Here is a 57671-nt window from a genome sequence, read left to right on the forward strand (position 1 = left end):
AGACATCTTGAATTTACGACCCATTTCTTGACAAATTGGGTTTCTTAAAAAGAATTTAAACGTTGCATCTGCGTAAGGCGAAACATCAAAAGGCTCGTTAATATCTATTCCTGCAGTTTCTGATGCTGTAACGTTTCTAACCGCATTTCCACATGCTTCACGTAAAGTAATATCATCTTTTTCTAGTTGCGCCCACAATTCTGGAGTTCTATCTAAACTCACATGATGAATTTGAATATCTTGTCTTGTAGTGATGTGCAATCTTCCACGAGAATATTCGTCTGAAACATCAGAAATTCGGTGTAATTGTTCGCTTGTAACTTTTCCGTAAGGTAGTTTTATACGAATCATTTGAACGCCAAATTGACGCTGACCATAAACCCCTCTTGCCAAACGTAAACTTCTAAAACGTTCTTCGTCTATTTTACCTTCTTTAAAAAGTTGAATTTTTCTCTCTAATTCCAGAATGTCTTTTTCCACAACTGGATTTTCTATTTCGGTTCTAAAACTCTGCATTTTTTTTTAGTATTGAGTAGTTAGTAAAAAGTATTGAGTATTAAGTAAAAAGTATTAAGAGAGCTATTTTACTTAATACTACCTACTGCGTACTTAATTCTTATTTATCGGATAAAACCAACACCAACTGTATTGTTTGTTTTTGGATTGATTAAAATAAACGACCCATTTGATTTGTTTTGATTGTAAGCATCTACCAACAAAGGTTTGCTTAATTTTAATTGAATATCTCCTATTTGGTTCAATTCTAATGCTGATGGATTTTCGATTTTCCCAGAAAAATCCGTTTTAATAATTGTGTTTAATTGCGTAATTTTTGCTTGCGCATCATTTACACCATGTTTTATATAGTATTTTTGAGACGCTTGCAAAGGCTCTTTATCCATCCAACAAATGGTAGCATTTAGTTGCTTTGTAATTTTTGGTTCTTCTGCAACTTTTACCAACATATCTCCTCTACTTACATTTACATTATCTTCTAAAGTGATGGTTACAGAACTTCCGCTTTTTGCTCTTGCAAACTCTTCATTAAAAAAATGAATACTCTTTACTTTTGATTTTGTTTGAGAAGGCAATACAGAAACTTCATCTCCAATTTCTAAATCTCCTCCGTAAATTTTACCTGCATATCCTCTAAAATCATGAAAATCTTGCGTTTTTGGTCTAATTACCGTTTGCACAGGAAAACGTGTTTGCGTTTTTTCTTGCACATCTTCTGCATCTAACCTTTCTAAATGGTGTAATAATGTTTCTCCTTTATACCAAGGCATATTTTCTGAAGTAGAAACTACATTATCACCTTGTAAAGCAGATAATGGAATGAACGTTAAATTCTGATTTTTATATTCGCTTTTACTCGCTAAATATTCTATTTCTCCTTTGATAATATTGTATTTTTCTTCTGAAAAATCTACCAAATCCATTTTATTAATAGCAATTACAACATCTTTAATTCGTAATAAATTATTGATAAAAAAGTGACGATACGTTTGCTCTACAACACCATTTCTTGCATCAATTAAAACGATAGAAGCTTGTGCTGTTGAAGCACCAGTAACCATATTTCTGGTATATTCTATATGACCTGGAGTATCTGCAATGATGAAACTCTTTTTTCTTGTTGAAAAGTAAATATTCGCAACATCAATAGTAATTCCTTGTTCTCTTTCAGCTACCAAACCATCTGTTGCTAAAGAGAAATCTAAATAATCGAAACCTCTTTGCTTACTTTTTTCTTCAATTGCCTCTAACTTATCGTCAGTTAACGATTTTGTGTCGTATAATAAACGCCCAATTAAGGTACTTTTACCATCATCTACACTTCCTGCTGTTGCTATTTTTAATACGTTCATTCTTTTTATTGGTTTATGGTTGTTGGTTTACGGTTGTTGGTTTTTCACTAAAAACTATCAACTAAAAACCATTAACTAAATTTTAGAAATATCCTTGTTGTTTTCTCTTTTCCATGGCAGCTTCAGAGCGTTTATCGTCTATTCTTGCACCTCTTTCTGAAATGGAGGAATCTCTAATTTCTTCTACCACTTTTGTAATATCTACTGCGTGTGATAAAACTGCGGCTGTACAACTCATATCACCAACCGTTCTAAAACGAACCATTCGTTCTACAACTTCTTCTTCTTCGTCTCTAAAAACTACGTCATCATCTGCAGACCAAATAAGTCCATCTCTTAAAAATGTTTTTCTTTTGTGTGCGAAATAAATGGAAGGAATTTCGATATTTTCTTTTTTAATATAAGACCAAACGTCTAATTCTGTCCAATTAGAAATTGGAAAAACACGCACATTTTGCCCTAAATCTATCTTTCCATTTAGCATATCAAAAACTTCTGGACGTTGGTTTTTTTCATCCCATTGCCCAAAATCGTCTCTTACAGAAAAAATTCTTTCTTTGGCTCTCGCTTTTTCTTCATCTCTTCTTGCTCCTCCTATACATGCATCGAAACCAAATTCTTCAATGGCATCTAATAATGTTTCAGTTTGTAACATATTTCTACTTGCATATCTACCTGTTTCCTCTTTTACAGTTCCGTTATCTATATTGTCTTGAACATTTCTTACAATTAATTCTACACCTAACTCTTTTGTCAAACGATCTCTAAATTCTATCGTTTCAGGAAAATTATGTCCAGTATCTATATGCATTAAAGGGAAAGGAATTTTTGCCGGATAAAATGCTTTTTGTGCTAATCTTACTAACGTTATACTATCTTTTCCTCCAGAAAATAACAACACTGGTTTTTCGAACTGTGCCACTACTTCTCTAAAAATAAAAATTGCTTCGCTTTCTAAAGCATCTACTTGTATTGTTCTTTGATTCATAATCATGTCTTTTAGATATGCAAACCACATTCTCTGTTGCTTTCTACTTTTGTTGGATCGAAATAAGTAAACTCATTGGGTAAACTATATTGCTCTAAATACGTATCTAAATCTTCATCTGACCAATGATAAAAAGGACTTACTTTTAAGATTCCATCTTTGCTTATTGAAACAACATCTATACTATCTCTAAAGGCTGTTTGCCCTTTTCTTAAATTTGTAAACCACACATCTGGTTGGTGTTCTTGCATTGCTCTTTTAAAAGGTTCTAGTTTTACTTGCTCTGTAAACAGTTGATGTTTTTTATCTTCTATTGAAGGAACTCCCAACACCACATTTCTGTGGGCTACTGTTTGCTTTGGTACATATAGTTTGATGTTTAAATCTAACTTTTCTATAATTTCTTCTGCGTGTTTATAGGTTTGAACTGTGTTATAACCTGTATCACACCAAATTACTTTTATATCTTTTTTTACTTCTGTAACAGCATTTAAAATTGCTACCTCGTAAGGTCTAAAGTTTGTAGTTACTACAGGGTTCTTAGTAATAGAAATTGCCCACTTTATAATATCTAAAGGATTTTTATCCGCTAAATCCTTATTTATTTGTTGAATATTTAAACTCATTATTTTCCCCATTTTACTTTGTTCCAAATTCTTTCATGAAAGAAATACAACACTAATTTTGTTAAAAAATCTACTGATGCAATTGAAGCAGCTAATACTATTTTGTTAGTTAAAAAGTAAGAAACTACTAATGTGTCTAACGTTCCAATAACTCGCCAACTCAATGCTTTTACAACACTTCGCAAAGGTTTTTCTGAGCCCCTAACCTCTTCTAAACCTTTGCTTTGTGCTTTTTTTGCAATAATGATTTGATCTAAAATCATAAATAATTAATTCAAAATATTTTACCCTACTTAATTAATAGGGTATGCAAACATAGTTTATTATTTGAAAGTAATAAGCATAAAAACAAAGAAATTTATAATTACCCTATAGATTTAGTAGATTAATAAAAATATGAAAGGAATTTTGTGAATATCTAAATGGATTATCATTTAGTTTATCAGATTAAGATAGAAAATGAGTGTGAAGAAAATGAAAAACTAATTCACCTTAAATACTAACATTTACACAAATCAGCCAATGAAGTATTTCTAAAAATTTGAAGTGTACTATCTCGAACTTCTAACATTAAATTATGCACAGCACAAGCATTTTCATCTGGACAGTCGTCACATTTTTCGTAGAAATTTAAACTCACACAAGGCACCATAGAAATTGGACCTTCTAAAATCCGCATAATGGAAGTCATTTGAATTTCTGATGGATCTTTCAGTAAATAATAACCACCACCTTTGCCTTTTTTAGAACCTAACACTCCGTTTTTACGAAGCGTTAAAAGGATGCTTTCTAAAAATTTAAGCGATATATTTTCGCTTTTAGAAATCGTAGCAATTTGAACAGGCGTTTTATTTTCCTGTTTTGCCAAATAAGTAAGCGCTTTAATTCCGTATTTTGTTTTTTTAGATAGCATAAGAAACAAATTTACAGAAATTTCTGCAATTTAAATGTTTAAAGCTTGTTCTAAATCTGCAATAATATCTGCTACATTTTCTAAACCAACAGAAACACGAACCAAACCATTTGTAATTCCGACTTCTAATCTATCTTCTTCAGATAATCTTCCATGTGTTGTAGAAGATGGATGTGTAACAATAGTTCTTGTATCTCCTAAATTTGCAGAAAGTGAGCACATCTTTATGTTGTTGAGGAACTTTCTCCCAGCTTCAATACCTCCTTTTATTTCAAAAGCGACAATATTTCCACCTAATTTCATTTGATTTTTTGCTACCTTATATTGTGGATGCGATTTTAAAAATGGATATTTTACCAATTGTACATTTTCATTTTCTTCTAAAAATTGCGCAACTTTTAGTGCATTTTCACAATGTTTTTCTACTCGAATCGCCAAAGTTTCTAAACTTTTTGATAAAACCCAGGCATTAAAAGGAGACATGGCAGGCCCCGTATTTCTTGCGAATAAATATATTTCTCGCATTAATTCTTTGTTTCCAACTGTGACTCCACCTAAAACTCTACCTTGTCCGTCTATTAATTTTGTTGCTGAATGAATTACTAAATCTGCACCAAATTTAATGGGTTGCTGTACATAAGGTGTTGCAAAACAATTATCTACGATAAATATTAAATTGTGTTTTTTCGCAATTTTGCCAATCAATTCTAAATCTAAAATATCTACAGCAGGATTTGTAGGTGTTTCAATATACAAGATTTTGGTATTTTCTTGAATTAAGCTTTCTACCAAATCTACCTCATCAACTTTAAAATATGAAGTTTCTATATTCCATTTTGGTAAAAACTTGGTAAACATACTGTGTGTAGAACCAAAAACTGAACGACAAGAAACTACATGATCTCCAGCATTTAATAAAGCTGCAAAAGTTGAAAATATTGCAGACATTCCTGTTGCAAAAGCATACCCTGCTTCTGCACCTTCCATTTGCACAATTTTATCTGTAAATTCTGTGGTATTCGGATTCGTAAATCGACTATATAAATTACGTTGTTTTTCTTCGGCAAATGAAGCTCTCATTTCTTCTGCATCGTCAAAAACAAAACTCGATGTTAAATATAATGGTGTAGAATGTTCAGAAAATTGAGATCTTTCTGTTTGATTTCTAATTGCCTCTGTTTCGAAATGTTTATCCATTTTGGTTGGTGGTTTTTGGTTTTTGGTTGGTAGTCTTCATTTATAACTATCAACTAAAAACCATTAACTATTTTTAATCATTATGTTTTGCTAGTCTTAAAATATCTCCAAAAACGCCTCTAGCTGTTACTTTAGAACCTGCTCCTGCTCCTTGAATTACAATTGGTTGCTCGCCATAAGATTCTGTATAAATTTCAAAAATTGCATCGGAACCTTTTAAAGAACCTAAGGGAGAACTTTTAGGAACAGAGACCAATTTTACGTCTAAATTTCCTGTTTCTTGTGATAAATCTCCTCCTAATTCTCCAATATATCTTAAAACGTGGTCTTCTTCCTGATTTTCTTTAACTTGTTGATATTCCTCATTCAGCGCTTCTAAGTTAGATAAAAAATCGCTTACAGCACCTTCTCTTAAATTCTCTGGAATTAAATTCTGAATATTTACGTCTACAAACTCGTTTTCCAATTCTAATTCTCTTGCCAAAATTAACAATTTTCTGGCAACATCATTTCCACCTAAATCTTCTCTTGGATCTGGTTCTGTAAAACCTGCATCGATTGCTGCCTGTAAAACTTCAGAAAAAGGTTTGCTTTCTTCTGAAAAAGTATTGAATAAATAGCTTAAACTTCCAGAAAAAACGCCTCTAATTTTGGTAATATTTTCTCCTGATTCGTGTAAAAGTCGAATCGTATCAATTAAAGGTAAACCTGCACCAACATTCGTTTCATACAAATATTGTTTTTTATGTTCTTTTAATTTTCTTCTTAATTCTTTGTAAAAATCAAAAGACAATGTGTTGGCAATTTTATTACAAGAAACCAAATCGAAACCTGCTTCAATTAGCGGAATGTAATTAGCCACAAATGGCACACTTGCAGTATTGTCTACCGCAATTAAATTCTCGAAATGATGTGCTTTAGCAAACGAAATAATATCGTCTACAGAAATATTTTCTTGTCTTTGTAACTCTAAATCTTCTTCCCAATTTTTGGAAACTCCATTTTTGTTTAGCAATACTTTTTTAGAGTTCGCTACTGCAAAAACATTCAATTGAATTTTTCTTCTTTCTAAAACTGATGCAACATTTTCTAAAATTTGATGAATTAACGTTCCCCCCACCAAACCTTTTCCGAAAATGGCAATATTTACTTTTTTAGCAACACCAAAAACTTGTCCGTGAATTACGTTTACTGCTTTGTGTAATTGTTCTTTCTTCACCACCAAACTCACGTTTTTTCCTGTGATGGTATTGTTGAATAAAACTGGAACAATTTGGTTTTTGATTAAGGCATTGTAAGGCAAATGAAATTCACTTAAATCTTGACCAATGATTGAAATTACAGCCACATTATCGACAATAGAAATTTGATTTACATCTTGCGAATAAAAATCGTTTTCGAACTCTTTTTCTAAAGCTAAAACAGCTTCATTTGCCCTATTTGCATCAATAATTAAACCAATTCCTCTTTCGGATGAACCTTGAGAAATAATACTTACACTTATGTTTTTATCACTTAAAGCTCTAAAAATTCGTGCATCAACACCAACTTTACCTAACAAACCTCTTCCTTCGAAATTTAATAAGGCAACATTATTAATTGTTGAAATGGATTTTATTCCTTTTGTTGAAGTTTCTGATGTGATTAATGTTCCTTTATCTTCTTTATGAAACGTATTTAAAATACGTAAATTAATGTTCTTTTCTAATAATGGAATAATGGTTTTTGCGTGCAAAATTGTCGCCCCAAAATTTGCCAATTCATTCGCTTCTGAAAACGATAACTGCTCTATTTTCTTTGCATCTGCAACCAAATCTGGATTTGCAGTAAAAATTCCACTTACATGTGTATAATTCTGAAGCTCATCTGCATCTAAATAATTCGCAATTAAAGCTGCTGTGTAATTACTACCATTTCTTCCTAATGTAGTGGTTTCTCCTTTTTTATTGGATGCAATAAAACCTGTTACCACATTTATAGTGTTCGAGTTTTCTTTGAAATAAGAAACTACATTTTCCGAAGAAACTGCCGAAATTGGTTGTGCATTTCCGAAATTATCGTCGGTAATAATTAATTTTCTTGCATCTGTAGCGTTTGCAGAAACTCCATTTTCTTCCAACAAACTTGCAACTAATTTTACGGATAATAATTCGCCTTGCGCTAAAACCTCATCTTTAATTTTTTCGCTATAATCACCCAATAAATACACACCTTCGAAAATTGTTGCTAATTTTAAAAACTCTTGTGTACAATCTAAATTCGGATTTGGTTTTAATTGATAATCTTTAAAAGCATCAAACGCGTCTAAATACGGTTTCTGTTGAGAAGCTAAAGTCAACAAATTTTCTAATTCATCTGTTGTATTTCCTCTTGCAGAAGCAATTAAAGTTATTTTTTCTCCGTTTTTGTGTTTGTTAAGAATAATTTCTATGGCATTCTCCAATCCTTTTCCGTTGGCTAAAGATTTTCCTCCAAATTTTAATACTTTCATCTTTTTTGCTCTATAATCTTTATTGAAAATAGGTTCTATGATTTTCTGTAATTGGTCATATTCCATTAAAAATGCATCATGACCATGCACAGAATTAATTTCGTTATATGTTACGTTTTCTTTTGTTAAAGCTAATTTTTTATGCGTTTCTCTGTTTTCTTCGGCGGTAAAAAACAAATCGGAATCCACACCAATAATGTGAATATTTGCTTCAATCTGGTCTAAAACTTCTATATTTTTCTCTCCGTTTTTAGTAACATCAATACTTTTTAATAATTGATTCATTAATTTATAAGAAGATAATTGGTAACGTTCTTGCAATTTTTCTCCATGATGCAACAACCAGCTTTCCACATTAAAAATATCTGAATTTTCTTTTTTAGATCGATGAAAACGTTCTTTAAAAGATTCTGGAGTTCTATAACATAACATCGCATGCATTCTAGCATCGTGCACAGGATTGCTGGAATTGACTAAAAACTGTTCCTGAATTTGACAATTAGCAATCAACCAATCTGTAGATTTCCAATCGGTTGCAATTGGTAAAAAATGTTGGGTAATTTTTTTATTTAAAACAATCATTTCCCAAGCAATTCCACCACCTAAAGAACCTCCAATTAAGGCAAATAATTGGGTTATTTTTAGCTCCGTTAATCCTTTTAAAAAAATTCTTGCAACATCTCTTGCAATAAAATCTTTATAATTTTCAATTAAAAAACCATCAAAACCGTTTCCAGGAATATTAAAAGACAATACAGTATACACCTCTGTATTTATAGCTTTGTCTTTACCGACAATATCTAACCACCAACCTTTTTCACCAGCAACATCGCTATTTCCAGTAAGTGCATGATTAATTAAAACCACAGGTGCAGTTCCTAAATCTTGACCAAAAACTTGATAACTTAAATTGATATCCGGAATATTTACACCTAATTCAGTGGTGAAATTTTTGAGTTTGATATGTTGTAGTTTGTCTTTCATTTTTAAAACAAGGGGTTTAAAACCCCTTGTCATTTTTCATATTTATTATATTTCTGAAAAAGCCGTTTTTAAATCTGCTTTTAAATCTTCTAAATCTTCGATACCAACTGATAAACGTATTAAATCTTGGCTAACTCCTGCTCCTGCTTGTGCAACTTCATCTAATTGTTGGTGAGTGGTACTTGCTGGATGAATAATTAACGATTTTGTATCTCCGATATTTGCTAACAAAGAAAATACTTTTGTTTTATCTGCAATTGCTTTTGCCGCTTCAAAACCTTTTTTAGGACCAAAAGTTACAATTCCACTTTGTCCTTTCGGCAAATATTTATCTGCTAATTTCTTGTATTTATTGCTTTCTAATCCTGGATAATTAACCCAAGCAACTTCCTCTTGTTGCTCTAACCATTTTGCCAAAGCCAATGCGTTTTGCGAATGTTTTTGAATTCTTACAGGTAAAGTCTCTAAACCTTGAATGATATTAAACGCATTTGTAGGACTTAAAGCACCACCAAAATCACGCAAACCTTCTAAAATCAATTTAAAAGTGTACGATGCAGCACCCAAAGTTTCGTGATATTTTAAACCATGATAACCTGCAGATGGCTCTGTAAATTCAGGAAATTTTCCATTCGCCCAATTAAAAGTTCCAGCATCTATAATTGCACCTCCTAAAGAAGTTCCTTGTCCGCCAATATATTTTGTTAACGAATGAATTACAATATTTGCTCCGTGTTTAATTGGGTTTAATAAAACTGGTGTTGCTACTGTATTATCAACAATAAAAGGCACTTCTGCTTTTTTTGCATGAGCAGAAATTGCTTCTAAATCTAAAACATCTAATTTAGGATTTCCTAAAGATTCTACAAAAAAAGCTCTTGTATTTTCTTGAACAGCTTTTCCAAAATTTTCTGGTTCAGAAGCGTCTACAAATGTTGTTGTAATTCCGAATCTTGGTAAAGTAACATTTAATAAATTGTAGGTTCCACCATACAAACTACTCGAAGCCACAATGTGGTCTCCAGCTTTTAAAAGCGTTAATAAACCTGTTGCAATTGCTGCTGTTCCAGAAGCGAAAACTACGGCTCCAATCCCTCCTTCTACAGCTGTTAAACGATCTTGTAAAATTTGATTTGTTGGATTATTTAAACGTGTGTAAATAAATCCTAATTCTTTTAATGAAAAAAGGTTTGCGGCATGCTCTGAATTGTTAAAAACATACGAAGATGTTTGGTAAATTGGAACAGCTCTTGTACCTCCATTTGTTTTTACATCATGACCTGCGTGTAATGCGTTTGTTGCTAATTTGTGTGTACTCATTTTTCTATTTTTTTGAGTTAATAAATAATTAAACCAAAAGTCAAATGCATCAATTTTTGTTGATGTACTTACTAGAAAAATGTTATTAAGAAAATATGATTTTCCAGAATGGGAAAATTCATTTTTGTTATCTATCCTTTTCTCTTTTTTTGAGATACTGAAACGAATTCAGCACAGGGTAGAATTTAGCACCTTCTTTATTTCTAAAGGGTTGCTAAGGTTTCAAAGGGTCTAATCCCTCCACCTTTCTTGATAACATTTCAATAAGTTATTGAACTTTGTGAGTGCAAATATATGTTCAGAAAAATTTAATATCCAAATAAAAGACAGTTTATTTTTTATTTTATATCAATTTCGCATTTTATAATACACAATATTCTTTATTCCATAAAAACATCCGTATTTGTTTTCTAAAATTGATTTATTGATGGTGTTATCAAAAATAATTATCACTAAAAAATGTTGGAATTTGATTTTATAATGTAACTTTGCATTATAATTAAGAGGAAAAATTTGAACTGATTGCAACCTCTCGTGCTGAACTTGTTTCAGTACCCTTTACTTAATTTAGGATACTTATTTTAAAAGATTCTGAAACGAGTTCAGTATAAAAATGCTAAAGCAGTAATTATCTACTTCTTTTAGCGACCACGCAATTATTTTTTATTTCCTACAACATTTAAAAGAAGAATATTATGTCATATTTATTTACGTCAGAAAGTGTTTCTGAAGGACATCCAGACAAGGTTGCTGATCAAATTTCTGATGCTTTAATTGATAATTTTTTAGCATTCGACAAAAATAGTAAAGTTGCATGCGAAACCATGGTAACTACTGGACAAGTTATTTTAGCTGGAGAAGTAAAATCTGAAACTTATTTAGATGTTCAGCAAATTGCTAGAGAAGTTATTAATAAAATTGGCTACACTAAAGGCGAATATATGTTCGATGGAAATTCTTGTGGAGTTTTGTCTGCAATTCACGAACAATCACCAGATATTAACCAAGGTGTTGATAAATCTTCACCAGAAGAACAAGGTGCAGGAGACCAAGGAATGATGTTTGGATACGCAACCGATGAAACTGAAAACTACATGCCTTTAGCATTAGAATTGTCTCACAGATTGTTAATTGAATTGGCTCTTTTACGAAGAGAAAATAAAGAGATTACTTATTTAAGACCAGACGCAAAAAGTCAGGTTACTATTGAATATTCTGATGATAATGTACCTCAAAGAATTGATGCTATTGTAATTTCTACACAACATGACGATTTTGACAAGTCAGAAGAAGTGATGCTAACCAAAATTAAAAAAGATATTGTAGAAATTTTAATTCCTAGAGTGGTTGCAAAATTACCTACTCATATTCAAAAATTATTTACAAACGATATTACCTACCACATTAACCCAACTGGAGTTTTTGTAATTGGTGGACCTCATGGAGATACTGGTTTAACAGGGCGTAAAATTATAGTAGATACTTATGGAGGAAAAGGAGCTCATGGTGGTGGAGCTTTTTCGGGAAAAGATCCAAGTAAAGTAGATAGGTCTGGTGCTTATGCAACAAGACACATCGCAAAAAATTTGGTTGCTTCAGGACTTTGCAAAGAAGTTTTAGTACAAGTTTCTTATGCAATTGGTGTTGCAAAACCAACCAGTATAAATGTAGAAACTTTCGGAACTGCTACCGTAGATTTAACAGATGGCGAAATCAGTAAAAAAGTAGCAAATATTTTTGATATGCGTCCGTATTTTATAGAACAACGTTTAAAATTAAGAACGCCAATTTATTCAGAAACTGCTGCTTATGGACACATGGGAAGAACTCCTGAAATTAAAACAGTAACTTTTACAAATCCAATGGGAGAAACAGTTTCTGAAAAAGTAGAAACGTTCACTTGGGAAAAACTAGATTATGTTGATGCAGTTAAAAAAGCATTTAATTTATAACCTCTTAACATTTTATAATTTAACCTTTAGACCTCAAAATCTAAAGGTTTTTTTTGTGAAAAAAATTAACATATCATTTTTCAATCCCTTTAACAAATTTTTAAGATTCGGTATTTAAACGATTTACGTAACTTCGAAAACTATAATTTTAATCAAATTTATTATGACAAAAAAGATATTCATTAAACTTCTTTTAGTTGCTTTTGTATTCGGTTTCTCTACCGAAACTTCTGCTCAATTTTGGAAGAAAAAGAAAAAAGAAGCACCTAAAAAAGTTGCTCCTAAACCAAAACCAAGTAAAGGAGGAATTCAACCATACAGTAAGGTGGTTACAAAAGACCATAAAACTGATGATGGTTTATTTAAAGTACATAAAAAAGACGAAAAGTATTTATTTGAAATTCCAGATTCTCTTTTAAGAAGAGAGATGTTAATGGTTACGAGAATTGCTAAAACTGCAAGTGGAATTGGCTTTGGTGGTGGAAAAGCAAATACACAAGTTTTACGTTGGGAGAAAAAAAACGATAATATTTTACTAAGAGTCGTTTCTCATGATGTTGTTGCTGATACTATTTTACCAGTTCATGAAGCTGTTGTAAATTCTAACTTAGAACCAATTTTATTTTCTTTTCCTATAAAAGCATTTAGTAAAGATTCTACCGCAACAGTTATTGATGCAACTTCTTTATTTGCTACTGATGTACCTTCTTTAGGTTTTCCATCTAGAGGAAGAAGAGGATATCAAATTACCAGAATGGATAAGGCTCGCTCTTATATTGAAAGAATTAGTAGTTACCCACAAAATATAGAAACAAGACATGTAAAAACATATTTTGCTAATAAAGCACCATCTAATAGTGCTGTTGGATCTGTAACTGTAGAAATGAGTAACTCTATGGTTTTATTACCAAAAATTCCAATGAAGCGTAGATATTTTGATGAACGCGTAGGTTGGTTTGCAAGAGGACAAATAGATTATGGTTTAAAAGATCAAAAAAGTAAAACTGTTACTTATTTAGATAGATATCGTTTAGAAGTAAAAGATGAAGATATCGAAAAGTTTAAAAGAGGCGAGTTAGTAGAACCAAAAAAACAAATTGTATATTATGTAGATAGAGCTACTCCAGAAGAGTGGGTTCCTTATATTATACAAGGTGTAAATGACTGGCAAGTAGCTTTTGAAGCTGCAGGTTTTAAAAATGCCATTGTTGGTAAAAGAGCACCAACTAAAGAAGAAGACCCAGAATACAGTCCAGAAGATGTTCGTTATTCTGTAATTAGATATTTAGCTTCTCCAATACCAAATGCAAACGGCCCTCACGTTAGTGATCCAAGATCTGGAGAAATTTTAGAATCAGATATCAACTGGTATCATAATGTAATGACTTTATTACACAACTGGTTTTTTATACAAACAGCGGCAATAAATCCAGATGCTAGAAGTAAAAACTTTAAAACAGAAACTATGGGTCGTTTAATTCGTTTTGTTTCTTCTCATGAATTAGGGCACACATTAGGACTACCTCACAACATGGGAAGTTCTGTTGCATATCCAGTAGATTCGTTACGTTCTGCTTCTTTTACAGCTAAATATGGTACTGCACCTTCTATAATGGATTATGCTCGTTTCAATTACATTGCACAACCAGAAGACAAAGGTGTTTCTTTAATGCCTAATGTAGGTATTTATGATAAGTATGCAATTGCATGGGGTTACAGACCAATTTTAGATAAAACTGCAGAAGAAGAAAAGCCAATTTTAGATTCTTGGATTTTAGAACATGCAGGTGATCCAATGTACAGATTTGGTCATCAACAAGCTGCTGGAGTTGTAGACCCTAGTTCTCAAACAGAAGATTTAGGTGATGACGCAATGAAAGCTTCTATGTACGGAATTAAAAACTTAAAAAGAATTTTACCAAAATTAGAAGAATGGACTTCTGAAAAGGGAGAAAATTACGATGAGTTATCTAGTATGTATGGTCAATTAATAGGACAGTTTAATAGATATATGGGACATGTTTCTGCAAACATTGGTGGTGTTTATGAGTACTACAAAACAACAGATCAAGAAGGTGCAGTATATACACATGTAGATAAATCCAAACAAAAAGAAGCTTTACAATTTGTTATTGATGAATTATTTAAAACTCCAGAATGGATGTTAGATGAAAACATTTTTAGCAAAACAGAATTTTCTGGTTCAGTAGAAAGAGTTAGAGGTTTACAAGCAAGAACGTTAAACAACATTTTAGACGCAGGTAGAATGGCTAGAATGATTGAAAATGAAACTTTAAATGGCTCTTCTAAAGCTTATACTTTAGTGAATATGATGAGTGATTTGCGAAAAGGCGTTTGGAGTGAAATTTACAACGGACGTTCTATTGATACTTACAGAAGAAACTTACAAAGAGCTCATTTAGACAGGTTAAATTATTTATTAAATGACGCTAAAGATCAAAGAGGTTTTAATAGTGGATATTTAAAAAGAAGTGGAATTACAATTAATCAATCTGATGTGAAATCAGTAGTAAGAGGTGAATTAAAGCGTTTACAAAGAGATGCTAGATCTGCTTCCAACAGAGGAAATACAATTACGAGATATCATTTACAAGATGTTGTAGATAGAATCGATATGATTTTAGATCCTAAATAATTTATTTATTTTTTAAAATATTTAAAACCCCAACAAATTGTTGGGGTTTTTTACTACTTACAAATAGGTATTTTTCCTGAATTTTCATTTTATCAAACTCAAAACTTATCTTTTATTAACATAATTTTATATATTAGCTCTAATTAACCCCTACTAAATATAAAAATTAACCAAATTTCACAAAATGAAAAAATCTATTTTATTTTTTTTAGGTGTATTCACCTTAGTTTTTAGTACGAAAGCCCAAGAAGGTTTTGAAGGATATCTGTTGGCAGATAACAATGATAGAGGCAAATTAATAGATGCCTACATTAACCCAGCTATGAAAGGTTTAATCTATGGTATGAACAATGGATGGTATCATACAGCGAAAGTTCATAAACCATTTGGTTTTGATTTAGCAATTGGATTAAACGCATCTTTAGTTCCAGAAGAAGACGAAATGTTTACATTATCTGGATTAACATCAATAAACACAGGCTCAATTACAGCAGCTACTGTAGCTGGTTCAGAAGATACTACACCACTCACAACAGTTAACTTTACTGAAAACGGACAAACATATACAACTACTTTTAACGCTCCTGGTGGTGTTAAAGAAAGCTTACCACTTAACGCGGTTCCAGCTCCAGCAGTTCAGTTAAGTTTAGGTTTACCTGCAAAATTTGAAGTAAACTTACGTTTAGTACCTAAAGTTGGATCTGACGATGTTAAAGGAAATTTATTTGGTATTGGACTTAAAAAAGAGATTACAAATTGGTTTGGACCATTAGGTAAAACACCTCTTCACGTATCTTTATTAGCTGGATATACTACAATGACTGTAGATTATGATATCGAAAGTAGTGGAGACGTTTCTGTACAAAACGGATTAGCTGAGTTTAAGCTTAATGCATATACATTTCAAGCAATTGCATCTTTAAATTTTCCTATTATAAACATTTATGGTGGAATTGGTTATGGATCTGGTAACTCTACACTTAAAATGACTGGAGATTATGACTTGAGCTATGGACCACTTACAAGAACAATATCAGATCCTATAGATTCTGAATTTAATGCAGGTGGCTTTAGAACAACTGCTGGTTTGAGATTAAGCTTAGGATTTCTTAAAATTTTCGGAAGCTATACTTTACAAGAATACAATACCGCAAACTTAGGCGTTGCTTTTAGTATTAGATAAGCAACACCATTAATATTTAACAAAAAAAGACATCTCGTTAAGATGTCTTTTTTTACTTTAAATTAACTAAGAACTTGTCTAAAATTCGTATTTTAGCAACAAATTTGTTAAACATAATTAAAAATAAAAATATGAAAATTACAGTTGTTGGTGCAGGTGCAGTAGGTGCAAGTTGTGCAGAATATATTGCTATTAAAAACTTTGCTTCAGAAGTTGTTTTATTAGACATTAAAGAAGGTTATGCAGAAGGAAAAGCGATGGACTTAATGCAAACTGCTTCTTTAAATGGTTTTGATACTAAAATTACAGGAAGCACTAACGATTATTCTAAAACTTCAAATTCTAATATTTGCGTTATTACTTCAGGAATTCCAAGAAAACCTGGTATGACTCGTGAAGAATTAATTGGAATAAACGCAGGAATTGTGAAAACAGTTTCTTCAAACTTAATTGAGCATTCTCCAAATACCATTATTATTGTGGTTTCTAACCCAATGGATACCATGACGTATTTAGTTCATAAAACTACTGGTTTACCTAAAAATAGAATTATTGGAATGGGTGGTGCTTTAGATTCTGCTCGTTTTAAATACAGGTTAGCAGAAGCTTTGGGTGCTCCAATTTCTGATGTAGATGGAATGGTTATTGGTGGTCATTCAGATAAAGGTATGGTTCCTTTAACAAGATTAGCTACAAGAAACTCTGTTCCTGTTTCTGAATTTATTTCTGAAGAAAGATTAAATCAAGTAATGCAAGACACTAAAGTTGGTGGCGCAACCTTAACTGGTTTATTAGGTACTTCTGCTTGGTATGCTCCTGGAGCAGCTGTAAGTGGAATGGCTCAGGCAATTGCATGTGATACTAAAAAAATATTTCCATGTTCTACATTGTTAAATGGTGAATTTGGTCTAAGTGATTTATGTATTGGTGTTCCTGTTGTTTTAGGAAAAGACGGAATTGAAAAAATTGTAGAAATTAGCTTATCTGATGCTGAAAAAGCTCATTTAACAGCATCTGCTGAAGGAGTTTCTAAAACTAACGGATTGTTAGAATTGTAAAAACTTTCTTTATAAATATTAAAAAATCCAGCTTTTTAGCTGGATTTTTTGTTTCTCGTAATTTCAAAATTTTATTAAGATAGTCCAGAAATAACGCCATTATTATCAATTGTCATATTCTCTGAAGCTGGAATTGATGGTAACCCAGGCATACGCATCATTTTTCCTAGAATAGGAATTAAAAATTGTGCACCCGCAGCTATTTCAATTTCACGAACGGTTACAGTAAAACCAGTTGGTCTTCCAATCAATCGTTCATCATCAGAAAAAGACTTTTGTGTTTTTGCCATACAAATTGCAAAATCATTAAAACCTAATCTGTCAATTCTTCTTAAATTTAAAAGTGCCTTATTATCGTAAGCTACTTTTTCTGCTCCGTAAATTTCTTTGGCTATTTTTTCAATTTTGTCTTTTACAGGAGACTTCCAATCATACAATGCTTTGTATTGTGTTGCTTTATTTTCCACCACATCAACAACTGCTTCTGCCAAATTCTTGGTTCCCTCACCTCCTTTTGCCCATCCTTCAGATAAAACAGCTTGCACTCCCAAACTCGCACATTTTTCTATTACAAAATCTACTTCACCTTTAGAATCTGAAACAAAAGAATTTATCGCCACAACAGGCTCTATATTGTATTTACGAATGTTCTCAATATGTTTTTCAAGATTTTTAAAACCTACTGAAACTTTTTCTAAATCTGGCGTGTTGTACTCTTCTTTTTTTGCTCCTCCATGATGACGCAAAGCTCTAATAGTAGCGACTAAAACCACACATTTAGGATTCAATTTTGCAAATTTAGATTTAATATTCAAGAATTTTTCTGCACCCAAATCTGCCCCAAAACCAGCTTCTGTAACTACATAATTCGATAAAGAGAGCCCCATTTTGGTGGCAATAATTGTATTAGTTCCTTGCGCAATATTTGCAAAAGGACCTCCATGAATAATTGCAGGATTTTCTTCTAAAGTTTGGACTAAATTTGGTTTTATAGCATCTTTCAACAAAATTGCCATCGCATTTTCTGCTTTTAAATCCTTGGCAAAAACAGGTTTATTATCATAGGTAAAACCAATAAAAATATCGCCCAAACGCTTTTTTAAATTTTCTAAATTAGAAGCCATACAAAGAATTGCCATCACTTCAGAAGCTGGTGTAATATTAAAACCATCTTGCCTTGGCACTCCATTTGCTGTTCCTCCCAAACCAATCGTAATGTCTCTTAAGGAACGATCATTCATATCAATAACACGTTTCCAAAGAACCGTTCTTGGATCAATATTTAGGTTATTTGTTTTACTCTGAATATTATTATCAATCAATGCAGACAGTAAGTTATTTGCTTTTTCTACTGCGTTAAAATCTCCTGTGAAATGCAAATTAATATCTTCCATAGGCACAACTTGCGAATATCCACCACCTGCAGCTCCGCCTTTTATTCCAAAAACGGGTCCCAAAGATGGTTCTCTCAACACCACAGTAGCTTGTTTGCCTATTTTATTTAATCCTTCTGTTAAACCAATAGAAACTGTTGTTTTTCCTTCTCCAGCAGGAGTTGGTGTTAATGCAGTTACTAAAACTAAATTGTTTTTTTCTACTTTTTTATCATCAATTAAAGACAATGGAAGTTTTGCTTTGTACTTTCCGTACATTTCTAAATCGTCTTCTTTTACGTTTAATTTTGATGCTATTTCCCTAATATGTTGTAGTGTTTTTCCTTGTGCAATTTGAATATCTGAAAGGTGTGACATATCTGTGTTTTATATAATTATATTGAGTTATTTTAAAGACTAAATATAGTCAATTAGAAACATAAAATTATAGAATTAACGTATAGAAAAAGTTAATTTGTTAAGAATATAAATTTCTAAAGTACAAACCAATCTTTTTATATATATTTGGCATATGAATGCAAAATGGTACATCAGTACTTTATTATTTATTGCGCTCTGTTTTGGAGCTTTTCAAGAACAAGTTCACGAACCTAATCAAGAAATTATACTTGAGTTTGTAGATACTTCTATTCACAAAAAAAATGTTGAAAACACCATAACTGAGGTAAAAGAAAAACTTTTAGAAATCGGTGTTTCCAATATTGTAATTCAAGAAACAAAAAAAGGAACTTTAAAAATTTGTTACTACAGTACTATTGATACTAAAAATATTAAAAGTGCGCTCACGAATGCAAATCAATTAGCGGTAAATCATCTTCCTGAAAACGATGGTAAACACATTTCCAATTACAATATTGCTGTACATAATTTAACTGAGAATATTGATGTTTCTAATTTAGGCGATAAGTTTGTTTTAGAAATTAAATACCAATCAGATAGGTTTACAATTGATAATTTTTCTGGCTTTTCAGAATCTATAGCAAACAAAGCGAACAAACTTTTTAAAATTGCTTATAAAGTCAGCAAAAATAATCCTTTTATTAAAGATTATACTTCTTATCAAGAGCCAGAAGTTAGAGCTGGACCTGGTATCTACTTCGTATAAAATATAATTTTATACATTTCCAAAAACTGATTTTATGTGATATTTTTCTAAAAAAATCACCAAAAACAAACCCATAAAATAATTGTCAGGTTTTACGAGAAGCTATATATTTGCTCGTTTTTTAAAAAATTTGACTAAAATAATACAAAATGCAAAATAAAGGACTTATTAAATTATTTGCTATCCTTTTCGGATTAGTAAGTTTATACCAATTATCATTTACATTTTTTGCTACTAAGGTAGAAAATGACGCAAAAGCTTACGCTGAAAATAATGTGGTTGACAATGATGCAAGACAAAAAGCTGCTTTAGAAACAAAGTACTTAGATAGTGTTGCCAATAAAGATGTTTTAGATTTAGGTGTAACAAAATACAGCTATAATGACGTTAGAGACAAAGAAATGAATCTTGGTCTTGACTTAAAAGGTGGTATCAACGCCATTTTACAAGTTTCTGTAAAAGAGGTTTTAAGAAGCTTATCTAACGATTCTAAAAACGAAGCTTTTAATAAAGCTTTAGAGAGTGCAGATGAAAGACAAAAAAGTAGTAATGCTACCTACTTAGATTTATTTTTTGAAGAATTTGAAAAAGTAGCTGAAGATACTAAATTAAGTGACCCTTCTATTTTTGGAACAAAGGCATTAAGTGATAAAATTTCTTTTAACGAAGATAATTTTTCAGTAAGAGAAACTTTACAAGAAGAAATAAATAGTTCTATTGGTACTGCTTTCGAAGTATTAAGAAGTAGAATTGATAAATTTGGAGTTACATCTCCAAACATCCAAAGAATTGGAAATTCTGGAAGAATTCAAATTGAATTACCAGGAGCTAAAGACATTGAGCGTGTTACTAAGTTAATTACAAGTAAAGCTGAATTACAATTTTGGGAAGTTTACACCAATGCAGAAGTACAAGGTTTTTTCTTTTCTGCAAATGCAAAAGTTGCTGAATTATTAAAAGATGATACTGTAACAGAACAAGTAAAAGACTCTACTAAAAAAGATGACATTGATGATCTTTTAGGTGAAACTCCAGATTCTACCAAGGTTCAGAAAAATTTATTTACATACTTATTTCCAGTAGTTGCACAGTCTCAACAACAAGTTAGCTCTTTAGTTGCTCAAGCTAAAGTTACAGATACTGCAAGAGTAAATAGCTTATTGAAGAAAAAAGAAATTAGAGATTTATTACCAAGCGAATTAAGATATGTAAAGTTCTTGTGGGATTATAAAACTAATAAAAGTGATGACGGAACAGAAATTATTGGTTTATATGCAATAAAATCTAACAGAAATGACAAAGCAAATATTGAAGGTGATGTAATTTTAGATGCTGCTCAAGTATTTGATCAATTAAACAAACCTGAGGTTTCTATGACTATGAACAGCTCTGGAACTAAACAGTGGTCTAAATTAACAGGAGATAATATTGGTAAGTTTGTCGCCATCGTTTTAGATGATTATGTATATACTGCACCAAAAATTAATCAAAAACTAGGAAGCATGTCTAGCATTTCAGGTGGAAGCATGACTATTGAAGAAGCTGAGGACATTGCAACCGTTTTAAAAGCAGGTAAATTACCAGCAGCTGCAAGAATTATTCAAATAGAAGTTGTTGGACCTTCTTTAGGTCAAGAAGCAATTGATGCCAGTTTCCTATCATTTGGTTTGGCTATTTTCTTAGTTTTAATTTGGATGATTTTATACTATGGAAAAGCTGGTTTATTTGCAGATGTTGCTTTATTAGTAAACATTTTATTCATCTTCGGTATTTTGGCATCGTTTAATGCTGTGTTAACTTTACCTGGTATTGCTGGTATTATATTAACCATTGGTATGTCAGTTGATGCGAACGTAATTATCTTCGAAAGAATTAAAGAAGGTTTATTTGGTAAAAAAGGTTTAAAACAATCTGTGGAAGAAGGTTTCTCTGTAAAAGGAGCACTTTCTGCAATTATAGATGCAAACATTACTACCTTATTAACAGGTATTATTTTATATGTTTTTGGGTCAGGACCAATTAAGGGTTTCGCCTTAACGTTAATGATTGGTATTGCTACCTCTTTATTTACTGCTGTATTTATTACTCGTTTACTAATTGATGGAGCTATAAATAAAGGAACAAACTTAACTTTTAACACCTCTTTTTCTAAAGGATGGTTCCAAAATATAAATGTTGAGTTTTTAAAGAAACGTAAAATTGCATACATCATTTCTGGAGCAATTATTTTAGCAGGAATCGCTTCTATTTTCTCTATTGGATTAAAACAAGGAGTAGATTTTAAAGGAGGTCGTTCTTATGTTGTTCGTTTTGACGAATCTATGAGTGCTACTGAAGTTGCAGGAACTTTAAAAGATGCTTTTGGAACTGCTCCAGAAGTTAAAACATATGGTTCAGACAATCAATTAAAAATAACAACTGTTTATAGAATTGAGGAAGAAGGTCAAGAAGTAGATGAAGAAGTACAAAACACTTTATTTACAGGTTTAAAACCTTATTTAGGAAACACTACTTACGAAAACTTTAAACCAGGTTTTGAAAAACAAGGTGCAGGAGTAATGAGTTACATGAAAGTAGAACCAACCATTGCAGATGATATTAAAACAGATGCTTTATATGCCGTTTTTGGATCATTATTAGTTGTTTTCTTATACATCTTATTACGATTCAGAAAAATATCTTACTCTATTGGAGCTGTAGTTGCTGTTTTTCACGATGTATTAATTGTATTGGGTGTATTCTCAATAACATACAGTTTTATGCCTTTTGACATGGAAATTGGACAATCTTTTATAGCCGCAATTTTAACAGTAGTAGGTTACTCCTTAAATGATACTGTGGTAATTTTTGATAGAATTAGAGAATTTGTTGGAGACTACAAAAACAGACCTTTAGGAGAAAATGTTGATAAAGCAGTTAGTTCTACATTAGGAAGAACCATAAACACATCTTTAACAACATTATTAGTAATGTTAGCTATTTTCTTATTTGGTGGAGATTCTATTAAAGGGTTTATGTTTGCATTAATAGTTGGAGTAATTGTTGGTACATACTCATCATTATTTGTAGCAACACCAATTATGTATGATGCTTCTATAAAAGAAAAAAAGAACAAATAAGTTCTAATAAAAATAAATAAAAACCGTTTTCTTTAGGCTAAACTTTTGTTTTAGTAACGTAAAGAAAACGGTTTTTCTATTTAATCAATAGCAGTTATATTTGCACTCTATGAGTATTATAAAACTTCACGATTTATATTTTAAACCTTTTATTTCTGAAAACGAAATTAAAAGTATCGTAAAATATCTTGCACAAAAGGTAAAAAGAGATCTTCCAAAAGATGAAGTCCCAATTTTTGTAGGAATTTTAAACGGGTGCTTTTTATTTGCTGCCGATTTTATTAGAGAGTTTGAAGGAAATTGCGAAGTTTCTTTTGTAAAGTTAGCCTCCTACCAAGGAACCTCATCTACCGAAAATGTAAAACAATTAGTAGGTATAAATGAAGATTTAACTGGTAGAACTGTAATTATTTTAGAAGACATTATAGATACAGGAACAACACTTCAAGAAATTTATAATATCTTTAGAAACAAGAATGTAAAACAACTAAAAGTAGCCACCTTATTTTTTAAACCAGACGTTTTTAGAAAAGAACTACCTATAAATTATATAGGAAAAAGCATTTCAGATAAATTTATAGTTGGTTACGGATTAGATTATAATGGTTTAGGCAGAAATTATTCAGAAATATATCAACTATCAACACCACCAAAAATGAAAAACATTGTATTATTTGGCCCTCCAGGAGCAGGAAAAGGAACACAAGCAGAATTTTTAAAAGAAATGTATAATTTGGTACACATTTCTACTGGAGACGTTTTTCGTTTCAATATTAAAAATGAAACAGAATTGGGCTTGTTGGCTAAAAAATATATGGATGAAGGAGATTTAGTTCCTGATGAAGTAACCATAAACATGTTAAAAGCAGAAGTAGAAAAAAACGCCAATGCAAAAGGTTTTATTTTTGACGGATTTCCAAGAACCCAATCTCAAGCTGAAGCTTTAGATGCTTTTTTAACAGAAAAAGGCGAGCAAATAAATGGAATGATTGCTTTAGAAGTACCAGAAGATTTATTAGTAGAACGTTTGTTGGAGAGAGGAAAAACTAGCGGAAGAACAGATGATACTGATGAAGGGAAAATAAGAAATCGTTTTAACGAATACAATACAAAAACAGCAGTTCTAAAAGATTATTTTGATGCTCAAAATAAATATTATGGAATAAATGGCGTAGGCTCAATCAAAGAAATTACACAACGTATCGCAAAAGTGTTTGATACATTATAAATTCAAAGTTCAAAACTTAATATTCAAGATTCAACTTTGAATATTAAGTTTTGAACTTTAAACATAAAAAAATGACTGAAGGGAATTTCGTTGACTACATAAAAATTTACGCATCGTCTGGAAAAGGTGGGCAGGGTTCTGTGCATTTGCATAGAGAAAAATTCATTACCAAAGGTGGCCCTGATGGTGGTGATGGTGGACGTGGAGGACATATTATTTTACGCGGAGACAAAAATATGTGGACGCTTTTTCACCTAAAATTTAAACGTCATTTTAGAGCTGAAAGTGGTGGTGCTGGAAGCGCAAGCAGAAGTACTGGACATGATGCAAAAGATATTTATATTGATGTTCCTTTAGGTACTATTGTTAGAGATGCAGACACTGATGAAATTCTTCATGAAATAACAGAACACCAAAAAGAAGTTATATTATTACCTGGTGGAAAAGGTGGTTTAGGAAATTGGAATTTTAAATCTTCTACCAACCAAACTCCAAGATACGCACAACCAGGTATTGATGGAAAAGAAGGTTGGTTTAGAATTGAATTAAAGCTATTAGCGGATGTTGGTTTGGTAGGTTTTCCAAACGCTGGTAAATCAACTTTATTATCTGTTTTAACAGCTGCAAAACCTAAAATTGCAGATTATGCTTTTACGACTTTAAAGCCCAACTTAGGTATTGTTGAACACAGAAATCATCAAACATTTGTTATTGCAGATATTCCTGGTATTATAGAAGGTGCTGCAGAAGGAAAAGGATTAGGACATCGTTTTTTACGTCATATCGAACGTAATTCTGCATTATTATTCTTAATTCCGGCTGATAGTGATGATATTAACAAAGAGTATGAAATACTTTTAAATGAACTTAAAAAACACAATCCTGAATTGCTAGATAAAGAAAGATTGTTAGCAATTTCTAAAACGGATATGTTAGATGAAGAGTTGATTGCCGAAATAAAAGAAGAACTACCAAAAGGTGTTGAAACAATATTTATTTCGTCTGTTGCAGAAATTGGTTTGCAAAAGCTAAAAGACAAATTGTGGCAAATGTTAAATTAGTTTTTTAACATTTAAAATATTAGTTAGTCTTAAAAAAATCTACTCTTTTAATTCAATTTTAATAGGAAGCTTGTATTTTGTTGTAACAGGAATACCTCTTTTTATTGCTGGAAAAATAGTTGGAATACTTTCAACAGAAATTCTTAAAACACTATCTAATTTTGGTAATTGAGTTTGAATATTTTTTGAAGATTCTATTTCTTGTAACGTAATTTTACCGTTAGCATCTATTAACAAATCCACATATATTATTTCGGAAATTGAATCTCTAATCGTAAATTTATGTTCTTGTAACTTTGCTCCTATTGTAGCATGAATGGTATTTCTAAAACAATTTTCTTGTGCTTTTTTTGCTATTAAAGAATCGCAATCTTTAAAAGACGGATATGTGTCTACGGAAGAAAAATTAACAATCGTATCAATTTCTTGAATCTGCTTATTTTTCTTAAATGAAAATTTATCACAAGAAATGCAGAAGCTTATTATAAGTATCTGAAAAAGAAAAAAACGAAAATTCATTCTCAAATTTAAAGCATTTTTTTAAACAATATTAATTTCATAACTATATATCATCAATTATATAAGCAAAAGAATATGTAACACTTACCAATTTACCATCTTGCATTCCTGGTTTCATTTTTGGTAATGCTTTTGTTACTTTTAAGGCTTCTGTTTTTAGTTTTGGGTTTGTAGTTCTTGCATCAACAGGACTTACTTTTCCGTTTTTATCAATAATAAAAACGATATAAATTAATTTTGAGCTAGAAGAACTCATACTTTTAATTACCCTTTTACTAAATTTTTCTGAAAAATGTTTTTTTACTTTTTCATTAAAACATTCATTTAATTCTAAAGAATTTGTTGCTGTACAACCAGGAAAAATAGGTGCTTTTTCAACAACCTCAAATGAAATTGCTTTATCGTCTTTTACTGTAATAATTTCAACATCTGGAGTTGGTACATTTTCTGTTTTATCTGAAACTGGTTTTGCTGAAGGGTTTAAAGCTGTTTCAACATCATTTTTTAATGCTTGAATCTCTAAATATTCTACTGAATTTACATCAGGCTTTAAAGAGTTAAACGTTTTGATAGCTTCTAAAGCTTCTTTGTATTGTTTATTTTTGAAATTGCTTTTTGCCTCTGTATATGCTTTTCTTAGAGCAAATTCTCGTTCTTTATTTTTTTCTTCTTGTTGTTTTTGAAACCACTTAGGATTTTCCTGTGCATCTAAATTATTAGTGTACATTAACAACATTGTATTATAAATTTTTGATTTTTTACTTTTATGAATTTTAAAAAACGCTTTAAAGTAATCTTCTGCTTTTTTATGCTCACCTAATTCAAAATAATATTTAGCTCCAAAAACGGCTATGTCTTCTTTAACAATGCCTCCATAATATTCTCTTGTTTTTTCTAAATAATTGGTGGTTTTTTCTAAATCTTTGTCTTCGTAACTTTTTTGCGCTCTTTTAAAATAAACACTTGCAATTGCTTTTTTGTCTTGAGAAAAAACTTGTGTAGTTAAAAAAATACAGATAAAAAAAGAAAGTAAAAATTTCATAAAATAAATTTAGTAATAAAAACAGCTCTTACAGCTTCCTATTTAAAGCGTGAAATTACTAAATTTTAATCATTTATCTATCTAACTTTTCACCTCTCATAAAATAATCTTCTTTTATTAACGCAATTCTCTTTTTTATGAAGTTGGTCATGTCTTGGTCTTTATCCTCAAAAGTTTCTATATATTTTTTATAGTATTTATAAGCTATTTGCTTGTCTTTATAATAATCGTCAGAAATTGTTGCTAATTGATATAACGCTTTATAGTTTTTGTAATTTTCTTTATAAGCTTTTTCGAAGTTAACAAGGGCTTGTTTGGGTTTATTGGTTTCATAATACATGGTTGCCAAACCATAATATTCTTCGTCTCTTTTTTCTTTACCTCTAGTAGTTGCTACTTGATAACTAAACCAAGCAGTTCTATAATCTTTTTCTTTTAAAGCAATATGCCCTAAATGAGTAAATGCTTTAAAATTTTCAGGATCTACTCTTGTGAGTTTTTTAAAATATTTTTTTGATTGCTCTAAACTATCTAGGTTATAATAAGTTCTACCTAACATAGAAATGCTATAGGTATCTTTTTTATCTATCGTATCTAAATTTAGTAGTAATGGTATGCTTTCTAAATATTTTTCTTCACGATATAATTGATTTATTTTCAATTTATTTAAATTGATATGATTTTTATTTAGCAACAATCCTTTTTCAACAAATAATTGTGTAGAGTCTACATCTTTTAACTTGTGAAAACTTGAGGCTAAATAAGCGATTGCTTTTAGGTGGGTTGTATCTTTTTTAAATGTATCAATAAAACTATTTATCATTCTGTCTCTATCATTTTTTTGCGCGTAAGCTAACGCTAATTGATAAGAATAATTGGCATTTGAAACATCTTGTTCTATTAATTTTTTAAATAACGGAATTGCCTTTTTATGATTACCCTTTGCTAAGTACAACTTGCCTAATTGATATTTAAGCACCAAGTTTAGAGGATCTTTTGCAACAACTTCTTCATAAATTTTTATGGCTTTATGAGTTTGCTGAAGTCTTTGATATGCTCTTGCTAATTTAATTTTTGCTTTTTCATCGTCTTGAAATTGCAATGCTTTTTCTAAAAAGTAAGCCGTTTGTTGGTAATTATCTATCGATTCATAAATAATGGCTGTTTTGTAATTCGTTAAAAAAGAAGGTAATTGTATTTGTTTTAGCTTTTTTAAAGCTAATTTGTATCTTCCTTTTTCAAACAAACTATCTACAACAGAAAAAGTTGAAGATTGCGCTTCAACTTTTAAAATTGTGAATAATAAGAGTATTAAAACTTTCTTTTTCATTATTCGTTTTTGGTGTTATCTTCTACAAAAAGTGTAAACGGAATTGAGTATTTTACGTTCACTTTTTTGCCATCTTGTTCTCCAGGAATCATTCTTGGTAACGCATTCATAACTCTTATCACTTCGTCTTTAATTTTTGGATGTGGAGCCCTTGCAACAACGTCTGTAACATTTCCATTATAATCGACTTTAAAACCTATAAAAACTTTTTTTCTTCCGGGAGATAAACCTAATTTTTTAGGCATTTCTGCATCAAAATTTCTGACAAAATGTTTTTGAACCATTTTGTGGAAACAATCTTTATCTCCAGAATCACAACTAGGAAAAGTTGGTGCTTTATCTATGGTCATAAATGAAACTTCTTTTCTTTCTTCTTTTGTAACAATTCCTAAATCTTCAAAAGCTTTTGAGTTTGATTTTTGTTCTTCAAATAATTTCTTTTTCATATAATCACTCAATTTTTCGACATAGAATTTTTCTTTTTTTAATTTTTTAATTGAATCTTTTAACAATTTATTCTCTAAAATTATATTTTGCAATTCTATTTCTTTAATTTTTTGATTTTGAATTAGTAACTTTTCTGATGCCGAAATTTCCTTGCTTTCTTGTTTATTAGCACAAGAAGTGTAAAATAACATGATTCCTAAAACTGGAATCAGTAACAAATATTTAAGCTGATTCATTTTTTTTGATTTGTTTTTCGTCATCATAATAATTCTTTTTTTAATGAATGTCTGTTTATAAAATTGGTTGATAAAAGCAATGTTTTCAACTTGAAAAAAGTTTGATAATAATTGATTGATATAGTTTTCTTTAGGGGCAGATTTTGCAGCAACTTCATCAGAAATATATTCGTGTATTAAAGTAATTCTCTTCTGGTAAATAAAAATCATAGGATTAAACCACATTACAATTTTTAAAAACTCAAACAACAATAAATCTAAAGAGTGTTTTTGTTTGCTATGTACCAATTCGTGGGCAATGATTTGTTCTTTTTGAGATTTTGGAATATTATTTCCTAAAAAAATATAGTTGAAAAAAGAAAATGCTTTGGTTTGATTCGGAATTAAAACCAACGTATATCCATCCTTTTTATCTAACTTACAAGACCTAATTAAAAGAATTATTTTGACAAGTTTTGTTATAAATAATAGTGCAAAAAACACTACACCTAAACTAAATAACACATCAATATAATTTATGGATGGATACCAAGAAGTTTCTTGAATTACTTTTTCTGGAGATAAAACAATTTCTGGTAAATAAACTACATATTCTTGTGAAACTACTTTTTGAAACGTGGGTATTTTTACCAATGGCAACAAAAAAGATACAATTGGTGTGCTTAACAAATACCACCTGTTTTTTATAAAAAAGGTTTCTTTACTTAAAAAGAAATCATAAACAGCCAAAAATAAAATTTGAAATAATATGACTTGAATTATATAATTTATCATAACTATTCTTTTTTGTTTTTATTCACTTCCTTTAAAATGGACTCCAATTCTTTTACATCCATTTTGTTTTCCTTTACAAAAAAGGATACCATACTTTTAAAAGAGCCATCAAAATAGCCATTCATTAATTTGTGTAAACTTTGATTACTATAAGTTTCTTTATCTATTTTTGGATAATACACAAAACCTCTACCCACAGCTTTATGGGTTACAAATTCTTTGTTTTCTAAAATTCTTATAATGGTAGATACTGTATTGTACGCAGGTTTTGGTTTGGGTAACATTTCAATAACATCTTTTACTGATGCTTCTTTCAAATCCCATAAAACTTGCATTATTTGCTCCTCTGCTTTTGTTAATTGTTTACTCATAATTTTATTTTTTACTTAACCAATAAAGTACGTTTCTTATAAATTGAATATTATTTGGTGCATCACTTGAATGAAAACCAAACCTAAATGTTCCTGAATTATTTGTTATGGTTTGTGCTGTAAACATAGCAGCTTCTCCAAAAACCGCAACTTTTCCTTTGCCAAAATTTAAAATTGCCCCTTGATAACTATTTTCTAAATCTGAATTTGGAGTACTATCAGAAAATTGCCATGCTATTTCTGGTACTAAACAATAATCGTCTTTTTTAAACTGTAAAATTCCTTTTGCTTTCTCTGGAATGGTAAAAGCTGAACCCGTAAATGTTGTTATAGCGTTTATTTTATTTCCAAAAGTTCCATCTGTGATATCCGTATCTAATAATCGTTTATTAGAAGTTGAAAAAATATCAGGCAAATTCCTACTCTCTTTGTTTAAATATGCAAAACCGTCACAAAAATTGAATCCAAAAGTATTTGCCAAACTATTGCTAGCACCTGCAAAAGGCATATGATCTGCAATTAATAATAACTTCCCTCCTTTTTCTACCCAATTTTTTAAGTATAAAATTTCCTTTTCTGTAAATGCTGAATGAATAGGTCTTCTCCAGTTACGAACGTTATTTGAATGAATGGGATTTGCAATCACTAAAATATCGTTTGTATTTAGTTTTTTTAAATTGATAATGCTATCTACTTTGTAACCATCTGAAGTCAACAACTCTGAAAAAGGTTTGAATCTTCCTGATTTTTGATGAAAATTTTGATGACTCTGATCTATATATACTATTGGTCCTGTATTTTTTTTGAACCTTGGTTTTTCTATTTCTGGTATCACTACATCATCTGCTCTTTGTTGTGCAAAACCTACATTGAGTATAAATAATGCTGCAAATATGAGCGTTTGAAAAACTATTTTTTTCATAAAAAAGGTTTTTGACGAAACAAATATAACTAAAAAATTAGTTTAAACTAATTTTTTAGTTATAAAGTATTGTAACAAAGGTTTTGTATTTTCGTTTTAGTTATAAACTAACTATGGATATTTTATTACTTTTTATTGGATTTTTATTGGTTATTCTTGGAATAATTGGCTCGTTTTTACCCATTTTACCAGGACCTTTAACAGGTTGGTTTGGTTTATTGGTTTTACATTTTACCACTGTTATTCCTATGAATTGGACTTTTTTAGGAATAACTTTAGGTATCGCAATTTTTATTTGGATATTAGATTATATTATACCAGCTATGGGCACTAAACGTTTTGGAGGAAGTAAATTTGGTGTTTACGGAACCACTATAGGTTTGATAATTGGATTGTTTTCACCCATTCCATTTGGAATTTTAATTGGTGCTTTTCTAGGTGCTTTTATTGGAGAAATTTTATATAACAGTAAAGATACCAACAGAGCATTTAAAGCTTCTGTTGGTTCTTTTATTGGCTTATTAGCTTCTGCTACTATAAAATTTGCAGTTGCTTGTGGGTTTGTAATTTTATTTTTAATGAAGTTTTGGCACTATAAAAATGCCTTTTTTTAAAATGAACTTACGCCTCATTTTCAATTCTGTTTCGTTTCATTTCAAATGCTTCAATAGCATCTTTTATAATGTCGAAAGATTTACTGGCATTGGTCATTACTTTTTCTAGTTCTGCATCTAATGTTTCAGATTTAATATCAAAAAGTGCCACTTCTACTTGCCCAACTTTTTCTATTAAACTTTGCTGTGAGTTTTTAATGTCTTCCATTTTTACCAAAACAGCATTCATTGTGTCAATTCTTTTTCTTGTTTTATCGTCCATAATATTTTTATTTCCTTTAAATATCGTAAAAATTTATGACTTATTAAAATAAACAGCCTATAAATAAAGCTGTTAAAGACATCATTATATTAAAACATGCCTATAAATGGCAAACAAATTTAGCCCTGATTGTAGTGGCATCCTTTTTTTGTTTTTCACAAAAAAAGATATAACGAAAAGCAGGAAATAGCTTCAAAAAATTGATGAAGTTTTGTTTGCTAGAAAGCAAAAAAAAAGCGTCCCATTTAAGGGAAGCTTTCCATTGGTTAACAAAACCACGACACTTTTACTAAAGTGCCAAACAACACAACTAATGCTACTTCAACAAAAAGTAGCGTGCAAATATACGATGTTTTACAGTTTCTGCAACTTTTAATAGTTATTTTATTGAATTCTGCAACCTATAAATTATGGAAACATTGTATCTTTGCAGTCTTAAAAATTCATCACTAAATTATTAGCAATGCAATTATCAGAACAAGAAGTTGTACGTAGACAAAAGTTAACCAAATTAAGAAATTTAGGTATTAATCCTTATCCAGCAGATTTATTTCCAATAAACTCTAATTCTAAAGAAATTAAAGAAAACTTTTCTGAAGGAAAAGAAGTTATTATTGCTGGACGTTTAATGGTGATAAACATACAGGGTAAAGCTTCTTTTGGTCAGTTACAAGATGGTGAAGGTAGAATACAATTGTATTTTAATAGAGATGAAATTTGCGAAGGTGAAGACAAAACATTATACAATGATGTTTTTAAGAAATTGCTAGATTTAGGAGATTTTGTGGGTATTAAAGGAACTTTATTTACTACAAAAGTGGGTGAAAAAACAGTAATGGTAAAAGAATTTACCTTACTATCTAAATCATTAAAGCCTTTGCCAATACCAAAAGTAAAAGATGGTAAAACGTATGATGCATTTACAGATCCTGAAATGCGTTACAGACAACGTTATGCAGATTTAGTAGTGAACCCACGTGTAAAAGAGGTATTTATTAAAAGAACAAAATTGTTTAATGCTATGCGTTCTTTTTTTAATAATGCTGGTTATTTTGAGGTAGAAACTCCTGTTTTACAACCAATTCCTGGTGGTGCAGCTGCAAGACCTTTTATTACGCATCACAATTCTTTAGACATTCCTTTATATATGAGAATTGCAAATGAATTGTACTTAAAAAGATTAATTGTTGGTGGTTTTGATGGTGTGTATGAATTCTCGAAAAACTTTAGAAATGAAGGAATGGACAGAACGCACAATCCTGAATTTACAGCCATGGAAATTTACGTTTCTTACAAAGATTACAATTGGATGATGGATTTCTGCGAGCAATTGTTAGAACATTGTGCTGTTGCTGTTAACGGAACTTCTGAAGCTACTTTTGGCGAACATAAAATTAATTTTAAAGCGCCTTATAAAAGAATTACCATGCGTGATTCTATTTTAGAATTTACTGGTTTTGACATCTACAATAAAACTGAGGCAGAAATTAGAGAAGCTGCTAAAAGCATGAATATTGATGTTGATGAAACTATGGGGAAAGGAAAATTAATTGATGAAATTTTTGGTGAAAAATGTGAAGGAAATTACATTCAACCAACTTTTATTACAGATTATCCTAAAGAAATGAGTCCTTTATGTAAAGAACATAGAGAAAACCCAGAATTGACTGAACGTTTTGAATTAATGGTTTGTGGTAAAGAAATTGCCAATGCATACTCTGAATTAAATGACCCTATTGACCAACGTGAGCGTTTTGAGCATCAATTAAAATTGGCTAAAAAAGGTGATGATGAAGCGACTGAGTTTATTGATGAAGATTTTTTACGTGCTTTAGAATATGGTATGCCTCCAACATCTGGAATGGGAATTGGTATGGACAGGTTAATTATGTTTTTAACCAACAATCAATCTATACAAGAAGTATTGTTTTTCCCTCAAATGCGACCAGAGAAAAAAGCACCTGCAGTAGAATTGAATGATGATGAAATTGCAGTACTTGCCATACTTTCAAAATCAGAAAACATTGAATTAAATGCTCTTAAAACACAATCTGGTTTGTCTAACAAAAAGTGGGACAAAACCATTAAAGGTTTAACAAAAAAAGACGTTGCCAAAGTTTCGAAAACAGACGAAGGTTTGTTTGTGGAAGCTTTATAAAAGTTTTTTAAAACATAAATATATAAAGGAATTACAGAAATGTAGTTCCTTTTTTTTTGTTACTTCCAATAAAATTGAAGAACTTTCTACTTTCAATCTAAATTCACGATATGAAAGTATCTCAACTATTTTCTTTTTTACTTTTTATGACGCTTATTTCCTCTTGCAAACAAAGACCTACAACTTTTGCTAATTTTGATGCATACCCAACTACAGAAAAAAATCTTTGGTTATCGCATTCCAAAGAAGCAACTACATTTAAAATCTGGTCTCCTACTGCAACTGCTGTAAAACTTAATTTTTACAAAACAGGAAATGCTTCTGATGTTTTTGAAACACACAATCTTCAAGATGACGAAAATGGAGTTTGGTCAAAAACCATCAAAGGAGATTTACATGGAACTTATTATACATATCAAGTTTATATAAATGATACATGGCTGGCAGAAACTCCAGGAATTTACGCAAAAGCAGTTGGTGTAAATGGTAAAAAAGCCATGGTTTTAGATTTTGAAACTACACATCCTACAAACTGGAAAAACGATACGTATGTTACTTTAAAATCGCCAAATGACGCCATTATTTACGAATTACATATTAGAGATATTACCATTCAAAAAGATGCAAATTCTTCTTTTCCTGGAAAGTATTTAGGTTTGGTTGAAAAGGGTACAAAAAGCAACTTAAATATATCAACTGCAATCGATCATATAAAACAATTAGGCATTACACACGTGCATTTATTACCTACTTTCGATAATTATTCAATTGATGAAACCAATTTAAAGAAGCCACAATTCAATTGGGGGTATGATCCACAGAACTACAATGTTCCTGAAGGCTCTTTTGCAACAAACCCTTTTGATGCAGAAGTTCGAATTAAAGAATTCAAAACAATGGTAAAAGCATTTCATAACGCCAATATTGGCGTTATTTTAGACGTGGTTTACAATCATACAGGAAGAACAGAAAACTCAAACTTTAATTTAGAAAATCCGAATTATTATTACAGATTCAACAAAGATGGTTCTTATTCTGATGCTGCTGCTTGTGGCAACGAAACAGCTTCTGAAAGAAAAATGGCACGTACATTTATTTTAGAATCTGTAAAATATTGGGCAGAGGAATATCATTTAGATGGATTCCGATTCGATTTAATGGGCATTCATGACATTGAAACCATGAATTTAATTGCTGCTGAAGTCAAAAAAATAAATAAAAACGCCTTAATTTATGGAGAAGGTTGGACAGCAAACAATTCGCCACTTCCAGAAGAAAAACGAGCTTTGAAAAAACACACACAACAAATGCCACAAATTGCTGCTTTTTCTGATGACCTTAGAGATGGCATTAAAGGTTCTGTTTTTGATGATAACAGTACAGGTTTTGTAAGTGGTGCAGAAAATACAGAAGAATCTATAAAATTTGGAATTGTTGGCGCTATACATCATCCTCAAATTGACTACAAAGCTGTAAATTATTCCGATAAACCTTGGGCTAACCAACCTTGGCAAGCCATTAATTATGTTTCGTGTCATGACAATCACACACTTTATGATAAATTAAAAATATCTCAACCAAATGCTTCAGAAGAAGAAATAAAAGCAATGCACAAATTGGCAACTGCTATTGTTTTAACTTCACAAGGAACACCATTTTTACATGCTGGCTCAGAAATGATGCGCACCAAAAACGGAGAACACAATTCGTATAAATCTCCAGACGCTATCAATCAAATAAATTGGAATTTAAAAGTGCAACATGCAGATGTTGTAAAATATTACCAAAATTTAATTCGTTTGCGAAAAGAACATCCTGCTTTTAGAATGCCAACTGCAAATGAAGTGCAAGAAAATTTAGAGTTTCAAAAAGTTGAAAATGGACTCGTTTCTTATCAAATAAAAAACAACGCAAATAACGATTCTTGGAAAACTATTTTAATCATTTTTAATGCAAAAAATAAACCATTTAATTACAAATTAAATACATCTTGGCGAATTGCTGTTTTAGGAGATTCTTTTGATTTTGAAGGCAAGAAAACTGTTTCTGGAAGTTTTAATGTTCCTAAAACTTCTATGGTAGTTTTGTTTAAATAAAAACAGGTGTTTTCCCTGTTGAAATTGTATTAAAAAAATTATAACTTCGCTAACGTCGATTATAAGTCATTAAAACGACGTCGTAATCGTCCAGAGTTGTAAAAAATTGCCAAAAAATATGAAAAAAGGAATATTAATAATTTTGTTTAGCATAATTTCAATAAACTTTTCTCAAAGTCAAGATAAAATTAAGTTTAAACCAGGAATAAAATTAATTGAAAACAATTTTAAAACTGAATATATAAATCCTGAATCAATTTTATTTGTTTTTAATGTTGTTGGTTGTGAAGCCAATTACTATGTGGATTTAGCTAAAAACTTAAAAAAGAGATTTAAAAAATCTAATACAAAAGTTAAATTTAATTATGAGATTAATACAACTTTAGAAATAGAACAAATCCCGAAAAAAAAATACTCGAAAAATGATTTTGAATTAATCTGTTTCGTTTCAACCTCAAATATGAATAGTTGGGATAATCATTTAATTGAAAAAAGAAAACAAAATTATAATTTGAATTTAATCTTTGAGAAAATCAGTACAAAAGAAAACATTGGAAAAATAACATTAAATATAAATAGTTATTATACTATAATTACTCAAAATAAAAATTCAAGTAAACTACTTTGTGAATTAATAACTTAATAAACTTGTTACAACACCTTATATAATTTATTGCTGGCTTTTAGCTTACTTACGAAAGTCCTCGCGGACTTTCTTGGTTCGTAATTATTTACTAAATTAGGTGCTTGCAACATGCAACAAACAATATACAACAACGTTAGCGCAAATTATAAGCCTGTTCTTTTCTGAAATAGGTAGAATAAAAATTAAACATTATGAAAAGTTCAATTCTTCATATAATTAATCTTTTTATAATATTATTTATTGTAAGCTGCAAAAAAGAGAGCACAAAAACAGCTAAGCTAATTCTACAAAAAAAAGATTCTGTTCAACAAATAGAAACTATAATTACCGGTAAATCAGATGACCCAAAAGCATTTAAATATTTAAATTTCTTTTATTTAGATGTACCTAAAAAAAACTTAAAATCAGAAAATTTTAAAGTACTCAATCATCCCGATTCTATTTTTTTAAAAACCGAAAACTTATTAGAATCACAATATATTGAAATACTTGCATTTGGTACAAAAAAAGTATATGAACTTCCTATTTTTATTAGTCCTGGAGACAGTATAAATATTATCATAAAAAACGGAAATATATCTGTAGACGGAACGAATAAAAATCATTATAAGTTCTACAAAAAGATGTATCTAAATGAGTATCCAATATTTAGAAATGACTTATTGCAATACAAAAATAAATGTTGGAAAGTTTTCCAAAAAAGAGATAGCTTATTTGAAGACTTTATATTAAAAAACCCTGAAGTTAGCAAAGATTTTATTGAAAAAACCCGTACTAGAATTTTATTTGAATATTATTCGAGAATTCTTCATTTAACAATTGACAAATCTGGACGAGCAAAAGAACTTGATGCAAGTCATTTTGAACAAGTATCTAAAAGATATGGAATAGAAACTTCTTTAAAATTTTCAGAATCATATTTCGGAAATCTTTCTTTTCAGTTTTTGAATGATCCAAAGGTATTAAAGGCTAAAAACTATTTGGGTATTCTTAGAAGTTATGTGCACTTAAGTCAAAATTTAACTGACTCTTATTCACCCTCCCAATTTTTAATAGAAAAAAAAATATATTTAAATGAATTTAGCAATAAAGCACAAGAAGGAGGACTTGCCAATACTATTCTTAAATACATAGAGGTAAGCCCTTTTAGAAATAGCAGTAACATTAAAGAAGCAATTAAAGAATTTAAAGTTCTATTCCCTAATTCAAATTATTTAATAAAAATAGATGAGGCAGCAAAAAATATTGACTTGTTAAATAAGTTGCCTCCTAAGGAAGTTCTGGATGAAAAATTAATTACTTTAAGAGGAGATACAATAACATTTAGCGATATACTTGCAAAAACTGGTAAGAAAAATAGAGTTATAGATTTCTGGGCAAGTTGGTGTGGACCTTGCATATATGATATTAAAAATGGAGGAAAAAATAAAGCATTGTTTGCCAAGGACCACTTTCTAGATTGGGTATATATATCAATAGACACAGATTCAAAAAAATGGAAACAAAAAGCTTTAGAATTAAAAGAATTTGGAACTTTAAATAATCAATATCTTTTGCTAAATCCTATAAAATCACAACTAAAAAGGAAATTTGAACTTAATTCTATTCCAAGGTATATTATTTTTGATAAAAATGGATATTTAGTAAATGATAAAGCTCCAAAACCTACAGAGTATAATAGTTTTACAGGAGCTTTAAATGATATTAACAACAATTAAAAGTGTTACAAATTCGTTTATAATTAATGAGTCGTTTTTAACAACTTACGAAAATCTTCGCGGATTTTCTATTTGGTTTGTATTTGCTAAATTAGATGCTTAAACCACAAAACAAACCATATACAAACACGTTAGCGAAAATTAAAAATTTTTTTTTAAAAGCTACTGTTAAGCTTCATCTTTTGTAGTTCTTACCAAGCTTATTCCGTAAGCAAAAAAGATAAAACCTAAAATACCAAATACAATCATAGATGATATTGCACCACCTTGTAAAACCATATACCCTGTATAAATTAATCCTATAATTCCTAAAGTGGTTAAAACTGCTCCAAATGTTCTTTTTAAATTCATTTTCTTCTTTTTTTAGTTGAAAAGTAAAACTATAAAAAAGAAAAGAGATTTCTAAACCCTAACATCGTATGAACAACAAATAATAGGATATGAGTCTAAATTTAAGCCTTTTGAAAAACTAACCTTTGTATTTCATTCCTAAATGCACAACTTTTTTAGTCTCGAAAAAGTCCTCATCAAAATAATCTGGTAAATTATAAATGGTAGCAGAAGTATATAATTTTAATTCTTCGGTTAAATCACCACCTTTTAAATATAAAATTCCATTTTTTAAGTCGTGGTTTTGTTTTTTAGCAATTTTACCTTTATTCCAACGTACAAAAGTTTCCATTTGAGCCACTGCTCTACTCACAATAAAATCGTAAGTATCTTTCACTTCTTCTACTCTACCATGAGTAGTTTTTACATTTGTTAACCCCAAACCTTCAGCAACTTCATTTACAACTTTAATTTTTTTTCCAATAGAATCTACCAAATGAAACTGTGTTTCTGGAAACAAAATTGCTAAGGGAATTCCTGGAAAACCTCCTCCAGTTCCAACATCCATTACTTTAGAACCCGGTTTAAACTGTATTATTTTTGCAATTCCTAAAGAATGTAATACGTGGCGTAAGTATAGTTCATCAATATCTTTTCTTGAAACTACGTTTATTTTCAAATTCCAATCTTGGTATAATTCTTGGAGTTTTGTAAACTGTTCGATTTGTGTTTCTGATAAATTTTTAAAATATTTGTGAATAATATCCATCTGTAAAGAGTTTGAGTTGCAAAAATAGTTATACTTAACAAACAATTAGCAACAAAAACTGACGTTTATCATAAAAAGCAAACCGAAAAGGGTTATTTTTGCAACTTACTATAAAACACTAAATGAAAACAATAAATTTTTCTAGAGTAGACAAAGCTAAATTTTTTAGAACTCTAAATAAAAGAGTAAACACATATTTTAAAGAAAACAATCTTAACAGAACAGGTAACTGGAAATTGTACTCAAAAGCAATTATTATGTTTTCGCTTTTCTTAATTCCATTTATTTTAATCTTAACGGTTTCTATGCCACAATGGGTAATGATTTTATTAATGGTTGTTACTGGAATTGGAATGGCTGGAGTTGGTATGAATGTAATGCATGATGCCAACCACGATTCTTTTTCGAAAAGAAAATGGGTAAACAAATTAATGGGAAGTAGCATTTACATACTTGCCGGAAATGTATATAACTGGAAAGTACAACACAACGTTTTACACCACACTTTTACCAATGTAAAAGATCATGATGAAGATATTGATGCTGGACGAATTATTCGTTTTTCGTTACATTCTAAGTGGTTGAAAATTCATAAAATTCAAAAATATTATTCGATATTTTTATACGGTTTATTAACCATAAATTGGGCAATTACTACAGATGTAAAACAAATGCATCGTTATTTAAAACGCAAATTATCATATGGTAAATTTCCAAATCCAAGAACTGAATGGACGAAATTGGTAATTTCTAAAATTGCTTATTACGCACTTTGGATTGTTTTACCTTTATTGGTTTTAGACGTTGCTTGGTGGAAAGTAATACTTGGTTTTTTTGTGATGCATTACACTGCTGGTATGATTTTAAGTTTGGTATTTCAATTGGCACATATAGTACCAAATACAGAAATGCCTATACCAGATAAAGATGGAAATTTAGAACACACTTGGGCAGTCCACCAATTATATACAACCTCTAACTTTGCCCCTAGTAACTGGTTGGTAAATTTCTATACTGGTGGTTTAAATCATCAAGTTGAACATCATATTTTTCCACACATTTCTCATGTACATTATGGCAAATTAGCTAAAATTGTAAAAGAAACTGCCAAAGAGTTTAATTTACCATATAATGAATACGAAACAACTCGTAAAGCCATTATAGAACATTTTAGACATTTAGGCGTTTTAGGACAAAAGCCAGAATTGGCATAGTAAAACAACAACAACTAACAGTACAATGAAACATCCATTATCGGACAGAATTAACAGTTTACCAGTATCACAAACTTTAGCAATGGCTGCTAAAGCAAGAGAATTACGAGCAGAAGGAAAAGATATTATTGGTTTAAGTTTGGGTGAACCAGATTTTAACACACCAGAATTTATTAAAGATGCTGCTATTAAAGCCATAAATGAAAACTACAATTCATACTCGCCAGTAGATGGTTACGCAGAGTTGAAAGAAGCAATTTGCGTAAAGTTTAAGCGTGATAATAATTTAGAGTATAAACCAAGTCAGGTTGTAGTTTCTACTGGTGCAAAACAATCTATTGCAAACATTGCACAAGTTTTATTAAATCCTGGTGATGAAGTTTTATTACCAGCTCCATATTGGGTAAGTTATTCTGCCATTGCTATTTTATGTGAAGCAACTTTTGTAGAAATTCCTTCTTCAATAGAAAACGATTTTAAAATCACTCCAGAGCAATTGGAAGCTTCTATTACGCCAAAAACAAAAATGATTTTTTTTAACTCTCCAAACAACCCTAGTGGAACTATTTATAGTGAAGCAGAATACAGAGCATTGGCTGCAGTTTTAGAAAAACATCCACAAATTTATGTTTTATCTGACGAAATTTACGAACATATTAATTATGAAACAAAACCATTTAGTTTTGCTGCTATAGAAAGTATGTATGATAGAACCATAACTGTAAATGGTTTGGCTAAAGCATTTGCCATGACAGGTTGGAGAATTGGATATATAGGCGCTCCAGAATGGATTGCAAAGGCTTGTACTAAAATGCAAGGACAAATTACCTCTGGTACAAATTGTATTGCTCAGAGAGCTGCAATTACAGCTGTTTTAGCACCTGTTTCTAAAATACAATATATGGTAGACGAGTTTAAAACTCGTAGAGATATTATTATTGGATTGTTAAGAGAAATTGATGGATTTAAAGTAAATGTTCCTGAAGGTGCATTTTACGTTTTTCCAGATGTTTCTGCTTTCTTTGGTAAAACTATTAAAGGTACAAAAATTGAAAACGCAAGCGATTTTGCTTTGTTTATTTTAGAAAAAGCCAATGTTGCTACTGTAACTGGTGATGCTTTTGGTACACCAAATTGTATTCGTATTTCATATGCAGCTTCTGAATTACAAATTAGAGAAGCTATAAAAAGAATTAAAGAAGCTTTAAGCTAAGTTTAAAAATAATATCAAAACTTAAAATCCATCTTTTTTAAAGATGGATTTTTTTTTGAAAACAACTATCGTTGTTAAAATAGTATGTTTATAAAGTAATCAAAACAATTACTACCATAAATAAAGCTACTCTTAAAATAGTTCCAGCATCACTTTCAATATTTTTATGATGGTTTGTTATTAAAGATTTTACTTTAGAAATAGATTTAGACTTTTCTAATTGAATACTTTTTTTAATTTCTTGTTTGTATGAAGATGTTAAAATTCCTCTTTCTAAAATTGATGTTGATTGTAAATATTTCATGATGTTGTTTATTTGGTTATATAAGAAAGACGAAACGTAACTACCTTTGTTACAGAACAAAACTCACATAAATTTAAAAAAACACCAACTTTATAGGTTTGATGGTTTACGACAATCAGAAAAAAAATTTAAAAAAAAGTAAAATTTATCGTCTAAAAACAAAAAAACGCATCTAAAAGTTTCAGATGCGTTCTTAAAATAAAGTGTATTTGCAATGACTAATCTACATTATCATGTAAAAAAGAGTTGTTAGATTTAAAATCTATTTGGTCATCTTCTTTTTTAATTGCCGTTTTAGTTTGACTTATAGGTGCGTTTACATTTAAATCTACACCTTGTCTTTTATAAGCTGGTTGACGCTCAATTTCATCTATATTTTTATTTAACTGATCGTTAAACTTATAGTTGAAACCTTTCATTTTTCTACGTCTTTCTTCTGCTCTTTGTTGCAATTCAGAAATTGTTAAATCTAAAGGAGAAACCTCTTCACTAGTAGTTTCTATGTTATTTATTTCAGCTTGTGGTTTTGCCGTTTTTAACTCAAAATGAATTTCATTTTCTTCTACTATTGGTTTCTTTTCTAAAATATGAGAACTTTTACCTATTGTTGGTTTTGCATCAAAATCCTCTAAAACATAGCGTTTCTCTACTTCTTTTTTCTCAGGAATAATTTCTTCTGCTCCAAAAACCTCAATATTGTTTTCTATAATTTCATCATCAATCAAATGGTTTACAACGTCATTTTCTGATGTGTTTTTAGCATCATTATTCAAAGGTAAATCAAACAATAAATCTGCTCGCATTTGCTGCGGTTGTTCTTCCACTTCTTCTTCAACTTCTGGAGTTGGAGTAACATCTGTAATAATAAAATCTTCTTCAGATACAGATTCTAAAGAAATTTCATCATAAGAAACAGGCATGTTTGCAATTAACTCTGAAGTTGGAATCAATTCCATTTTTGGTGATTTTGGCTCCGATATTATTTCTGTATCATCTAACTCTAAAGTATGCACAATTTTTTCATCTGAAGCATTAGAAATTGGCTGATCTAAAGTTGGTGATTTTGTGATGGTTTTTTCACTGAAATCATAGGTTGCTTTCTGTTCATCTTCTAAAGTATGTACAATTTTTTTAACTTCTGTATTGGTAATTGTACTTTGCTGATCTGGAGCAAAACCAGTTGCTACAATAGTTACTGCAATAGCATCTCCAAGCTCTTCATCTTCACCAATTCCCATTATAATGTTGGCATCATAACCTGCTTCGTCTTGAATGTAATCGTTAATTTCACCGATTTCATCTAAGGTAACTTCATTTGTTCCTGAAACTATAAGCAACAATACATTTTTAGCTCCTGTAATTTTATTATCGTTTAATAAAGGAGAATCTAACGCTTTTACAATGGCTGTTTTTGCTCTTGCTTTTCCTTCTTCTTTTGCAGACCCCATAATTGCAGTTCCACTATTAGAAAGCACTGTTTTTGCATCGTGTAAATCGATATTTTGTTTATAGTGATGTGTAATTACTTCTGCAATTCCACGAGAAGCTGTAGATAAAACTTCATCTGCTTTTGAAAAACCAGCTTTGAAACCTAAATTTCCGTAAACTTCACGAAGCTTGTTGTTATTAATTACAATTAAAGAATCTACATTTTGACGCAGTTGATCGATTCCTAATTGTGCTTGTTTTGCGCGCATTCTTCCTTCAAACTGAAATGGCATTGTAACAATACCTACAGTTAAAATTTCCATGTCTTTTGCAATTTTTGCAATAATAGGAGCTGCTCCAGTTCCTGTTCCACCACCCATTCCTGCAGTGATAAATACCATTTTTGTTTGAGTATTTAACATTTGCTGAATTTCTTGCATGCTTTCTTTAGCAGCTTTAGCACCAATTTCTGGGTTTGCACCTGCACCTAAACCTGAGGTTAAGTTTGCACCAAGTTGTATTTTATTTGGTACTGGGCTGTTTTCTAAAGCTTGTGCATCTGTGTTGCAAATCACAAAATCTACACCTCTAATTTGTTGTGTGTACATGTGGTTTACTGCATTGCTTCCACCACCACCAACACCAATTACTTTTATGGTGTTTGATTGTGTTTTTGGCATGTCAAATGAAATGTTATCGAATTCTGCGCTCATAATAACGTATCTTTTAATATTTAATTTTTCTTTTTACTTCTTTTATTCTTTATAAATTTCGATTTTTTTAGACTATTCTGCATTGTCTAAAAAATCTTTTAATCCTTCTGTGAACTTGTCAAAAAATGATTTTTTCTTTTTCTTTTTTGGAACTGGAGTTTCTTCAACTTCTGGAGGTAGTTCTTGCGACGTTTCTTCTATACCAGTTTCTGGAGTTTGTACTTCAGATTCCCGAACTATTTCTTCAATTTCCTCATCATCTTTAATATGTCTGTTCAAACCTTCCATTAACAATCCAACTGCTGTTGCATAAGATGGACTTGATAATATGTCTTCTGAATCACCTGCCAAATGCTCATTTGGATACCCAATTCTTGCATCCATACCAGTAATGTACTCTACTAATTGACGCAAGTGTTTTAATTGAGCTCCACCACCTGTTAACACAATTCCTGCAATTAATTTTCCTTTTGCAGTTTCATGTCCGTAATTTTTTATTTCTAAATACACGTGTTCAATAATTTCTTGAACTCTTGCATGAATAATTTTAGATAAATTTTTAAGTGTGATTTCTTTTGGCTCTCTACCTCTTAAACCTGGAATAGATACAATTTCTGTTTCTTTATTTTCTCCTGGCCACGCAGAACCAAATTTTATTTTTAGTAATTCAGCTTGTTTTTCTATGATAGAACAACCTTCTTTGATATCGTCTGTAATTACATTTCCTCCAAAAGGAATTACTGCTGTATGACGTATAATTCCGTCTTTAAAAATAGCTAAATCTGTTGTTCCACCTCCTATATCAATTAAAGCTACACCAGCTTCTTTTTCTTCTTGACTTAAAACTGCTTCTGCAGATGCTAAAGGTTCTAATGTAATTTCATTTAAGTTTAAACCAGCACTTTTTATACATCTACCAATATTTCTTATGGAAGAAACTTGCCCAACAACAACGTGAAAATTGGCTTCTAAACGACCACCATACATTCCTATTGGTTCTTTAATATCTGCTTGAGAATCAACCTTAAATTCTTGTGGCAACACATGAATAATTTCTTCACCTGGTAACATTACCAATTTATGAACTTGATTTACCAAGTTTTCGATATCAACTTCATTTATTACCTCTTCAGCATCATTTCTTGTAATATAATCTGAGTGGTGTAAACTTCTAATATGTTGACCTGCAATACCTACTACTACATCTTCTATTTTAATTCCAGATACACTTTCTGCTTCATCTACAGCTTGTTGAATAGATTGTATGGTTTGTGTAATATTGCTAACTACGCCACGTTTTACTCCTAAACTTTTCGCTTTTCCAATACCAACAACTTCTATTTTGTTGTATTCGTTTTTACGACCAATCATGGCAACAATTTTGGTTGTACCAATATCTAAACCAACAGCTATTTTATTGTTTTCCATTTTGATTTATTTTGTGCACACAACTTGGTTGTGATATTTTACATTAATGCTTTTATAATTCTGAATCGTTTTGTCTTTAAAAGTGGTATTGTAAAATGCTTTTAATTTCTTAAACTTTACATCCATTTTTTCTAATTTTCCAAAATTGATTTTATAATCTCCACTTCTAACGGAAAATTCGTACTCTTTAGCGTCAGATTTATGAATTCCTACAACTTCTTTTTGCAGAAAACTATCTGCTAAAATATAGCGTACTAAAGGTAAAATTTCTTTTACTTCTTCGTTATTTTTTACACCCGAAACAAGTAAAACTCTCGCAGAATAATTACTTGATAATGGTATTTTTACACCTTGATTATCAACATAGTAAGATTCTTTATCAGAAATTATTCTTACAATTGGTGTACGTTGTTTTACAATAGACTTTAACACCCCATTTATGCTTAAAAAAACGGCAGTTTTTTCTACATAAGGGTTTTTTGCGACGCTATTCTCCAAACTGTATAAATCTATTACAGATTTTGCTTGGTTTTTCACGCTTACATCATTTTGTATTAACAATTTATTAACCATAGCGTGTGTTAAAAAATTATTGTCTCCAGCTTCAAATTCCACTTCAATTTTTGATACTTTTTTCTGGTTATTTCGCTTTGTTGAAAAACTATACAAAAAGCTCAAACATACCGCTAACACAATAAACAACACGTATTTTAAAATTCTTTTAAACTTCATTATTTTTCATTTAAAAGTTTGTTTGCTACATCATTTATCATAACACCAATATCGCCAGCACCTAACATTACCACTATTTTTTTATTTGAATTTTTAATATCTTTTATTAAATTATTTTTTTGAGTTAGTTTTTTATGCTTATTTGTTATTTTATTTAACAACCAGTTAGAGTTAATGCCAGTAATTGGATTTTCTCTAGCTGGATATATATCTAATAACAAAATATCGTCAAATTTACTTAGTGCTTTTGCAAAATCATCTGCAAAATCTCTGGTTCTAGAGAATAAGTGTGGTTGAAAAACAACCAAAACATCGTCTTTTGGGTACATTTCTCTAACAGCATTTTCCACAGCATTGATTTCTGTTGGGTGATGAGCATAATCATCAATTAAAACTAAATTTTCTGTCTTAATTTTATATGAAAATCTTCTTTTTACACCTTTAAAAGTTGCTAAACTTATTTTAATATCATCCAAAGAAACTCCATAAACATCTGCCATTGCAAGTGCTGCTAAAGCATTCATTACATTATGTTTTCCTGGTAATTGAAATGTAATATTTCTAATTTCTGACAACGGTGTTTTTACATCAAAAATGTAAGTACCATCGTTTATTTTTAAATTGAAAGCTTTATAATCTGCTTCTTCATTTATTGCATATGTTAATCCTTTTAAGGGCAAACCTTTTGCAAATATTAATGTGTTTGATACTTTATTAGAAAATTCTACAAAAGACTCCGTTAAAGCATCTGGGTTTTTATAAATATCTAAATGATCTGCATCCATTGAGGTGACACAAGCAATATTTGGACTTAGTTTTAAGAAAGATCTATCAAACTCATCTGCTTCTACCACAGAAACTTTGTCTTCACCTAAAATTAAATTAGAATTATAGTTTTCTGAAATACCGCCTAAAAAAGAAGTTGCATTTACAGTTTTCATGATGTGTCCTAAAATACAAGAGGTTGTAGTTTTACCATGTGTACCTGCAACTGCTAAACAAAACGTATTCTCAGTAATTTTTCCAAGAATTTCTGCTCTTTTAATTAATTGAAAATCATTGTTTATAAAATAATTTAGTTCTTCATGATTTTTTGGAATTGCAGGTGTGTAAACAATCAATGTTTTTTCTTTATCTAAAAAAGACATTGGAATATTTTTCACAGCGTCTTTAAAATGAATTTCTACTCCTAGCTCTTGTAAAGAAGTTGTTATTTCTGAAGAATTTTTGTCGTAACCAGCTACATTTTTTCCATTCACAGCAAAGAAACGAGCAATTGCACTCATTCCTATACCACCAATTCCGATGAAATATATGTTATGGAAACTTTTTAAATTCATTTATTTAATAAATTTTCAATTTCGTCTACAATATCTTTTGTTGCACTTGGTAATGCCAGTTCATTTATATTTTCTGACAAACTTTGTTGTTTTCCAATATCTTTTAATAGACTTTCAAATACTACTAAAAATGTTTCTAACTCACTTTCTTTTACCATTAAAGCAGCATGCTTATCAACAATAGATTTGGCATTTTTTGTTTGATGATCTTCTGCTACATTTGGTGATGGAATAAATATTACTGGCTTACCAACAATACATAATTCTGAAACGGAACTTGCACCTGCTCTAGACAAAATAAAATCTGCAGTTGCATAAGCTAAATCCATTTTATTGATAAACTGATGTACTTGAACACCTTCATTTTCATTATACTTTTTGTATTCATCAAAATACAATTTACCACACTGCCAAATCAACTCAACATTTTGGTTTTTAAAAAAATCTAAATTTGTTTCTACTAACTGATTTATTTTACGAGCTCCTAAACTACCACCTAAAACTAAAAGTGTTTTTTTGCTTTTATCTAATTGATAAAAATCTGTTGCTGCTTGTAATTTTGAGTGAATATTTAACAAATCTTGCCTTACAGGATTACCAGTTTTTACGATTTTATTTGCAGGAAAAAATCGATCTAAATTATCATAGGCAACACATATTTTTTTAACTCTTTTGCACAACAATCTGTTTGTGATTCCTGGAAAAGAATTTTGTTCTTGAATAAGTGTTGGTATTTTTCTTCTGTTGGCCATTATTAATGTTGGTCCACTTGCAAAACCTCCAGTTCCAATAGCGATATCTGGTTTAAATTTTCTTATTATTTTTCTTGCTTTCCACAAACTATTTATGAGTTTGAAAGGAAAACTTGCATTTTTTGATGTTAATTTTCGTTGAATACCAGAAATCCATAAACCTTCAATTTTATATCCGGCTTGTGGTACTTTTTCCATTTCCATTTTATCTTTAGCACCAACAAACAAAATATTTGCGTCTGGAAATCGAGCTTTTATTTCGTTTGCAATTGCAATTGCAGGATATATGTGTCCTCCTGTACCTCCTCCAGAAATTAAAATGTTATATGGTTTCATGTAAAATATCTAAAGGGTTATCATCTAAAATATCTTCTTCTGTTTCTTCTTTAGATGCGCTTACGCTTAAAATCATTCCAAGTGCAAAACAGGTCATCCAGATAGAAGTACCTCCACTACTAACTAATGGTAATGTTTGTCCTGTAACAGGAAATAAATTGGTGGCAACTGCCATATTAATTGTTGCTTGAAAAACAATTGGAAAGCCAACACCAATTACTAAAAGAGTTCCAAAAATTGTAGTTGTTTTTTTGATAACTACAAAAATTCTAAATAGAAGTAAAAAATAAATACCTACCAATAAGACTGCACCTACCAAACCGTATTCTTCTACAATTATTGCATAAATAAAATCTGAAGACGATTGTGGTAAAAAGTTTTTTTGTACACTTTTTCCAGGTCCTACACCAATTACACCACCAGTTGCTATAGCTATTTTCGCTTTTTCTACCTGATAAGATTCTTTACCTTCTTCTTGAGAAAAATTTTCTATTCTATTTTGCCAAGTTTGAACTCTGTTTGGCATTGCATCTGGAAAAGCTTTCGCAATTAAAATAAAAAAGGTGAGCGCTAAAACTCCTACTCCAACCACAAAACCTATATATTTTATTGGATAACCTCCAATAAAAGCTACTACCAATATCATTGAAAAAATAATTGCTGTTGTAGAAAAATTTGCCGGTAAAATTAACATTAACAGTAAACTTACTGGTAGCCATAGCTGTAATAAACTTTCTTTAAAATTTATTTCTTTTTCTTTATTTCTTGCTAAATATCTTGCTACATAAACCATTAAAACCAAACCTGCTAAAGTTGATGTTTGAAAACCAAAACCTCCAATTCTTATCCATCTACTTGCATTTGCACCTGCTATTGTGGTTCCTTGAGATAAAGTAAAAATTAATAGCACAAACACAACTGGTAGCATTAGAACTGAGCCTCCAGAAAAATATCGATAAGGAATTTTATGTACTCCATAAATAATTAAAAAACCAAATATTAATAAAGCTGCATGTTTTGCCAAATGACCTAAAGTAGAGCCATTACCAACTACATAAACCAAATTTGTGCTTGCGCTGTATACTGGCATAAATGAGAAGATTGCCAAAATAGCAACAATTGCCCAAATGGTTTTATCTCCTTTTATATGTTTAAATATGGTTTTCATTAATACTACTCAACTATTTATTTTAAATATATACTTGCTTTTTTAGGTAAATTTGCTGTTTAAAGATTTCTAACTGCTTTTTTAAATTGACGACCTCTATCTTCATAGTTTTCAAATAAATCAAAACTAGCACATGCTGGAGATAATAAAACTGCATCGCCTTTTGTTGCTAACTTGTAAGATACTTTTACAGCCTCTTCTGCACCTGCAGTTTCAACAATTATATCAACTACATTACCAAACGTGTTTTTAATTTTTTCGTTATCTAAACCTAAACATACAATTGCTTTTACTTTTTCTCTAACCAATGGTAATAAATCGTTATAATCATTTCCTTTGTCTACACCTCCAACAATCCAAACTGTTTGCTTATCCATACACTCTAAGGCATAAAAAGTTGCATTTACATTTGTTGCTTTAGAATCATTTATATATTCTACATCTTTAATTTTTGATACGTTTTCTAAACGATGCTCAGCACCTTCAAAATCTTCTAAGCTTTCTTTTATGGTTTGTTTTCTAACTTTTAAAAGTTGAGCTGCCATTGTTGCTGCCATGGCATTTTTAATATTGTGTTTTCCTTTTACTGATAAGGCTGATGTTGGCATGTTAAATTCGTCTTTATTAAGGTTGATAATTATGTTATTCTCTTTTATATAAGCTCCATATTTTAACTCTTTTTCAAGGGAGAATGGAACTAATTTTGCTTCTGTTTTATTTTCTTTTAACCAATTGTTTATGGTTTTATCATCTGCATCATAAATTAAATAATCTTCAGATGTTTGATTTTTTGTAATTCTAAATTTTGAGTTGATATAGTTTTTAAATTCGTAATTATATCTATCTAAATGATCTGGTGTAATATTTGTTAAAATTGCGATGTGGCTATTAAAACTTTCTATACCATCTAACTGAAAGCTACTCAACTCTAAAACATATTTTTCATATGATTTTTCTGCTACTTGTTGAGCAAAACTGTTTCCAATATTTCCTGCAACACCAACATTTAATCCAGCTTTTTGTAAAATATGATGCGTTAATAATGTTGTGGTTGTTTTTCCATTTGATCCTGTTATGCCAACTATTGTGGCTTTTGTAAACTGTGATGCAAATTCTATTTCAGAAATTACTTTTACGCCTTTTTGTTTTAGCTTAACTACTAAAGGAACAGTATCTGGAATTCCAGGACTTTTCATCACAACATCTGCATTTAAAATTTCATTTTCAGTGTGATTTTTTTCCTCAAAATTTATCTTATTATGTAAAAGAACTTTTTTGTATTTATTTAATATTTCATTTTTATCAGACACAAAAACTTCGTAGCCTTTTTGTTTTGCTAAAATTGCAGTTCCAACACCACTTTCTCCTCCTCCAAGTACAACTAACCTTTTCAATTTATCTTAATTTTAAAGTAACAATTGCCAATACCGCTAACAAGATTCCTACAATCCAAAAACGAACAACAATTTTGCTTTCGTGATAGCTTAATTTTTGATAATGATGATGTAATGGTGACATTTTAAAAATTCGCCTTCCTTCACCATATTTTTTTCTAGTATATTTAAACCATGAAACTTGCATGATTACAGATAGGTTTTCAATTACGAAAATTCCTGCTAAAATTGGAAGCAATAATTCTTTTCTAACAGAAATTGCTATAACCGCTATAATTCCACCAATAGTTAAACTTCCTGTATCGCCCATAAAAACTTGAGCTGGATAAGTATTGTACCACAAAAAACCAATTAATGCACCAGCAAAGGCTAAAATGAAAACTGTCATTTCACCAGAGTTTGGTATATACATAACATCTAAATAATCTGCAAAAATGATGTTTCCAGAAACCCATGCAAAAAGAGCAAGGGTTATTACCATTATGGCTGATGAACCTGCAGCTAAACCATCAATTCCATCTGTTAAATTTGCTCCATTTGAAATTCCTGTAACAATAAATACTGTAATAAAAATGAAAACTATCCACCCATATTTTTCATAATCGTCACCTAAAAAACTTAATGCTTTGGCATAATCTAATTCGTTATTTTTAAAGAATGGAACTGTTGTTTTTGTTGATTTATGTGCTTCTCCAAACACTGTTTTTCTTCCATTTTCTTTTACAACTTGTTGCGAAATTGGCAATTGTTCTTTTATGGTTACATCATCATTAAAGTAAAGCATAGAACCTACGATAATACCCAAACCAACTTGACCAAGCACCTTAAATTTACCATGTAAACCTGCTTTGTCTTTTTTAAAGACTTTTATATAATCGTCTAAAAAACCTATGGTTCCCATCCAAACTGTAGTTATTATTAAAATAATTACATAAATATTATCTAGTTTTGCTAGTAAAATGGCTGGTATTAATGTTGCTAGAATAATAATTATTCCTCCCATTGTTGGTGTACCTGCTTTTTGTACTTGCCCTTCTAAACCTAAATCTCTAATAGATTCGCCAACTTGTTGCTTTTGTAAAAATTTTATAATTCTTTTTCCATAAATAGCAGAAATTAAAAGAGATAAAATAAATGCTGCTGCTGCTCTAAATGTGATGAATTGAAACACACTTGCTCCTGGAAAACTAAATTGACTCTCTAAATATTCGAATAAATAATACAGCATTTTTACTTATTTTTTTAGTTAATTGAAACAGTTTTTCACTTCTTCTAAATCATCAAAATGAGAACGAACCCCATTTATTTCTTGATAATTTTCATGTCCTTTTCCTGCAATTAGTATAATATCTCCGTTTTTTGAGAACTTACATGCAGTTTTAATTGCCTGCTTTCTATTTAAAACTGTTAAGGTTTTTTTATAATTTTCCGCAGAAACTCCTTTTTCCATTTCATCTAAAATGGTTTGTGGGTTTTCTGTTCTAGGATTGTCTGAAGTAAAAATTGCTTGATTACTTAATTGTGAAGCAATATGTGCCATTTTTGGTCTTTTAGTTTTATCTCTATCACCTCCACAACCAACTATGGTAATTACTTTTTCGTTGCCAGTTCTAATATCATTAATTGTTTCTAAAACATTTTTTAATGCATCTGGTGTATGTGCATAATCTACAATTGCTGTAACTCCGTTATTAGATACTACATATTCAAATCGCCCACTAACACTTTCTAATTCACTAACAATGGTTAGCACTTCTAATTTATCTAAACCCAATAACTCTGCAGTTGCAATAATTGCTGTTAAATTGTAGATATTAAAAACTCCTATCAACTTCGTCCAAACCTCTGTACCATCTACAGAAATTAAAGTTCCTGAAAGTTGCTTTTCTAAAATTTTGGTTTTAAAATCTGCTAAAGTTTTTAAAGCGTAGGTTTTCTTTTTTGCCTTGGTATTTTGCAACATGAAGTTGCCATTTTTATCATCAATATTTGTTAAAGCAAAGGCTGATTTTGGCAAAGCATCAAAAAATTGTTTTTTTACATTTCTATATTCTGTAAAAGTTGCGTGATAATCTAAATGGTCATGAGAAAGATTTGTAAAAATTCCTCCAGTAAACTTTAAACCTTCAGTTCTTTTTTGATGAATTCCGTGAGAGCTTACTTCCATGAAACAATAATCTACTCCAGCATCAATCATTTTATCTAAATAAGAGTTGATTGTTACTGAATCTGGAGTTGTATGTGTTGCTTTGAATTCAATATCATCAACCATAATTTTTACAGTTGATAAAAGCCCCACTTTGTAACCTGCTTTTTTAAATAATTGATATAAAAGTGATGCTATTGTTGTTTTACCATTAGTACCTGTAACTCCTACTAACTGTATTTTACTTGAAGGATTTTCGTAAAAATTAGAAGCCATAATTGCCAAAGCTTCATTTGCGTTAGGTACCTGAATATATGTGATTCCTTCTTTTGTATCAGATGGAAAATCTTCACAAATAATGGCAACTGCACCTAAAGAAATTGCTTTCTCTATAAATAGATGACCATCTACAGAAACTCCTTTTTGAGCAATAAAAACATCATCCTTTTCAATTTTTCTAGAATCGAAAACAAGGTTATTTATTTCAATATTTGTGTTGCCAAAAACTTGACCTATTGAAACCTTATATAATATGTCTTTTAAATTGTTCAGTTTATGATAATTTTAAAATGATGGTTTTTCCTTTTTCTAACTTCTCTCCTTTATTTAAAGATTGAGATTGTACTTTACCCATTCCAGAAACTTTAACTTTTAACCCTAAATTTTCTAAAAGAGATACTGCATCCATACCAGACATACCTTTTACGTTAGGCACTTCTGAATGGTTTTTATTTAAATTCGCATCGTAATTGGCGTAATTTTTTTCAATTTCTTCAAACTTTACTTTATCGTCTACAGATTGATTATCTACAGGTGTTGTGGTATAAATTTTTTGTGCAATTTCTTTAAAAACTGGGCCTGCAACTGTTGCTCCATAATATCCTTTTTCTTTTTTTGGATCGTGAATTACTACTATGCAAGAGTATTTTGGATTATCGGCAGGAAAAAAACCTGCAAAAGAAGCTACATAATGCTTGTTTGAATAACCTGCATTAATTGTTTCTCCATTTTCATTGGTATGTTTTGGTAAAAACTTTTTAGCAGTTCCTGTTTTTCCTGCCATTGAAAAATTTGGAGAATAAATATTATCTGCAGTTCCTTTAACAACCACATTTTCCATTATTTTTCTAATCTTATTTAAAGTTTCCTCTGAGGCTATTTTTGGATTTACAACAACAGTTTCAAAAACTTTTTCTGTTTTATCTTGTCTTCTTAATTCTTTAATAAAGCGTGGTTTTACCATTACTCCATTATTTGCAACTGCGTTATAAAACATTAAAGTTTGCATTGGTGTAATTGAAATTCCATACCCCCAAGACATCCATTCTAAAGAAATTTTATTCCATCTTTTGTCTTTTGGAGTAGGTATAACTGGCATACCTTCACCTTTTATTTGAAAACCAATTGGTTTTGTAAATCCATAAGAGGCAACTTTTTCTATAAATTTTTCTGGAGTTGCATCATAATGCTCTTTTATAATTTTTACAATTCCAACATTTGAAGAAACCTCAAAAACTCTTGCTGCAGAAATTTTACCATAACCTCCTCTATGCGAATCTTCTACTTTAGAACCGTGAATAAAAATTCTACCTTTTTCAGTATCTACTACTGTAGAAGTATCAATTTTTTTGTCTTCTAAAGCAGCCATTAAACTTGCTAACTTAAATGTGGAACCAGGCTCATGACTTTCCCAAACTGCATAATTTCTTTTTTCGTAATATTTTCCTTTAGAAGTTCTACCTAAATTTGAAATGGCTTTAATTTCTCCTGTAGCAGTTTCCATAACTACTGCACAACCATGATCTGCCTCAAAATATTCTAACTGACTTAATAAAGCGTGATGGGTAATATCTTGTATGTTTACATCAATAGTTGTAATAATATCATGACCATCTATGGGTTCTTTTTCATTATAATCGCTAATTGGTTTCCATTGATTTTTAGCAATTTTTTGCACCCATCTTAAACCATTTTCACCTTGCATATAATCTGCAAATGCACCTTCTATGCCAGCTTCTCCCCTAAAATCGTCATACCCAATTGTGCGTTCCGCTATTTTACCTATTGGATGTGCACGCTCTGTTCTATGTTTTGCGATAAAACCACCTTTGTAAACTCCCAAATTAAATATTGGAAATTTTTTCATCTTCAAATAATTAGTATATCCAATATCTCTTGCTATTAAAAAATAACGCTTTTTCTTATTTTTCGCGTTTCTTAATCTAGCTTGATGGTATCTCACAGAATTTCCTAACATTTTAGAAAGTTCTTTGGATAAATCTGCTATATTTTCTTCAAAAACTTTGCTATCTACAGTAACCAAATCCATATAAATATTGAATTTAGACATAGATGTTGCCAGTAAATTTCCGTCTGAAGCATATACATTTCCTTTATTTGCGTAAATTGTATCTTGACGAATTGTAAGTTCTGTTGCTAATTTCCTATACTCGTTTCCATGAACGTATTGTAAGTTTACAACACGTATTATGATAGCTATCAATAAAAGCGTCATAAAAGCAGCTACCAAGTAGAATTTTGTAAGTATGCTTTTTTTATGCGTTGCCAATTTTATTATTTTTTATAGGTTACTTGTATTTTTTTAGGAGGAGTTTCTGAAGGTTTTAACCCTCTAGCTTTTGCTTTTTCTCTAATATTGGATTCCATTTTCATCCTCATTAAAATGGTACCAACATCAACATATTCTGCTCTTAGCTCTCTTTTTAATTTGTTTAATTCTGATATTTTAATTACTTTCTTATCAGCATTATGTGAGCTAGAAATCATTATTAAAAGCAGTAAAACCACAAAAATGATAATTTTCCAGTTTTTAAAAGCTGATTCATCTGTAAGGAAACTTCCTCTCAAAAAACCATAAATACCTTTTTTAACTTTCGACATTTTGTTTTTAGCTTTTAACTCTTAATGTTGCTATTCTTAATTTAGCGCTGCGAGCCCTGTTGTTTGTGTTAATTTCCTGTGGGGTAGGTACTATCAACTTTCCAACTTTCTGTAACGGTTCACTTGTGTTTCCAAAAAAATCCTTTTCGGGCTCGCCACTAAACAATCCTGTTCTTATAAATCTTTTCACCAATCTATCTTCTAAAGAATGGTAAGAAATAACACTTAACCTACCTTCTTTGTTTAATAATTTTGGTGTTTGTTCTAAAAATTCTTTTAAAACATCTAACTCTTCATTTACCTCAATTCTAATTGCCTGAAATATTTGAGCTAGTATTTTATGTTCTTTTGCTTTTGGTAAATACCTTTGCAAAACTTTTTTTAACTGAAAACTAGTTTCAATTTTTTCTTCTTCTCTTTTTTCAACAATTGTTTTTGCAATGTTTCTAGAATTTCTCAACTCACCATACAAAAACAATATTTCTGCTAATTTCTCTTCAGAATAACTATTGATGATTTTTTTTGCAGATATTTGAGATTTTTGATTCATTCTCATATCTAAATCACCATCAAAACGGATTGAAAAGCCTCTTTCAGCTTCATCAAACTGATGAGATGAAACACCTAAATCTGCCAAAATACCATCTACCTTTCTAATTCCGTGAAATCTCAGAAACCTTGAGATATATCTAAAATTTTCTGGTATTAGTGTAAAACGCTCATCATCAATAACATTTTCTAAAGCATCTGGGTCTTGATCAAAACCAAACAACTTACCATTTTCACCAAGCCTGCCCAAAATTTCTTTTGAGTGACCTCCTCCCCCAAACGTAACATCAACGTAAATTCCATCTGACTTAATAGCCAACGCATCTACACTTTCCTTTAACAAAACTGGATTATGATAATTCATCTAAATCTGTATTACCCATTACATCTTCTGCTAAATCTGCAAAATCTACAGTAGCATCATCAATTGCTTTTTCGTACTTATCTTTATCCCAAATTTCAATGATATTCACTGCAGAAGAAAGAACTACTTGTTTTTGTATTCCTGCAAAATCACATAAATCTTTCGGAATTAAAATTCTTCCAGTAGCGTCAAATTCTACAATTTTTACACCTGCTGTAAACCTTCGAATAAAATCATTATTCTTTTTAACAAACCTGTTTAACTTGTTTATTTTTTCCATCATTACATTCCACTCACTCATAGAATACAACT

The 57671-nt window shown here is 30.4% G+C and carries 48 protein-coding genes and 1 riboswitch (2 of these 49 cut by a window edge); of the genes, 15 read left to right on the forward strand and 33 right to left on the reverse strand.

Features of this window, described 5'->3' with window-relative positions:
• From FDT66_RS01500 to FDT66_RS01540, 9 genes are all read right to left on the reverse strand, one after another.
• A protein-coding gene (locus tag FDT66_RS01500) for a HEPN domain-containing protein (RefSeq protein WP_138534377.1) crosses the window boundary here: on the reverse strand, window positions 1-516 show its start. It extends 1587 nt beyond the left edge of the window; 516 of the gene's 2103 nt are visible here — the first part of the coding sequence; its start codon is at window positions 514-516; its stop codon lies beyond the left edge, outside the window.
• Between the two features lie 104 nt (window positions 517-620).
• On the reverse strand, window positions 621-1868 hold the full coding sequence (locus FDT66_RS01505) for a sulfate adenylyltransferase subunit 1 (protein ID WP_138534378.1): 1248 nt from the start codon (window positions 1866-1868) through the stop codon (window positions 621-623).
• A gap of 82 nt (window positions 1869-1950) precedes the next feature.
• On the reverse strand, window positions 1951-2856 hold the full coding sequence (gene cysD, locus FDT66_RS01510) for a sulfate adenylyltransferase subunit CysD (RefSeq protein WP_138534379.1): 906 nt from the start codon (window positions 2854-2856) through the stop codon (window positions 1951-1953).
• Window positions 2857-2867: 11 nt separating this feature from the next.
• Window positions 2868-3482 (reverse strand): phosphoadenosine phosphosulfate reductase domain-containing protein, encoded by a 615-nt coding sequence (locus FDT66_RS01515; protein WP_138534380.1) that lies wholly within the window; start codon window positions 3480-3482, stop codon window positions 2868-2870.
• On the reverse strand, window positions 3482-3745 hold the full coding sequence (locus FDT66_RS01520; protein ID WP_138534381.1) for a DUF2061 domain-containing protein: 264 nt from the start codon (window positions 3743-3745) through the stop codon (window positions 3482-3484). The genes FDT66_RS01515 and FDT66_RS01520 overlap by 1 nt, the downstream gene beginning before the upstream one ends.
• A 236-nt stretch (window positions 3746-3981) precedes the next feature.
• Entirely contained in the window at window positions 3982-4395 is a 414-nt protein-coding gene (locus FDT66_RS01525; protein WP_138534382.1) for an RrF2 family transcriptional regulator, read from the reverse strand.
• 30 nt (window positions 4396-4425) lie between these two features.
• Complete coding sequence (locus FDT66_RS01530; RefSeq protein ID WP_138534383.1) at window positions 4426-5592, reverse strand: O-succinylhomoserine sulfhydrylase; 1167 nt, start codon at window positions 5590-5592, stop codon at window positions 4426-4428.
• Window positions 5593-5665: 73 nt separating this feature from the next.
• A complete protein-coding gene (thrA, locus tag FDT66_RS01535; protein ID WP_138534384.1) occupies window positions 5666-9067 on the reverse strand; it encodes a bifunctional aspartate kinase/homoserine dehydrogenase I in 3402 nt (1133 codons plus the stop codon).
• 45 nt (window positions 9068-9112) lie between these two features.
• Window positions 9113-10387 (reverse strand): O-acetylhomoserine aminocarboxypropyltransferase/cysteine synthase family protein, encoded by a 1275-nt coding sequence (locus FDT66_RS01540; RefSeq protein WP_138534385.1) that lies wholly within the window; start codon window positions 10385-10387, stop codon window positions 9113-9115.
• Window positions 10388-10511: 124 nt separating this feature from the next.
• Window positions 10512-10646: riboswitch (SAM riboswitch) on the reverse strand.
• Between the two features lie 436 nt (window positions 10647-11082).
• Here FDT66_RS01540 and metK point away from each other — a divergent pair.
• The 4 genes from metK to mdh all read left to right on the forward strand — a co-directional run bounded on the left by metK (window position 11083) and on the right by mdh (window position 17236).
• A complete protein-coding gene (metK, locus tag FDT66_RS01545; protein WP_138534386.1) occupies window positions 11083-12339 on the forward strand; it encodes a methionine adenosyltransferase in 1257 nt (418 codons plus the stop codon).
• 163 nt (window positions 12340-12502) lie between these two features.
• Window positions 12503-14995: a zinc-dependent metalloprotease gene (locus FDT66_RS01550; RefSeq protein WP_138534387.1), complete on the forward strand. Its 2493-nt coding sequence runs from the start codon at window positions 12503-12505 to the stop codon at window positions 14993-14995.
• A gap of 184 nt (window positions 14996-15179) precedes the next feature.
• Window positions 15180-16178, forward strand: coding sequence for a DUF6588 family protein (locus FDT66_RS01555; RefSeq protein ID WP_138534388.1), 999 nt, complete (start codon window positions 15180-15182; stop codon window positions 16176-16178).
• A 131-nt stretch (window positions 16179-16309) separates the two neighbouring features.
• Window positions 16310-17236: a malate dehydrogenase gene (mdh, locus tag FDT66_RS01560; RefSeq protein ID WP_138534389.1), complete on the forward strand. Its 927-nt coding sequence runs from the start codon at window positions 16310-16312 to the stop codon at window positions 17234-17236.
• 74 nt (window positions 17237-17310) lie between these two features.
• On the opposite strand, the gene FDT66_RS01565 is transcribed toward mdh, so the two are convergent.
• Window positions 17311-18987: a formate--tetrahydrofolate ligase gene (locus FDT66_RS01565; RefSeq protein WP_138534390.1), complete on the reverse strand. Its 1677-nt coding sequence runs from the start codon at window positions 18985-18987 to the stop codon at window positions 17311-17313.
• Window positions 18988-19141: 154 nt separating this feature from the next.
• On the opposite strand from FDT66_RS01565, the gene FDT66_RS01570 reads away from it, so the two are divergent.
• The 4 genes from FDT66_RS01570 to obgE all read left to right on the forward strand — a co-directional run bounded on the left by FDT66_RS01570 (window position 19142) and on the right by obgE (window position 25143).
• On the forward strand, window positions 19142-19735 hold the full coding sequence (locus FDT66_RS01570; protein WP_138534391.1) for a hypothetical protein: 594 nt from the start codon (window positions 19142-19144) through the stop codon (window positions 19733-19735).
• Between the two features lie 149 nt (window positions 19736-19884).
• Entirely contained in the window at window positions 19885-22854 is a 2970-nt protein-coding gene (gene secDF, locus FDT66_RS01575) for a protein translocase subunit SecDF (protein ID WP_138534392.1), read from the forward strand.
• 109 nt (window positions 22855-22963) lie between these two features.
• Window positions 22964-24082 (forward strand): adenylate kinase, encoded by a 1119-nt coding sequence (locus FDT66_RS01580; protein ID WP_138534393.1) that lies wholly within the window; start codon window positions 22964-22966, stop codon window positions 24080-24082.
• 71 nt (window positions 24083-24153) lie between these two features.
• Complete coding sequence (obgE, locus tag FDT66_RS01585; RefSeq protein WP_138534394.1) at window positions 24154-25143, forward strand: GTPase ObgE; 990 nt, start codon at window positions 24154-24156, stop codon at window positions 25141-25143.
• A gap of 39 nt (window positions 25144-25182) precedes the next feature.
• Here the strand turns inward: obgE and FDT66_RS01590 are convergent, their stop codons facing one another.
• The 6 genes from FDT66_RS01590 to FDT66_RS01615 form a co-directional block, all read right to left on the reverse strand.
• Entirely contained in the window at window positions 25183-25662 is a 480-nt protein-coding gene (locus FDT66_RS01590; RefSeq protein WP_138534395.1) for a hypothetical protein, read from the reverse strand.
• A gap of 43 nt (window positions 25663-25705) precedes the next feature.
• Entirely contained in the window at window positions 25706-26704 is a 999-nt protein-coding gene (locus FDT66_RS01595; RefSeq protein ID WP_138534396.1) for a hypothetical protein, read from the reverse strand.
• A 73-nt stretch (window positions 26705-26777) separates the two neighbouring features.
• Complete coding sequence (locus FDT66_RS01600; protein WP_138534397.1) at window positions 26778-28034, reverse strand: tetratricopeptide repeat protein; 1257 nt, start codon at window positions 28032-28034, stop codon at window positions 26778-26780.
• Window positions 28034-29491, reverse strand: coding sequence for a M56 family metallopeptidase (locus tag FDT66_RS01605; protein ID WP_138534398.1), 1458 nt, complete (start codon window positions 29489-29491; stop codon window positions 28034-28036). The genes FDT66_RS01600 and FDT66_RS01605 overlap by 1 nt, the downstream gene beginning before the upstream one ends.
• A 2-nt stretch (window positions 29492-29493) precedes the next feature.
• The gene (locus FDT66_RS01610; RefSeq protein WP_138534399.1) at window positions 29494-29862 is read right to left on the reverse strand and encodes a BlaI/MecI/CopY family transcriptional regulator; all 369 of its coding nucleotides are present in this window, start codon (window positions 29860-29862) and stop codon (window positions 29494-29496) included.
• 4 nt (window positions 29863-29866) lie between these two features.
• Window positions 29867-30784, reverse strand: coding sequence for a hypothetical protein (locus tag FDT66_RS01615; RefSeq protein ID WP_138534400.1), 918 nt, complete (start codon window positions 30782-30784; stop codon window positions 29867-29869).
• A 113-nt stretch (window positions 30785-30897) separates the two neighbouring features.
• Between FDT66_RS01615 and FDT66_RS01620 the strand changes: the two genes are divergently transcribed.
• On the forward strand, window positions 30898-31398 hold the full coding sequence (locus tag FDT66_RS01620) for a DUF456 domain-containing protein (RefSeq protein ID WP_138534401.1): 501 nt from the start codon (window positions 30898-30900) through the stop codon (window positions 31396-31398).
• Window positions 31399-31405: 7 nt separating this feature from the next.
• Here the strand turns inward: FDT66_RS01620 and FDT66_RS01625 are convergent, their stop codons facing one another.
• The gene (locus FDT66_RS01625) at window positions 31406-31660 is read right to left on the reverse strand and encodes a hypothetical protein (protein WP_138534402.1); all 255 of its coding nucleotides are present in this window, start codon (window positions 31658-31660) and stop codon (window positions 31406-31408) included.
• Between the two features lie 463 nt (window positions 31661-32123).
• Here FDT66_RS01625 and lysS point away from each other — a divergent pair, with 463 nt between their 5' ends.
• The 4 genes from lysS to FDT66_RS01645 all read left to right on the forward strand — a co-directional run bounded on the left by lysS (window position 32124) and on the right by FDT66_RS01645 (window position 38278).
• A complete protein-coding gene (lysS, locus tag FDT66_RS01630; RefSeq protein ID WP_138534403.1) occupies window positions 32124-33818 on the forward strand; it encodes a lysine--tRNA ligase in 1695 nt (564 codons plus the stop codon).
• Between the two features lie 110 nt (window positions 33819-33928).
• A complete protein-coding gene (gene pulA, locus FDT66_RS01635) occupies window positions 33929-35914 on the forward strand; it encodes a type I pullulanase (protein WP_138534404.1) in 1986 nt (661 codons plus the stop codon).
• A 118-nt stretch (window positions 35915-36032) separates the two neighbouring features.
• On the forward strand, window positions 36033-36557 hold the full coding sequence (locus FDT66_RS01640) for a hypothetical protein (RefSeq protein WP_138534405.1): 525 nt from the start codon (window positions 36033-36035) through the stop codon (window positions 36555-36557).
• Window positions 36558-36751: 194 nt separating this feature from the next.
• The gene (locus FDT66_RS01645) at window positions 36752-38278 is read left to right on the forward strand and encodes a TlpA family protein disulfide reductase (protein ID WP_138534406.1); all 1527 of its coding nucleotides are present in this window, start codon (window positions 36752-36754) and stop codon (window positions 38276-38278) included.
• A 168-nt stretch (window positions 38279-38446) separates the two neighbouring features.
• On the opposite strand, the gene FDT66_RS01650 is transcribed toward FDT66_RS01645, so the two are convergent.
• Window positions 38447-38629 carry a hypothetical protein gene (locus tag FDT66_RS01650; RefSeq protein WP_138534407.1) on the reverse strand — a complete coding sequence of 61 codons (183 nt, stop codon included), beginning with the start codon at window positions 38627-38629 and terminating at the stop codon, window positions 38447-38449.
• A 118-nt stretch (window positions 38630-38747) separates the two neighbouring features.
• Window positions 38748-39377 (reverse strand): 16S rRNA (guanine(527)-N(7))-methyltransferase RsmG, encoded by a 630-nt coding sequence (rsmG, locus tag FDT66_RS01655; protein ID WP_138534408.1) that lies wholly within the window; start codon window positions 39375-39377, stop codon window positions 38748-38750.
• Window positions 39378-39499: 122 nt separating this feature from the next.
• Between rsmG and FDT66_RS01660 the strand changes: the two genes are divergently transcribed.
• Window positions 39500-40591: a fatty acid desaturase family protein gene (locus FDT66_RS01660; RefSeq protein WP_138534409.1), complete on the forward strand. Its 1092-nt coding sequence runs from the start codon at window positions 39500-39502 to the stop codon at window positions 40589-40591.
• Between the two features lie 25 nt (window positions 40592-40616).
• On the forward strand, window positions 40617-41804 hold the full coding sequence (locus FDT66_RS01665; protein WP_171032293.1) for a pyridoxal phosphate-dependent aminotransferase: 1188 nt from the start codon (window positions 40617-40619) through the stop codon (window positions 41802-41804).
• Window positions 41805-41892: 88 nt separating this feature from the next.
• Here the strand turns inward: FDT66_RS01665 and FDT66_RS01670 are convergent, their stop codons facing one another.
• The 14 genes from FDT66_RS01670 to FDT66_RS01735 all read right to left on the reverse strand — a co-directional run.
• Window positions 41893-42108 carry a hypothetical protein gene (locus FDT66_RS01670; RefSeq protein WP_138534410.1) on the reverse strand — a complete coding sequence of 72 codons (216 nt, stop codon included), beginning with the start codon at window positions 42106-42108 and terminating at the stop codon, window positions 41893-41895.
• Window positions 42109-42326: 218 nt separating this feature from the next.
• Window positions 42327-44249, reverse strand: a complete 1923-nt coding sequence (gene ftsZ / locus FDT66_RS01675; RefSeq protein WP_138534411.1) for a cell division protein FtsZ — start codon at window positions 44247-44249, stop codon at window positions 42327-42329.
• Between the two features lie 72 nt (window positions 44250-44321).
• Window positions 44322-45677 carry a cell division protein FtsA gene (gene ftsA / locus FDT66_RS01680; RefSeq protein ID WP_138534412.1) on the reverse strand — a complete coding sequence of 452 codons (1356 nt, stop codon included), beginning with the start codon at window positions 45675-45677 and terminating at the stop codon, window positions 44322-44324.
• A 6-nt stretch (window positions 45678-45683) separates the two neighbouring features.
• On the reverse strand, window positions 45684-46409 hold the full coding sequence (locus tag FDT66_RS01685) for a cell division protein FtsQ/DivIB (protein WP_138534413.1): 726 nt from the start codon (window positions 46407-46409) through the stop codon (window positions 45684-45686).
• On the reverse strand, window positions 46409-47749 hold the full coding sequence (murC, locus tag FDT66_RS01690; RefSeq protein ID WP_138534414.1) for a UDP-N-acetylmuramate--L-alanine ligase: 1341 nt from the start codon (window positions 47747-47749) through the stop codon (window positions 46409-46411). The genes FDT66_RS01685 and murC overlap by 1 nt, the downstream gene beginning before the upstream one ends.
• Window positions 47746-48837, reverse strand: a complete 1092-nt coding sequence (gene murG / locus FDT66_RS01695; protein ID WP_138534415.1) for an undecaprenyldiphospho-muramoylpentapeptide beta-N-acetylglucosaminyltransferase — start codon at window positions 48835-48837, stop codon at window positions 47746-47748. Before murG ends, murC begins: the two co-directional genes overlap by 4 nt.
• On the reverse strand, window positions 48824-50005 hold the full coding sequence (locus tag FDT66_RS01700) for an FtsW/RodA/SpoVE family cell cycle protein (RefSeq protein WP_138534416.1): 1182 nt from the start codon (window positions 50003-50005) through the stop codon (window positions 48824-48826). The genes murG and FDT66_RS01700 overlap by 14 nt, the downstream gene beginning before the upstream one ends.
• 59 nt (window positions 50006-50064) lie before the next feature.
• Complete coding sequence (gene murD, locus FDT66_RS01705) at window positions 50065-51399, reverse strand: UDP-N-acetylmuramoyl-L-alanine--D-glutamate ligase (RefSeq protein ID WP_138534417.1); 1335 nt, start codon at window positions 51397-51399, stop codon at window positions 50065-50067.
• Between the two features lies 1 nt (window position 51400).
• A complete protein-coding gene (gene mraY / locus FDT66_RS01710) occupies window positions 51401-52627 on the reverse strand; it encodes a phospho-N-acetylmuramoyl-pentapeptide-transferase (RefSeq protein ID WP_138534418.1) in 1227 nt (408 codons plus the stop codon).
• 18 nt (window positions 52628-52645) lie between these two features.
• Entirely contained in the window at window positions 52646-54097 is a 1452-nt protein-coding gene (locus FDT66_RS01715) for a UDP-N-acetylmuramoyl-L-alanyl-D-glutamate--2,6-diaminopimelate ligase (RefSeq protein ID WP_138534419.1), read from the reverse strand.
• Window position 54098: 1 nt separating this feature from the next.
• Window positions 54099-56060, reverse strand: a complete 1962-nt coding sequence (locus FDT66_RS01720; protein WP_138534705.1) for a penicillin-binding protein — start codon at window positions 56058-56060, stop codon at window positions 54099-54101.
• A 59-nt stretch (window positions 56061-56119) separates the two neighbouring features.
• On the reverse strand, window positions 56120-56446 hold the full coding sequence (locus tag FDT66_RS01725; RefSeq protein WP_138534420.1) for an FtsL-like putative cell division protein: 327 nt from the start codon (window positions 56444-56446) through the stop codon (window positions 56120-56122).
• A gap of 7 nt (window positions 56447-56453) precedes the next feature.
• Window positions 56454-57359, reverse strand: a complete 906-nt coding sequence (rsmH, locus tag FDT66_RS01730; RefSeq protein ID WP_138534421.1) for a 16S rRNA (cytosine(1402)-N(4))-methyltransferase RsmH — start codon at window positions 57357-57359, stop codon at window positions 56454-56456.
• A protein-coding gene (locus FDT66_RS01735; protein WP_138534422.1) for a division/cell wall cluster transcriptional repressor MraZ crosses the window boundary here: on the reverse strand, window positions 57346-57671 show its 3' portion. Its footprint extends 142 nt past the window's final position; 326 of the gene's 468 nt are visible here — the last part of the coding sequence; the start codon falls outside the window, past its right edge — the gene reads right to left on this strand; its stop codon occupies window positions 57346-57348. Before FDT66_RS01735 ends, rsmH begins: the two co-directional genes overlap by 14 nt.

It is taken from the genome of Polaribacter aestuariivivens, assembly GCF_005885675.1.
Classification (GTDB): Bacteria; Bacteroidota; Bacteroidia; order Flavobacteriales; family Flavobacteriaceae; genus Polaribacter; species Polaribacter aestuariivivens.

Excerpts from the sequence above, each read along its gene's own strand:
- FDT66_RS01505 (WP_138534378.1), bottom strand. The coding sequence starts at position 1,868 with ATGAACGTATTAAAAATAGCAACAGCAGGAAGTGTAGATGATGGTAAA.
- cysD (WP_138534379.1), bottom strand. The coding sequence starts at position 2,856 with ATGAATCAAAGAACAATACAAGTAGATGCTTTAGAAAGCGAAGCAATT.
- FDT66_RS01515 (WP_138534380.1), bottom strand. The coding sequence starts at position 3,482 with ATGAGTTTAAATATTCAACAAATAAATAAGGATTTAGCGGATAAAAAT.
- FDT66_RS01520 (WP_138534381.1), bottom strand. The coding sequence starts at position 3,745 with ATGATTTTAGATCAAATCATTATTGCAAAAAAAGCACAAAGCAAAGGT.
- FDT66_RS01525 (WP_138534382.1), bottom strand. The coding sequence starts at position 4,395 with ATGCTATCTAAAAAAACAAAATACGGAATTAAAGCGCTTACTTATTTG.
- FDT66_RS01530 (WP_138534383.1), bottom strand. The coding sequence starts at position 5,592 with ATGGATAAACATTTCGAAACAGAGGCAATTAGAAATCAAACAGAAAGA.
- thrA (WP_138534384.1), bottom strand. The coding sequence starts at position 9,067 with ATGAAAGACAAACTACAACATATCAAACTCAAAAATTTCACCACTGAA.
- FDT66_RS01540 (WP_138534385.1), bottom strand. The coding sequence starts at position 10,387 with ATGAGTACACACAAATTAGCAACAAACGCATTACACGCAGGTCATGAT.
- metK (WP_138534386.1), top strand. The coding sequence starts at position 11,083 with ATGTCATATTTATTTACGTCAGAAAGTGTTTCTGAAGGACATCCAGAC.
- FDT66_RS01550 (WP_138534387.1), top strand. The coding sequence starts at position 12,503 with ATGACAAAAAAGATATTCATTAAACTTCTTTTAGTTGCTTTTGTATTC.
- FDT66_RS01555 (WP_138534388.1), top strand. The coding sequence starts at position 15,180 with ATGAAAAAATCTATTTTATTTTTTTTAGGTGTATTCACCTTAGTTTTT.
- mdh (WP_138534389.1), top strand. The coding sequence starts at position 16,310 with ATGAAAATTACAGTTGTTGGTGCAGGTGCAGTAGGTGCAAGTTGTGCA.
- FDT66_RS01565 (WP_138534390.1), bottom strand. The coding sequence starts at position 18,987 with ATGTCACACCTTTCAGATATTCAAATTGCACAAGGAAAAACACTACAA.
- FDT66_RS01570 (WP_138534391.1), top strand. The coding sequence starts at position 19,142 with ATGAATGCAAAATGGTACATCAGTACTTTATTATTTATTGCGCTCTGT.
- secDF (WP_138534392.1), top strand. The coding sequence starts at position 19,885 with ATGCAAAATAAAGGACTTATTAAATTATTTGCTATCCTTTTCGGATTA.
- FDT66_RS01580 (WP_138534393.1), top strand. The coding sequence starts at position 22,964 with ATGAGTATTATAAAACTTCACGATTTATATTTTAAACCTTTTATTTCT.
- obgE (WP_138534394.1), top strand. The coding sequence starts at position 24,154 with ATGACTGAAGGGAATTTCGTTGACTACATAAAAATTTACGCATCGTCT.
- FDT66_RS01590 (WP_138534395.1), bottom strand. The coding sequence starts at position 25,662 with ATGAATTTTCGTTTTTTTCTTTTTCAGATACTTATAATAAGCTTCTGC.
- FDT66_RS01595 (WP_138534396.1), bottom strand. The coding sequence starts at position 26,704 with ATGAAATTTTTACTTTCTTTTTTTATCTGTATTTTTTTAACTACACAA.
- FDT66_RS01600 (WP_138534397.1), bottom strand. The coding sequence starts at position 28,034 with ATGAAAAAGAAAGTTTTAATACTCTTATTATTCACAATTTTAAAAGTT.
- FDT66_RS01605 (WP_138534398.1), bottom strand. The coding sequence starts at position 29,491 with ATGATAAATTATATAATTCAAGTCATATTATTTCAAATTTTATTTTTG.
- FDT66_RS01610 (WP_138534399.1), bottom strand. The coding sequence starts at position 29,862 with ATGAGTAAACAATTAACAAAAGCAGAGGAGCAAATAATGCAAGTTTTA.
- FDT66_RS01615 (WP_138534400.1), bottom strand. The coding sequence starts at position 30,784 with ATGAAAAAAATAGTTTTTCAAACGCTCATATTTGCAGCATTATTTATA.
- FDT66_RS01620 (WP_138534401.1), top strand. The coding sequence starts at position 30,898 with ATGGATATTTTATTACTTTTTATTGGATTTTTATTGGTTATTCTTGGA.
- FDT66_RS01625 (WP_138534402.1), bottom strand. The coding sequence starts at position 31,660 with ATGGACGATAAAACAAGAAAAAGAATTGACACAATGAATGCTGTTTTG.
- lysS (WP_138534403.1), top strand. The coding sequence starts at position 32,124 with ATGCAATTATCAGAACAAGAAGTTGTACGTAGACAAAAGTTAACCAAA.
- pulA (WP_138534404.1), top strand. The coding sequence starts at position 33,929 with ATGAAAGTATCTCAACTATTTTCTTTTTTACTTTTTATGACGCTTATT.
- FDT66_RS01640 (WP_138534405.1), top strand. The coding sequence starts at position 36,033 with ATGAAAAAAGGAATATTAATAATTTTGTTTAGCATAATTTCAATAAAC.
- FDT66_RS01645 (WP_138534406.1), top strand. The coding sequence starts at position 36,752 with ATGAAAAGTTCAATTCTTCATATAATTAATCTTTTTATAATATTATTT.
- FDT66_RS01650 (WP_138534407.1), bottom strand. The coding sequence starts at position 38,629 with ATGAATTTAAAAAGAACATTTGGAGCAGTTTTAACCACTTTAGGAATT.
- rsmG (WP_138534408.1), bottom strand. The coding sequence starts at position 39,377 with ATGGATATTATTCACAAATATTTTAAAAATTTATCAGAAACACAAATC.
- FDT66_RS01660 (WP_138534409.1), top strand. The coding sequence starts at position 39,500 with ATGAAAACAATAAATTTTTCTAGAGTAGACAAAGCTAAATTTTTTAGA.
- FDT66_RS01665 (WP_171032293.1), top strand. The coding sequence starts at position 40,617 with ATGAAACATCCATTATCGGACAGAATTAACAGTTTACCAGTATCACAA.
- FDT66_RS01670 (WP_138534410.1), bottom strand. The coding sequence starts at position 42,108 with ATGAAATATTTACAATCAACATCAATTTTAGAAAGAGGAATTTTAACA.
- ftsZ (WP_138534411.1), bottom strand. The coding sequence starts at position 44,249 with ATGAGCGCAGAATTCGATAACATTTCATTTGACATGCCAAAAACACAA.
- ftsA (WP_138534412.1), bottom strand. The coding sequence starts at position 45,677 with ATGGAAAACAATAAAATAGCTGTTGGTTTAGATATTGGTACAACCAAA.
- FDT66_RS01685 (WP_138534413.1), bottom strand. The coding sequence starts at position 46,409 with ATGAAGTTTAAAAGAATTTTAAAATACGTGTTGTTTATTGTGTTAGCG.
- murC (WP_138534414.1), bottom strand. The coding sequence starts at position 47,749 with ATGAATTTAAAAAGTTTCCATAACATATATTTCATCGGAATTGGTGGT.
- murG (WP_138534415.1), bottom strand. The coding sequence starts at position 48,837 with ATGAAACCATATAACATTTTAATTTCTGGAGGAGGTACAGGAGGACAC.
- FDT66_RS01700 (WP_138534416.1), bottom strand. The coding sequence starts at position 50,005 with ATGAAAACCATATTTAAACATATAAAAGGAGATAAAACCATTTGGGCA.
- mraY (WP_138534418.1), bottom strand. The coding sequence starts at position 52,627 with ATGCTGTATTATTTATTCGAATATTTAGAGAGTCAATTTAGTTTTCCA.
- FDT66_RS01720 (WP_138534705.1), bottom strand. The coding sequence starts at position 56,060 with ATGACGCTTTTATTGATAGCTATCATAATACGTGTTGTAAACTTACAA.
- FDT66_RS01725 (WP_138534420.1), bottom strand. The coding sequence starts at position 56,446 with ATGTCGAAAGTTAAAAAAGGTATTTATGGTTTTTTGAGAGGAAGTTTC.
- rsmH (WP_138534421.1), bottom strand. The coding sequence starts at position 57,359 with ATGAATTATCATAATCCAGTTTTGTTAAAGGAAAGTGTAGATGCGTTG.